This is a genomic window from Elioraea thermophila (ex Habib et al. 2022), assembly GCF_003336755.1.
In the GTDB taxonomy this organism is placed as follows: Bacteria; Pseudomonadota; Alphaproteobacteria; order Acetobacterales; family Acetobacteraceae; genus Elioraea; species Elioraea thermophila.
Genome location: NZ_QMDI01000002.1, coordinates 1 through 56,620, shown reverse-complemented (window position 1 = coordinate 56,620; position 56,620 = coordinate 1). Strand labels below are relative to the sequence as shown.

Here is a 56,620-nt window from a genome sequence, read left to right as displayed (position 1 = left end):
GTGCTCGATCAAGCCGCCCTCGCCGGCATCGACCCCGCCCCGCTCTCCGCCCTCGCCGCGGCGGTCGGCAAGCGTACCGAGATCCGGCTCGGTGGCCCCACCCCGCTGACCCTCACCCTGCATGCTGGGCATCTCAGGACCCTAGCGGCCGAACGCCCCTTCGCCCGTGTGCGGCTGAGCGCGCCCGCCTCGGCCCGGGCGGAGGTCGCGACACTCCTGCGTGCGCTCACCGAAACCGTCCCGCTTGCCGTGCCGCATGTCAGCCTTGGTGAGGAGGCGCGTGCCCTTGCCCTCGGCCTGCCCGCCCGGCCGTTGCGGCGCGGCGCGCCTGACCTGGCCGCGGCTGAGACGGTCGAGGAGGGCGCGATTCGCGCCATCGGCCACCTCGCCCTCGCGCTTGCCGGCGCTGGCCCCGTCGCGGCCGAGGGCAAGGACCCGGAGGGCGTGCACCAGTCGCGCGTCGCCATCCGGCGGCTTCGGTCGGTGATCACGGTGTTCAAGGCGGCCATCGCCTGCCCGGTGATGGACGAGCTCAAGGCGCGGGCGGGCGAGATCGCCCGCACCCTCGGCCCGGCCCGCGACTGGGACGTCTTCCTCACCGAAACCTTTCCCCCGGTGCGCGAGGCCTTCGCGGAGCGGCGGGAGATCCTGGGCCTCGGCAAGGCGGCGCTGGAGGCGCGCGCGCAGGCCTATCGCGCCGTGCGTGCCCTGCTCGAGGGGCCTGGCTTCCGTCTGTTCCTGCTCGACGTTGCGCTCGCGCTGGCGGAGCGGCCCTGGCGGAACCTCGCCGAGGAGGGCGAAGCGGCGGAGGCTCGGGCCGCCCTGCTCGACGGTCCGCTCGGCGCCTTCGCCGTCGCCGCCTTGGACAAGCGCTACAAGCGGATCCGGCGCGACGGCGAGGGTTTCGCCGCCCTCGACATCCCCGCCCTGCACGCGCTTCGCATCGACGCCAAGCGGCTGCGCTACGCGGGCGAGCTCTTCGCTCCGCTCTACCCGGAGAAGAAGGTGCGCCGGTTCCTCAAGAGCCTCGCCGCCTTGCAGGACGCGCTCGGCCACCTCAACGACGGGGCGGTGGCCGGCGCGCTGCTCGAGGCGGTGACGGCGAAGGAGACGGCGCGGGCGCGGGCGATCGGCATCGTCGAGGGCTGGGTCGCGCGCGGGGCGGCGACCGCGCGCGAAGATGCCGCCGAGGCCTGGGAGGAGTTCCTCGACCGCGAACCGTTCTGGCGGGATTGAACGAAGGGGGCGCCGGTGCGGGGCGCCGGCGTCACTTCTGCGCCAGTTCCCGCTGCTCGAGGGCGCTCAACTGCTGGCGCATCGCGTCCAGCAGGGCGCCGACCCGGCCGCCGCCGCGCTGGATCACCGCGCTGTATTCCGACCGTTGCGTGATGCGCAGCGAGGTTCCTTCGGCGACGAGATCGACGATCAGCGGGCGGCCGGAAGCGAAGGAGACCAGCCAGTCGAGCTGCACCGGCGCCTGGCCGGGCTGCTCGACCATGGTGGTCACCAGCACGCCCTCCTCGCCGCGCGGCTGCGATCGCGACACGGTGAACCTCAGGCCGCGCAATTCACCGAAGCGGGCGGAGAGATTGCGGATCAGGGTCGCCTCGAACAAGCGCAGGTATTCCGCCCGTTCGGCCTCGCTCGCCGTGCGCCAATGCCGCCCCAGCACGAACTGTGCCACCCCGCGCACGTCCACCGCCTCGCGCAGGATCTCGGCCATGCGCTCGCGCTTTTCGGCAAGGGGGGTGTCACTGTCGAGCACCTCTTTCAGCGCCGTGCCACGCGATTCGATGAAGGCGGCCGCCGCCTCGGGCGTATTCGCCCGGGCGGTGGGGGCGAGAAGAAGAACCCCGGCAAGGCCGGCCACCAAGCCGCGTCGATGCAGTCTCATGTCGTGCATTCCTCCTCAATGCGCCTGCGGGCGGCCCGCCTGCCGGGGACCGGACGGTCACCGCTCGTCGAAGAAGCGGCGGACCTGCGGCCTGCCCTCGTTGCGAATGTCGCGCTCCCGCCGCTGCTGGTAGACCGAGCGGAGCGCGGCGTAGAAATCGAGGCTTTGCGCGCGCAGCGCATCCCCCGCCTCGATGAACTGTTCGCGGGTGTCGATCGCCTGCGTCACGGTACGGCCGGTGCGCAGCGCCCGCACCTGATCGCCCTGGCCGATCCAGGTCCAGGGATCCATGGCGACATCGATGGGAAGGGCAAAGGTGTCGCGCAGGTTGGAGGGGCCGAGGATCGGCAGCACGAGATAGGGGCCGCCATTCGTGGTGCCGGCCCAGACCGCGAGCGTCTGGCCGAAATCCTCGAACCGAGGTTCGATTCCCATCTCGGAGGCGACGTCGAAGATGCCCAACACGCCGAGCGTGGAGTTGATGATGAACCGGGCCGCGGAGGCCGCTGCCTCGTCCGCCCGTCCCTGCAGCAGCTGATTGGCGGCGGTCTTCGGCACCAGAAGGTTGTCCAGCACATTGCCGATGCCGGTGCGGACGGGGCGGGGGACGAAAATCCGATAAGCCTCGGCGGCGGGGCGGAACAGCAGATGGTCGAACGCCTCGTTGACGGCAAAGACGGCGCGATTGAGCGGCTCGAGCGGGTCGTTGCGCTCGAAATACTCCGCCCTCGCCTCCGGGTCCGACTCGGGCGGGACGGTGGCGCAGCCGGCGACGACGAGCGCGAGGCCGAGAACGGGGGCAACGAGGCGCGACCGCGGCATTCGGTGGTGATCCTTCACTGCGGACTGGACGGTCGAATCGGTGGGGTGCGGTGGCCAGTGCGCTGCATCACACCGAACCTGCCACGATCGGCCGACGAGCCGGATCCGAGACTGCGCCCGAACCCGTAACCGAAGCGTATAGCGCCGCAATGCTCGCGCGACGAGTGAAAAACCGGCTCCACCCGCGTGCGGCAAGCATGTCTCAGCCCCGGGCGCGCAACAGCCGCGCCTTCTCGCGCTGCCAGTCGCGCTCCTTGATCGCCTCGCGCTTGTCCGCCTTCTTCTTGCCTTCCGCCAAGCCGAGCAGGACCTTCGCCAGGCCGCGCTCGTTGAAGTGGATCTGCAGCGGCACCAGCGTCGCCCCCTCCCGCGTCACCGCGCCGATCAGGCTCCGGAGTTGCTTCTTGTGCACGAGGAGCTTGCGCGGCGCGCGCGGTTCGAAGCGCGACAGCACGCCCCCCTGATATTCGGGGATGTAGGCGTTGAACAGCCAGAGCTCTCCGTCGCGTTCGCCCGCCCAGGCTTCGGACAGCGTGGCGCGGCCGTGGCGGAGGCTCTTCACTTCCGGGCCCTTGAGGACGATCCCGGCCTCGATCGTCTCCTTGATCGCGTAGTCGTGGCGCGCCTTGCGGTTCTGCGCCACCACGCCGTGCGCGATAAGCCCCGATTTACCGTCCTTGGCCAAGGACGCCTCAGTTCAACAACCCCACCTCGACGAGGGCGGCCCGCACCTTGGCGCGCGAGGCCTCCGCGAGGGGGGCGAGCGGCAGCCGTGCCGTCTCCTCGCACTTGCCGAGCAGGTGGGCGGCGTATTTCACCGGCCCTGGCGAGGTCTCGCAGAACATCGCATCGTGCAGGGGCGCAAGCCGCGCCTGGATCGCCATCGCGCGCTTCACGTCGCCTTCGGCCCAGGCGGTCTGCATCTCGGCGCAAAGCCGCGGGGCGACGTTGGCGGTGACGGAGATGCAGCCCACCCCGCCCGCGGCATTGAAGGCGATCGCGGTGTGATCCTCGCCGGAGAGCTGGATGAACTCGGGGCCGCAGGCGCGCGCCTGGGCCAGCGGGCGGGCGAGGTTGGCGGTGGCGTCCTTCACCCCGACGATGTTCGGGATCTTCGCCAGCCGCGCCATCGTCTCGACCGTCATGTCGACCGCGCTCCGCCCCGGAATGTTGTATATGAAAATCGGAATATCAACGGCTTCTGCGATCGCCTTGAAGTGCAGGTAAAGCCCCTCCTGGGTCGGGCGATTGTAGTAGGGGGTGACGACGAGTGCCGCATCCGCCCCGGCCTTCTTCGCGTGCCGCGTGAGGTCGATCGCCTCCTCCGTGCTGTTCGACCCCGTCCCCGCCATCACCGGCACCCGCCCTGCCGCCGCCTCGATGCAGAGCTCCACCACCCGTTTGTGCTCGGCATGGCTGAGAGTGGGCGATTCCCCCGTGGTGCCGACGGGCACCAACCCGTGCGTGCCTTCTGCGATCTGCCACGCGACGAAGTCCTGGAAGGCCTTCTCGTCGATCGACCCGTCGCGCCGCATCGGTGTGATGAGCGCGACGAAGGAGCCCCTGAAGCGCATGGTCTCGCCCGTTCGTTCCTGACCCTGTCGTTCACCCTGGACCGCGCGGCCGCCCCTGTCCACCCGGCGCGCGCGCAGGCCGCGCTTGTGCCGTGCCGGTCCCGAACCATACAACCGGAGGCATGAGGGTCCGCGCGAGTCTCGCGCTTCTCGGCTGGCTCGTCCCTGCCGTCGCTGCGGCTCAGGGGCTCGATCCCGGCTGTCGTGCCGCGCTGGCCGCCGCCTCCGCCGGGCGCGCCTTCGAGACGCGCGCCTGCACCGACACGGCGGCCGCGACCGCCATCACCTGGCTGAGGCTCCAGGGCGGGCCGGCCAGCGCTAGCGAGCTCGCCCGTTTCCTCGCCGAGCATCCGGACTGGCCGGCCGGCCCTGCTTTACTCCGCCGCGCCGAGGAGGCGCATGCCGCCCTGCCGGACGATGCCGCGGTCCGTCGTTGGTTCACCGACCACCCGCCGCAGACGGTCGCCGGGCGGCTTCGCTTCGCCGAGGCCCTGGAGTCCGCCGGCCGCGCTGCCGACGCAGCCCTCCAGCGCCGCGCCGCCTGGGTCGATCTCCCGGCCAACCCCGCCGAGGAGCGCGCCTTCCTCGACCGCTGGGGCACTTCGCTGCGTCCCGATGACCATGCGGCGCGGGCCGATCGCCTCGCCTGGGCGCGCGACGCCGAGGGGTTTCGCCGCATGGTTCCGCTCCTCGATGCGCGTCGCCAGGCCGTCGCCCGGGCGCGGCTCGAGGCACTCGCCGGTTCCGAAGGCGAGTTCGGCTTCGCCCCGGAACTGCGCAACGACCCGATCGTCTTCCTCGAGCGCGCGCGCAGCCTGCGCCGCCAGGATCGCGACCTCGAGGCCGCCCGCTTCTGGCTGGAGGCCGGTGCGGCCGCCCAGGCCGCCGCCGGCCCGCCCCGCCTGCAGGCCTTTTGGGACGAACGGCAGATCGTCATTCGCCGCCTGATCCGCCTGCGCGAGGACCGCTTGGCCGACCGTCTCGCCGCCGCGCACGGCCTTGCGCCCCGCGACGGCGTCGCCTTCCTCGAGGCCGAGTTCCTCGCCGGTTGGATCGCGCTGCGGCGCGCGGGCGAGCCCGAGCGCGCGCTCCGCCACTTCGCCGCCCTCGAGCGCGCCGCCACCGCCTCGATCAGCCGCGCGCGCGGCGCCTATTGGCGGGGCCGCGCCCTGCTCGCCGCCGGGCGCGAGGCGGAGGCGCGCGCCGCTTGGGAGGAGGCGGCCCGCTTCCCCTTCACCTTCTACGGTCAGCTCGGCGCGCTCGCCGCCGGCGAGAGCGAGGCGGAGCTTCGGGCCCGGATCCGCGCCGCGACCGACCCCCTGCCCGATCCGGACCACGCCGCCCTGTGGGAGCGGCGCGATCTCGCCCGCGCCGCCGTCTTCCTCGCCGAGATCGGTGATGCGCGACGAAGCCGCCAGCTCCTGCTCCGGCTCGCCGACCTCGCCCCCGACGATGGCGACCGTGCGCTCGCCGCCCGCCTCGCCTCCCGCCTCGGCCAGCCCGACACGGCGGTGTGGATCGCGCGCCGTGTGCAGGCCCGCCACGGCACGCTGCTGCCGGAGGCCGGCTGGCCCGCCCCGTACTCCCCGCCGCCCGGGGTGGAAACGCCGCTCGCACTGGCCCTGATGCGCCAGGAGAGCAACTTCGAGGTCGCCGCGGTCAGCCCCGCCGGCGCGCGGGGGCTGATGCAGCTGATGCCGGCGACCGCGCGGGCAATGGCGCGCGAACTCGGCGAGCCTTCGCTCGCCAACCGCCTGTTCGAGCCCCTGCCCAACATGATCCTCGGCACCGCCTATCTCGCCAAGCGGCTCGAGGAATTCGACCGCGCCGTGCCTCTCGCCCTCGCCGCCTACAACGCCGGGGCGCATCGGGTGCGGCAGTGGCTCGGCCAGTTCGGCGACCCGCGCGTGGGCGAGATCGACCCCCTTGATTGGATCGAGCTCATCCCGTTCTCCGAAACCCGCAACTACGTGATGCGGGTGATCGAGAGCGTGACCGTTTACGAGGCGCGGGCGGGGAGCTCGGGCTCTCCCCACCCCGTTTTGGCGATGCGGCGATGAGCGGGAGCTTGGCGGGCGCGAAGGCGATCGTGCTGTCCGGGCACGGCACGGTGTTCGACAGTGCCGGGGCGGTCCGCTTCGCCGCCGATGCGCTGGGCGAGGCGACGGGCCCTCTCGCCGCGCTGTGGGAAGCCAAGCGCTTCGAGTACGCCTGGATGTCCCAGCTCACCGGCCGGCGCACCGATCTGTGGGAACTGACCGGGGAGGCGCTCGATCACGCGATGAGCGCGCTCGGGCTCCCCGCCAACCCGCTGCTGCGCGCGCGGCTGATGCAGGGCATGCTGCAGGCCCCGCCTTTCCCCGATGTTCGCCCCGCCCTGGTCGCGCTGCGCGAGGCGCGCGGCCGCCCGCTCGCCCTCCTCTCCAACGCCTCCGTCTCCATGCTGGTGGCGGCGGCGAAGGCGGGCGGCCTCTACGCCCTGTTCGATGCCCTCCTCTCAGCCGAACCGACGGGCTCGTTCAAGCCGGCGCCGGCGGTCTACGCGCTCGCCCCGGCCCGCTTCGGGCTCGCACCGGCCGACATCCTCTACGTTTCCGCCCACCCGTGGGACGTGGCGGGGGCGGCCTCGGCGGGGCTCACCGCGGTCTGGCTCGATCGCGCCCGGCGCGGGCGCGGCGAATTCGCCTGGGCGCCGCCGGCAGCGGTGATCGCCTCGCTCGCCGACCTGCCCGCCTTGGTGTCGGATACCGCGCGGGCGGCGTGAGCCCCCGCCTCGTCCGCCTCTCCGCCGCCGACGGGCTCGGGCTCGCGGTGCGGCTCTGGGGCGAGCCGACCGGGCGCACGCCGCTCCTGTGCCTGCCGGGGCTCGTGCGCACGGGCGGGGATTTCGCCCGCCTCGCCGCCCGCCATGCGACGGACCGGCTGGTCGTGGCACTCGATTACGTCGGGCGGGGGCTCTCGGACCGTGCCAGCGACTGGCGGCGGTATCGGCCGGAGCGGATGCTCGCCGACGTGCTCGACCTCTGTGCCGCGCTGCATCTTCCTCGTGTCGTCGTCATCGGCACCTCGATGGGGGGGCTGCTCGCGATGGGGATGGCGGCGGCGCGCCCTCGCCTCGTCTCCGCCGTGCTGCTCAACGACATCGGCCCCGAGGTCGGGAGCGCGGGGCTGGCGGCGGTGAAGGCGCTGGTCGGCCGCGCGCACGTGTTCCCCTCGCTCGAGGAGGCCGCCGCCTGGCTGCGGCTCACTCTGCCCTGGTTGTCGCTCGCCACCGCCGAGGAGTGGCGGGAGTTCGCCGCCCTCACCGTCGCCCAAGCCCCCGATGGCACCTGGCGCAGCGTGTGGGACCCGCGGATCGTGCGCACGCTGGAGGAAGGGGTGGGGCGCGACCTCTGGCCGCTGTTCGGCGCGCTCGCCCATCTCCCGGTGCTGGTCGTGCGCGGCGGTGCATCGGACGTGCTGACGGAGGCGACGGCGCGGCGGATGAAGGAAGTGAAGCCCGATCTCGAGGAGATCGTGCTCGGCGGCGTGGGCCACGCACCCACCCTGTCCGAGCCCGCGATCGCGCCGGCGGTCGATGCCTGGATCGCCGCCCAGCCGTGACGCGACCCATCGCCTCCCTGTTCGGGGTCGGCTTCCTTCGCCCCGCCCCGGGCACCTGGGGCTCCCTTGTCGCCCTCGTCCCGGGCGCGGCGCTACTCGCCTTCGCCGGGCCGCTCGCCGTGCTGGCCGGGGCGGGGCTGATCGGGCTCATCGGCTGGTGGGCGGTGGCGACGGAACTCGCCCGCAGCGACGAGCCCGACCCAGATTGGATCGTGATCGACGAGGCAGCCGGGCAGTGGCTGGCGCTCGCCGGGCTTGCGGGGTTCGGGTGGGCGGGGGTCGCCGCCGCCTTCGCCCTGTTTCGCCTGTTCGACATCGCCAAGCCCGGCCCCGTCGGCTGGGCCGACCGTCAGCCCGGTGCACGGGGGGTGATGCTGGACGACCTGGTCGCCGGCGCGCTCGCCGCGCTCGTCCTGCTCCTGTTGGGATTGGTTTCACCCCCGAGCCTCTTTCCATGATCGACAACACCTTGCTCGCCGACGCCGAGGCCCTGCTCGCGGAGTTCCGCCGTGCGGGGCTGAGGCTCGCCACCGCGGAGTCCTGCACGGGCGGGCTGATCGCCGCCGTGCTCACCGCCATCCCGGGTTCTTCCGACGTGGTGGAGAGGGGCTTCGTCACCTACTCGAACGCGGCGAAGAGCGACCTGCTCGCGGTCGACCCGGCCATGATCGCGCGCGTCGGTGCGGTATCCGCCGAGGTGGCGGAGGCGATGGTGCGCGGCGCGCTTGCCCGTTCGCGGGCCGAGGTCGCGCTGGCGGTGACCGGGATCGCCGGACCCGGCGGCGGGACGGCGACCAAGCCCGTGGGCCTCGTCTTCCTCGCCGGGCTCACCAGGGCCGGGGGCGAAGCGCGGATCGAGCGGCACCTGTTCGCCGGTGACCGTACCGCCGTGCGCCTCGCGTCCGTCCGCGCCGCCTTCGCCCTCGCCCGGGGGCTTCTGCGCCCCTAGGGCCAGTTCGGCTGCCGCTTCTCCAGGAAGGCACCGATGCCCTCGATGGCGGCAGGGTCGAGGAGTTGCTCCACCATGACGCAGGCGGCATCGCGATAGGCCTCGGCCAGCGGGCGGCCCTCCTGGCGCAGGAACGCCGCCTTGCCGCCCTGCACGACGGAGGCCGGCCTCGCGGCGATGCGCTGCGCGAGCGCCTTCGCTTCGGCGAGCGCAAGCCCCTGGGCGACGACGCGGTTGACGAGGCCGATGCGGTGCGCGTGCGCGGCATCCACCATGTCGCCGGTGTAGAGCATCTCGAGCGCGTGCCGGCGCGAGACGGCGCGCGAGAGGGCGACCGCCGGCGTGGCGCAAAAGAGGCCGATCGCCACGCCGGGCGTGCAGAACTTCGCCCCCTCCCCCGCCACCGCGAGATCGCAGGTGGCGACGAGCTGGCAGCCGGCGGCGGTGGCGATTCCCTCGACGGCGGCGATGGTCGGCTGCGGCAGGGTGGCGAGCGCCTGCATCACCGCCGCGCACTTCGCCATCGTGGCCTGGAAGAAGGCCCTTCCTCCGTCCGCATCCGCCCGATGGGCGGTGAGCTCGCGCAGGTCGTGCCCCGCACAGAAGGCCGGGCCCTCGCCGGCCAGGACGACGGCCCGGACGGCCGCATCGCCCCTGAGCTGGGCGAACTCCGCCTCCAGGTCCTCGAGCAGGGCGAAGGAGAGGGCGTTGCGCGCCTCCGGCCGGTTCAGGGTGACGATCGCGACCGCCCCCTCGCGTTCGACCTTCAGCCGTCGTTCGGCGAGCCTCGTTCCCTCGGGCATGGCCCTTCCCTCCCTCGTCGTTCAGCCGCCAAGGATAGCGCGGATCTCGGCCGCCGCCTCCTCCACCATCGCTGCCGTGACGTCGAGATGGGTGGCGGCCCGGCAGCGTCCGCCGAGCACGCTGATGCGGATGCCGCGCTGAGCAAGCCGGGCGGCGAGCGCTTCGGGGCTGAGCCCCGCCCCGCTGGGGTCGAAGAACACGAGGTTGGTCTCGGGGGGCTGCACCGTCACGCCCTCGATCGCGGCGAGCCTGTCCGCGAACAGCCGGGCGTTGGCGTGATCCTCGGCGAGGCGCGCCACGTGATGGTCGAGCGCATGGAGGCAGGCGGCGGCGATCACGCCCGCCTGGCGCATCGCCCCGCCCATGCGCTGCTTCCACCGCCAAGCCTCGTCGATGAAGGCGCGCGAGCCACACAGCACGGCACCCACCGGCGCGCCGAGCCCCTTGGAGAAGTCGAGCCAGACGCTGTCGAAGCCGCGCGCGAGCGCGGCCGCCGGCACCCCGAGCGCGACGGCGGCGTTCATCAGCCGCGCCCCGTCCATATGGGTGGCGAGCCCTGCCGCGCGGGCGACCTCGACCACGGCGGCGAGCTCCTCCGCCCGCCACACCGTGCCGCCCGCGATGTTCGCCGTCTGCTCGACCGACACGAGGCTCTGCGGCGGGGCGTAGCGGCTCTTGGGGCGGATCGCGGCGCGCAAAGTCTCGGCGGAGAAGATCCCCCGCTCGCCGGGCAGGCCGCGCACGGCCGCGCCCGCGTTGGCCCAGGGCCCGCCGTGTTCGGAGGTGACGATGTGCGCCGTCTCGTGGGCCAGGATCTCGTCGCCCGGCCGACAATGCACGCGAATGGCGATCTGGTTCGCCATCGTCCCCGAAGGGAGGAAGACGGCCGCCTCGGTGCCGAGGAGCGCGCACATCCGGTCGCACAGCGCCCACACGGTGGGGTCGTCGCCGAACTGCTCGTCGCCGACCTCCGCCCGCGCCATCGCCTCCCGCATCGCGGGTGTGGGCTTCGTCTGGGTGTCGGAGAAGAGGTTGATCCGCGGCGGGGGAAGGCGCGGATCGGGACGGGGCGGGATGTAGGAGACGGTGTTCGTCATGCTCGCGCGTGCGTGGTGTGGGGAGGTCGCGCGTCTCTGCCCCGAAAGCCGGCCGTCGTCGACGGGGGCGGCGTCACGGCGGCGTCAAATCGCGGCCTGGGGCTTGCCGAGGGCGAAACCGTTCCGTCACACTCCCGCCTCGGCCCGGAACGGTCGGGCCGCGAGAGGAGGCGACGCATGAACGTCCAGCAACGGCTCGCGACCCTGAGCGGCCGCCACGCCGCCCTCGAGGAGAAGCTCGCATCCGAACTCGGCCGTCCGCGCGCGGACGAGGCCGAGGTGGCGCGGCTCAAGCGCGAGAAGCTCAAGCTGAAGGAGGAGATGGAGCGGCTGAAGCGCGAGACGGGCAACGCCTGAGAAACGGCCGGGCGGCGGCCCTCGCGGCTGCCGCGGCCCTCTCGCCCGTCAGGTCCCCGGCGTCGGCAGCGGCGGCGTGGCCACCGGCGCGGTGCCGCGCGGAAGGGGGGCGCCGTAGATCTTCGCCGCGCGGCGTTCGAAGGCCGCGACCATCAGCCGCACCGCCTCGTTGAACACCACCCCGATCGCCGCCTGCAGCACGCGCGAGCGGAACTCGAAATCGACGTAGAAGTCGATCATCGTGCCGCCGTCGCGCGGTTCGAACCGCCAGTGATTGTTCAGGTAGCGGAACGGGCCGTCCAGGTAGCGGACGTGGATGGCGTGCGGGCGATCGAGCGTGACGTGGCTGGTGAACCGCTCGCGGAACACCTTGAAGCCGATCATCAGCTCCGCGATCAGCAGACGCTCGTCCCGATGCCGGATGCGGGCGCCCACACACCAGGGCAGGAATTCCGGATAACGCCCCACATCGGCGACCAGGTCGAACAGCTGATCGGGCCGATAGGGCAGGAACTTGAGCTGGGCGTGGGTCGGCATACGGCCTCAATCTAGGCGCAACACGGCTGAAAGAAAGCGGAAACGTGATCGTCAGCCCGCGCGGGCCAGACTTGCGTCGCGCGCGGCCCGAAGCCGGGCGAAATCCTGATCCGCGTGATAGGACGACCGCGTCAGCGGCGAGGCGGCGACGAGCGCAAACCCCTTGCCGCGGGCCAAAGCCGCGAGTTCGTCGAACTCTTCCGGCGGCACGAAGCGGGCGATGGGCGCGTGCTTCGGGGTCGGCTGCAGGTATTGGCCGAGGGTGAGGAAATCGACCTCGGCCGCACGCAAGTCGTCCATCACCTGCACGAGCTCGACCCGCTCCTCGCCGAGCCCGACCATAAGCCCCGACTTGGTGAAGATGCCCGGGTCCAGCTCCTTCACCCGCGCGAGCAGGCGCAGCGAGACGAAGTAACGCGCGCCGGGGCGGATGGTGGGATAGAGACGCGGCACCGTCTCCAGGTTGTGGTTGAACACGTCCGGCTGGGCGGCGACCACCGTTTCGATCGCGCCCTCGCCCTTGCGCAGGAAGTCCGGGGTCAGGACCTCGACCGTGGTGGCCGGCGAGGCCGCGCGGATGGCGCGGATGGTGGCGGCGAAGTGGGCGGCACCGCCATCCTCCAAGTCGTCGCGATCGACCGAGGTGACGACGACGTGGGCGAGCCCCATCGCCGCCACCGCCTCCGCCACCCGGCGCGGCTCATCCGGGTCGAGGGGGGCCGGGATGCCGGTGGCGACGTTGCAGAAGGCGCAGGCCCGCGTGCAGACCTCGCCCATGATCATCACGGTGGCGTGGCGCCGGCTCCAGCATTCGCCGATGTTCGGGCAGGCCGCCTCCTCGCACACGGTCACCAGGTTCTTCGCCCGCATCAGGCGGCGGGTTTCCAGGTACACGGGGTGGGTGGGCGCCTTGACCCGGATCCAGGCCGGCTTGCGGGGGATCGCGCTCGCTTCGCGCTTCGCCTTCTCCGGGTGGCGCTCCGCCCCCGTGCGCGGGCGGCGGTGGTCGATCTCGATCCGGGTCGTCATGCGCGGGAGGTGGCGGCGGGGGAAGGTCTCGGCAAGTGGCGGCGCGGCGCGTTCAGTAATGGATCGCTCGCCCGTACGCCGCCAGCACCGCCTCGTGCATCATTTCGGAGAGGGTGGGGTGCGGGAAGACGGTGTGCGCGAGCTCGGCTTCCGTCAGTTCGCCCGCGCGCGCGATGGCGTAGCCTTGGATGAGCTCCGTCACCTCCGCCCCGATCATGTGCGCCCCCAGGAGCTCCCCGGTTCTCGCGTCGAACACGGTCTTCACCAGGCCCTCCGCCTCGCCGAGGGCGATCGCCTTGCCGTTGCCGATGAACGGGAAGCGCCCCACCCGAACCTCGTGCCCCTTCGCCTTCGCCGCAGCCTCCGTCAGCCCGACCGAGGCCACCTGCGGCCGGCAATAGGTGCAGCCCGGGATCTTCGTCACGTCCAGCGGGTGGACGTCGTTCAGCCCGGCGATCGCCTCCACGCAGACGATCCCCTCGTGCGAGGCCTTGTGCGCGAGCCAGGGCGGGCCCGCGAGGTCGCCGATCGCGTACACCCCGGGCTCGCCGGTACGACCGTAGCCGTCGGTGACGACGTGGCTCTTCTCCACCTGCACCCGCGTGCCTTCGAGGCCGATGCCCTCGACGTTGCCGACGATGCCGACGGCCGAAATCACGCGCTCCACCGCGATCTCGCGCACGACACCGCCCTCGTCCTCGACGACGACGCGGGCCCCCTCCCCGTTCCGCTGCACACCTTGCACCTTCGCCCCGGTCAGGATGGTCATCCCGCGCTTCTCGAAGGCCTTGCGGGCGAGCGCCGAGATCTCCTCGTCCTCCACGGGCAGGATGCGCGGCATCACCTCCACCACCGTCACCGCCGCCCCCATGTCGGCGTAGAAGGAGGCGAACTCGATGCCGATCGCGCCCGAGCCGATGACGAGCAACGAGCGCGGCATGCTGGGGGGAACCATCGCCTCCTTGTAGGTCCAGATCACCGCTCCGTCCGGCTCGATCCCCGGCAGGGTGCGGGCACGCGCGCCGGTGGCGAGCACGACGTGGGGCGCCTTCAGCTCCGTCGTCTTGCCATCGTTACGGACGGCGACCGTTCCGGGCCCGGCCAGGGCGCCGTGGCCCTCGAACACGGTGACCTTGTTCTTGCGCAACAGGTGCTTCACCCCGGCGGCGAGTTGCGCCGCCACCTTGCGCGAACGCTCGACCACCTTCTTCGCGTCGAAACGGGGGTTGTCGGCGGCAAGCCCGAAGGAGTCGAGGGAGTGCAGGAGGTGGTTCACCTCCGCCGTGCGCAAGAGCGCCTTGGTCGGGATGCAGCCCCAGTTGAGGCAGATCCCGCCCAAGTGCTCGCGCTCGACGAGGGCGACGCGCATGCCGAGCTGGGCGGCGCGGATGGCGGCGACGTATCCCCCCGGCCCCCCGCCGATCACGATCAGGTCGAAACGATCCGCCATCGTGGTCTCCCTGGATTCGGGGGGCCGATGGGCCCCCCGCTCCCCCCGTCAGGGCGCCCCTCCCGACGGTCGGGGCGCGCGTCGCGACCAACGGGGCCGGGGGGCCCATCGCCCCCCCGTGCTCTCACAACATCATCTGCAGCGGGTCCTCGACGATGCCCTTGAACACGCCGAGCCACTCGGCGGCGAGCGCGCCGTCGATCACCCGATGATCCACGCTCAGCGTCACCGTCATGACGGTGGCGATGGCGAGTGCCCCTCCCTTCACCACCGGCCGCTGCTCGCCGGCCGCCACCGCCAGGATCGCCGCCTGCGGCGGGTTGATGATGGCCGAGAATTCCTTCACGCCCATCATGCCCATGTTGCTGATGGAAAAAGATCCGCCCTGGAACTCCTCGGGCTTGAGCTTGCCCGCCCTCGCCCGCGCGGCGAGGTCCTTCATCTCGTTGGAGATCGCCGCCAACCCCTTGCGGTCGGCTTGGCGCACGATGGGCGTGATCAGCCCGTCGGGGAGGGCGACCGCGACCGCGATGTCGACGTCGTCATACAGAACCATCCCGTCCTCGCGCCACGACGCGTTGACCTTGGGCACGCGACGCAGCGCGATCGCGGCGGCCTTGATGATCATGTCGTTGACCGAGAGCTTGAACGCACCCGGCCCCTCGGCGGGCGCCTTGGCGTTGAGCTCGGCCCGCAGTTTCAACAAAGCATCGAGTTCGACATCGACCGAGGCATAGAAGTGCGGAATGCTCGCCTTGCTCTCGGAAAGCCGCCGCGCGATCACCTTGCGCATCGTCGAATGCGGCACCAGGCGGTGCGGGGCCGCCATCGGCGGTGGCGCGGCGGGCGCAGGCGCTGGAGACGGAGTAGGCGCCGGGGCCGGCGCAACGGGAGCCGGCGGTGGTGTGGGGGCAACAGCAGCGGCCGAAGCCGCAGGTGCGGCCGCCTTCGCCATCGCCGCCTCGATGTCGGCCTTGACGATCCTTCCCCCGGGCCCGGAGCCCTTCAGCGCGGTGAGATCGATGCCGGCGAGCTTCGCCATCCGACGCGCCAACGGCGAGGCGAAGAGCCGTTCGTCCGGGGAACGATCCGCCGCCGTTGCGTCGTGCCCGTTGCCGCGCGGCGCAGCGGCCGGCGCCGCGGCAGGAGCGAGGGCCGGAGCGGGCGCGCTTCCCGTCGCCGGCTTGGGCGGCGCAGCAGGAGGCGCGGAAGATCCCGTGGACGCCGCCTCGCCTTCCGCCACCAGCTCCGCGATCGGCGCATTCACCGCCACACCGGTCGTGCCCTCGGGCACGAGGATGCGGGCGAGGATCCCCTCGTCGACCGCCTCCACCTCCATCGTCGCCTTGTCGGTCTCGATCTCGGCGATCACCTCGCCGGGCCGGATGCGGTCGCCCTCCTTTTTCAGCCAGCGCGCGAGCGTGCCTTCCGTCATGGTCGGGCTGAGCGCGGGCATCAGGATCTGGGTCGGCATCGCTCCCCTCCCCGCCTCAGCGATAGAGAACGCGCTTCGCCGCCGCCGCCACCTTGGCGGCGTTGGGCAGCGCGAGCTTCTCGAGGTTCGCGGCATAAGGCATCGGCACGTCCTCGCCGGTGACGCGCACCGGGGGCGCATCCAGCCAATCGAAGCAAGCTTCCGTCACCCGGGCGGCGATCTCGGCGCCGATACCGGCATAGGGCCACCCTTCCTCTACCGAAACGATCCGGTTCGTCTTGCGCACCGAGGCGAAAATCGTTTCGACGTCGAGTGGGCGTAGGGTGCGGAGATTGATCACCTCCGCCTCGATGCCCTCCTTGGCGAGACTCTCGGCCGCTTCCATCGCGTAGCCCACACAGATGGAAAAGGCGACGATGGTGACGTCGCGCCCCGGCCGTTCGATCTTCGCCTTGCCGATCGGCAGCACGAACTCGGGGTCGGTCGGGCAGGGGAAGGTCTGCCCGTACATCACCTCGTTCTCGAGCACGATCACCGGGTTGGGGTCGCGGATGGCGGCGCGCAGCAGGCCCTTCGCGTCCTCCGAACTCCACGGTGCGACGACCTTCAGCCCGGGGCAGTGCGCGTACCAGGAGGCGAAGCACTGCGAGTGCTGGGCAGCGACGCGCGCGGCAGCACCATTCGGGCCGCGGAACACGATCGGGCAGCGGATCTGCCCACCCGACATGTAGAGCGTCTTCGCCGCCGAGTTGATGATCTGGTCGATCGCCTGCATCGAGAAGTTGAAGGTCATGAACTCGACGATCGGCTTCAGACCGGCGAAGGCCGCACCCACGGCGAGCCCGGTGAAGCCGTGTTCGGTGATCGGGGTGTCGAGCACGCGCTTGGGGCCGAACTCGTCGAGCAGGCCCTGGCTCACCTTGTACGCGCCCTGGTACTGGCCGACCTCCTCGCCCATCAGGAACACATCGGGGTCGCGCCGCATCTCGAGCGCCATCGCCTCGCGCAGCGCCTCGCGCACCGTCATCGGCGCCGTCGGGCCCGAGTAAGCGCTGAGTGTGGCCTCGGACGGGTTTACGGCGGCCGCCGGCTGCGCGGTCGAGGCCGATTTCGCCACCGCCGGCGCGGCAGGAACGGGCGCCGGTTCGGGGGCCGCGGCCGGCTTGGGCGCAGGTGTCGCCGGCGGTCCATCCAGCACCGCGATCACGCTGTTCACCGCCACCCCTTCCGTGCCTTCGGGGACGACGATCTTGGCGAGCACGCCCTCGTCCACCGCCTCCACCTCCATCGTCGCCTTGTCGGTCTCGATCTCGGCGATCACCTCGCCGGGGCGGATCGGGTCGCCTTCCTTCTTCAGCCATCGCGCGAGCTTGCCCTCCGTCATCGTGGGCGAGAGCGCGGGCATCAGGATTTCCGTCGCCATCGCGTCCCCTCCTTCAGGCGGCGGTCTCGACGAGGACGTCCGTGTAGAGTTCGCTCTCGGGCGGTTCCGGGCTCGCCTGCGCGAAGTCGGCCGCCTCCTGCACGATGCGGCGCACCTCGTCCTCGATCGCGCGCAGCTCGTTCTCGCCCACGCCGTAGTGCTCGAGCAGGATCTTGCGCGCCCCCTCGATCGGGTCGCGCTCCTCCCGCATCCGCTGCACCTCCTCGCGCGTGCGGTACTTGGCCGGGTCCGACATCGAGTGACCGCGGAAACGGTAGGTGAGCAGCTCCATCAGATAGGGCCCGTTCCCGCTGCGCACGTAGGCGATCGCCTCCTCCGCCGCCTCGCGCACCTTGAGCACGTCCATGCCGTCCACCTGACGGCCCGGGATGCCCCACACCGCGCCGCGCTGCGAAAGGTCCTTCGTCGGGGTCGCCCGCTCAACCGCCGTTCCCATCGCGTAACGGTTGTTCTCGATGACGTAGAGCACGGGCAGCTTCCACAGCGAGGCGAGGTTGAACGACTCGTAGACCTGCCCCTGGTTCGCCGCCCCCTCGCCGAAATAGGTCACGCAGACATGCCCGTTCTCGCGATACCAGTTGGCGAAGGCGATGCCGGTGCCGAGACTCACCTGGGCGCCGACGATCCCGTGCCCGCCGTAAAAGCCCTTCTCGGCGGAGAACATGTGCATCGATCCGCCCTTGCCCTTGGAGTAGCCGCCGATGCGGCCCGTCAGCTCCGCCATCACGCCCTTCGGGTCCATGCCGCAGGCGAGCATGTGGCCGTGGTCGCGGTAGGAGGTGATCACCTGATCGCCCTCGCGCAACACGCCCTGGATGCCGACCACGACCGCCTCCTGCCCGATGTAGAGGTGGCAGAAGCCGCCGATCAGCCCCATGCCGTAGAGCTGGCCCGCCTTCTCCTCGAAACGGCGGATCAGCAGCATCATCCGCCAGGCGGCGAGCAACTCCTCGCGCGTCATCGCGAGCGCGACCTTGCCCTTCCGCTTCCCTGTCGTTTCGGCCGTGGCCATGATCCCTCCCCGAACGCGGCGGCGCGCACCGGGGCGACCTAACCGCTTCGGCCCGCTTCCGGCAAGTCGCGAGGAACGCGTTTCCCTTCGGCCCGCCTTCGCGCAACACCCGATCGCGAAACCGGCGCGTTGCGTTGTGAAACGTGCGCGCGGTGCCGGGTCGGGAGAAAAATCAGTAGAGGCGCCGGCCGGGGCCGTAGGGGATGACGATCTCGTCGGGGGCGGCGAGGTTCAGCATCAGCCGCGCCCGCTCATCCAGCGCGTCGCGATCGAGGCTGCCGGGGCGAAGCGAGGAGACGCGGCGCTCGGCCCGCGCCTGCTCCGCTTCCAGCCGGGCAAGCTCGGTGCGGGCGCGCGCGATCTCCTCCTTGATCTGGGCGAGCGCGATCAGCCCCCGCGTGCCGTGCAGCGTGTGCCAGGCGAAGAAGGCGACGAGCGCGAGCCCGACCAGAGGCGGGATCACGCCGAACAGCAGTGACTTCACCTCGCGCGCGAGTGCCATGGCGGCGAGAAAAGCACCCCGCGCCGCGTCGGGGCAAGCCGCGTCAGCGACGGAGGATGGCGCGGCGGCCGCCGTAGCGCGCCGTCTCGCCGAGCGCCTCCTCGATGCGGATCAGCTGGTTGTACTTCGCCGTGCGGTCGGACCGCGCGAGGCTGCCGGTCTTGATCTGCCCGCAATTGGTGGCGACGGCGAGATCGGCGATGGTCGCGTCCTCCGTCTCGCCGGAGCGATGGCTCATCACGCAGCGCCAGCCCGCCCGATGCGCCGCCTCGACCGCGGCGAGCGTTTCGGTCAGTGTGCCGATCTGGTTCACCTTGATCAGCACGGCATTCGCCGCCCCGTGCTCGACCCCGCGCGCGATCCGCTCCGGGTTCGTCACGAACAGGTCATCGCCGACGATCTGCACGCGGGCACCCAGCGCGCGCGTCAGCTGCACCCAGCCCTCCCAGTCGTCCTCGGCGCAGGGATCCTCGATCGAGACGATCGGGAAACGCGCGCAAAGCCCGCCCAGCCAGTCCGCCATGCCGGCGGCGTCGAAGGACTTCCCCTCGCCGTCCAGCACGTAGCGGCCGTCCCTGAAGAACTCGCTCGCCGCGCAATCGAGCGCGAAGGCGACGTCCTCGCCCAGGCGGTAGCCGGCCTTCTCCACCGCCCGCGCCAGGAACCCCAAGGCCTCCTCCGTCGAGGCGAGGTTGGGGGCGAAGCCGCCCTCGTCGCCGACGTTCGTCGCGTGGCCCGCCGCGGCGAGCTCCTTCTTCAGCGTGTGGAACACCTCCGCGCCGATGCGCACGGCATCCGCGATCGTGCCCGCGCCCAGCGGCACGATCATGAACTCCTGGATGTCGATCGGGTTGTCGGCATGCGCCCCACCGTTGATCACGTTCATCATCGGCACCGGCAGGGTGCGCGCGGCCACGCCGCCGACATAGCGGTAGAGCGGCAGCCCGACCGCCGCGGCGGCCGCCTTGGCGACCGCGAGCGAGACGCCGAGGATCGCGTTCGCCCCGAGGCGCGACTTGTTGGGCGTGCCGTCGAGATCGATCAGCAGCTCGTCGATCTTCACCTGGTCGGTGGCGTCGAGGCCCGAGAGCGCGTCGAAGATCTCGCCCTCCACCGCCTCCACCGCGCGGCGTACGCCCTTGCCGAGGAAGCGCGCGGCATCGCCGTCCCTCAGCTCCACCGCCTCGTGCGTGCCGGTGGAGGCGCCCGACGGCACGGCAGCACGGCCCGTCGCCCCGCCATCGAGGATCACCTCGACCTCGACGGTCGGGTTGCCGCGCGAATCGAGGATTTCGCGCGCGACGATGTCGGCGATCGCGGTGTCGGTCATCGGGCGAAGGCTCCGTTCGGAAAGAACCGCGCCCCGGTAGCGCGCCGCCCCACCGCCGGCAACCCCTGCCCCCGCGCGCGGTGGCCGCAGGGGCCCGCCCTCGGCATACTTCGCCCGCCATGAGCGGTCCCGCCTTCCTGCTTCGCCTCTCCCTCATCACCCTCGCCGCCATCCTGGTCGCGTTCGCCTGGCAGTGGGCGCCGATGCTGCAGTCGATGATCCTCGCCCAGCGCGCCGAGCCTCGTGTGGTGACACCGCGCGGGGAACTGGCCGAGATCGAGCAGGCGACGGTCGCGCTGTTCGAGGCGGCGCGCGGGTCGGTGGTGCACATCACGACCACGGAACGGGTGATCGACCCCTGGACGCGCTCCGCCCTGCAGGTGCCGCGCGGCACGGGGTCAGGCTTCTTCTGGGACGAGTTCGGCCATGTGGTGACCAACCACCACGTGATCGCCAACGCCTCGGCGGCCTTCGTGCGGCTCGCCGACGGGCGGTCCTACCGCGCGGCGCTCGTCGGCGCGAGCCCCGCGCACGACCTCGCCGTGCTGCGCATCGGCGTCGCGCTCGCCCGCCCGCAGCCCTTGCCGATCGGCACTTCCGCCGACCTCCGCGTCGGCCAGAGCGTGTTCGCGATCGGCAACCCGTTCGGCCTGGATTGGACGTTGACCACCGGGATCGTTTCGGCCCTCAATCGCGACCTGCGCACCGACGGCCAGGTGCTGGAGGGGCTGATCCAGACCGATGCGGCGATCAATCCCGGCAATTCGGGCGGGCCCTTGCTCGATTCGGCGGGGCGCGTGATCGGGGTGAACACCGCCATCGTCAGCCCCTCCGGCGCGTTCTCGGGCATCGGCTTCGCGGTGCCGATCGACGTCGTCAATCGCGTGGTGCCGCGGCTGATCGCCACCGGGCGCTACGTGCGCGCGGGCCTCGGCGTGCGGGTGGACGAGGCGCTGAACGCAGCCCTGGCGCAGCGCACCGGCACGACGGGCGTGTTCGTGCTCGGCGTCGAGCCCGGTTCGGCGGCGGCGCGGGCCGGGATCAGACCCGCCCAGGTCGATCGCGACGGCACCATCCGCCCGGGCGACGTCCTGCTCGCCATCGATGGCCAGGCGGTCGGCCGACCGGCGGAGTTGATCGCGCTGCTCGAACGCCTCACCCCCGGCGCGCGGGTGACGGTGGCGATCCTGCGCGAGGGCCGGCGCATCGAGGTCGCGGTCGAGCTCGACGCGGTGCGCTGACGCCGCGCACGTGCTCGCTCACCCTTGCTTGGCGATGCGATCGAAGGCGATCAGCCGCTCGATCAGGGCCGGCATCGCGGCGAGCGGGACCATGTTCGGCCCGTCCGACGGCGCGCGATCGGGATCGGGATGCGTCTCGATGAACACCGCCGCCACCCCGACCGCCACGGCGGCGCGCGCGAGCACGGGCGCGAAACGGCGATCACCACCCGACGCCCCGCCCGCGCCCCCCGGCGACTGCACGGCGTGGGTGGCGTCCATCACCACCGGGAAACCGGTCTCGGCCATGATCGGCAGCGATCGCATGTCGGCGACCAGCGTGTTGTAGCCGAAACTGACCCCCCGTTCCGTCAGCAGGATCGACTCGTTGCCGGTGGAGGCGATCTTCGCCGCCACATGGCGCATGTCCCATGGTGCCAGGAACTGGCCCTTCTTCACGTTCACCACCCGCCCCGTGCGGCCGGCGGCGAGCAACAGGTCGGTCTGGCGGCAGAGGAAGGCCGGGATCTGGATCACGTCCACCACCTCGGCCGCGCGCAGGACTTGCTCCTCGGTGTGCACGTCGGTCAGCACCGGTACGTTCAGCTTGGCGCGGATGTCCGCGAGTGCGGCGAGCCCCCGCTCGAGCCCGACCCCGCGCGCGCCCGCGAGCGAGGTGCGGTTCGCCTTGTCGTAGGAGGCCTTGAAGATCAGCCCGATGCCGGCCCGCGCCGCGATCTCCACCAGCGCCTCAGCCACCTCGAAGGCGTGCGCGGCGGATTCGATCTGACAGGGCCCGGCGATCAGGGCGAGCGGCAGATGGTTGCCCAGCGCAACGTTGCCGACCCGCACCGTGCGCGGCGTGGCCGCCATGGGGGGCGTGAGGGGCGCGTTCACACGAGCCTCGCCTGCTTCACCGCCGCCTCGACGAAGGAGGCGAACAAGGGATGCGGCTTCCACGGCCGCGACTTGAGTTCGGGGTGGAACTGCACGCCGACGAACCACGGGTGACCGGGCAGTTCGACGATCTCGGGCAGTGTGCCGTCCGGGCTCATGCCGCAGAAGAGAAGCCCCGACTCCTCGAGGATCGGCTTGTAGCGGATGTTCACCTCGTAGCGGTGGCGATGGCGTTCCGAGATGCGCGGGGCGTCGTAGATCGCGCGCACGAGCGACCCCGGCTGCAGCACGCAAGGGTAGGCGCCGAGCCGCATCGTGCCGCCGAGATCGCCCCCCGCCTGGCGCCGCTCCACCTCGTTGCCGCGAGTCCATTCCGTGAGCAAACCGACGATCGGGTGCTCGCACGGCCCGAACTCGGTGGAGGAGGCGCCGGAGAGGCCGGCGAGGTTCCGGGCGGCCTCGATCACCGCCATCTGCATGCCGAAGCAGATGCCGAAGAAGGGAATGCGGCGTTCGCGCGCGAACCGCACCGCCGCGATCTTGCCTTCCGTCCCGCGCTCGCCGAAGCCGCCGGGCACGAGGATGCCGTGCACGCCCTCGAGGCGATGGATCGCGCCTGGGGTTTCGAAGATCTGGCTGTCCACCCAATCCAGCTTCACCCGCACGCGGTTGGCGATGCCGCCGTGGGTGAGCGCCTCGGCCAGCGACTTGTAGGCGTCGAGCAGCCCCGTGTACTTGCCGACGACGGCGATGGTCACCTCGCCCTCGGGGTTGCGGATGGTCTCGACGATCCGTTCCCAGGCCGAAAGGTCCGGCTCCTCCTCGCAGGCGAGGCCGAAGTGGCGCAGCACCTCGCAATCGAGCCCCTCGCGGTGATAGGCGATCGGCACGGCGTAGATCGTGTCGACATCGAGGGCAGGGATCACCGCCTCGCGGCGGACGTTGCAGAAGAGCGCGATCTTGCGCCGCTCGCCCTCCGGGATCGGCCGATCGGCCCGGCAGAGCAGGATCTGCGGCTGGATGCCGACGCTGAGCAGCTCCTTCACCGAATGCTGGGTGGGCTTGGTCTTCAGCTCGCCCGCCGAGGCGATCCAGGGCACGAGCGTGACGTGGATGAAGAGGGCGCGGGCGGGACCGAGTTCGTTGCCGAGCTGACGGATCGCTTCCAGGAACGGCAGCGACTCGATATCGCCCACCGTGCCGCCGATCTCGACAATGACGAAATCCGGTTCCCCCCCGTCCGGCATGGTGGCGGGCGCGGTGATCGTCTCCTTGATCGCGTCCGTCACGTGTGGGATCACCTGCACCGTTCCGCCGAGGTAATCGCCGCGGCGTTCGCGCGCGATGACGGTGGAATAGATACGCCCCGTCGTCGCATTATCGGCCCTGGTCGCATCGACACCGGTGAATCGCTCGTAGTGGCCGAGGTCGAGATCGGTCTCCGCCCCGTCCTCGGTGACGAACACCTCGCCGTGCTGGTAGGGGCTCATCGTGCCGGGATCGACGTTGAGGTAGGGGTCGAGCTTGCGCAGCCGAACCCGAAACCCCCGCGCCTGCAGGAGCGCGCCGAGGCTCGCCGCCGCGATCCCTTTGCCCAAGGAGGAGACCACGCCGCCCGTGATGAACACGTATCGCGTCATGGGCCCCCCTGATACGCGCAAGCGCTCGACCGCCACAACCGCGGCGCGCGCAGGTCTGGCGACCGTGGGTTTTCAGTTGATCGGGACGATCGGCGGGGGAGCGGGGGCCGGGGCCACCGGCGCGGTCGGTGGGGGCGAATCGAGCAAGGACGGCGCCTGGCGGCCGCTCTGATTGATGAGCGCGAGCGCGAGGCTGAGCGCGAAGAACAACGTCCCCAAAACGGCTGTGGTGCGGGTGAGCAGGTTGGCGGTGCCGCGCCCGCCCATGAAGGCGCCCAAGCCCCCCGAGCTACCGATGCCGAGCCCCCCGCCTTCGCTCCTCTGCAGGAGCACGACGACGATGAGCGCGATGGTGACGAGAAGGTGGAGGATGAGAAGGACGGTGAACATGGCGACCCCGGGCTGCCGCGGCCGCTTCTAGCGCCGCCTGCCCCGCCGCGCCACCCCGCCTCTGCTCACGCCACGGCGACGGGGGCGGCGGCGATGATGGCGAGGAACTCCGCCGCCTGCAGCGAGGCGCCACCGACCAGCGCGCCCCCCACCTCCGGCACGGCGAGGATCGGTTTCGCGTTCGCCGCCTTCACCGACCCCCCGTAGAGGATGCGCACACCCCGCCCCGCTGCGCCGAACCGGGCGACCAGGCGGGCGCGGATGGCGGCGTGCATGGCGGCGATGTCGGCCTCTGACGGCGTGCGCCCGGTGCCGATCGCCCACACCGGCTCGTACGCGACCACCCCTCCGGCCCGAGCGAAGCCCTCGGGCAGGCTGCCGGCAAGTTGCGCTTCGACCACCGCCTCGGCACGACCGGCGTCGCGTTCGGCGAGCGTCTCGCCCACGCAAACGATCGGGGTAAGCCCGGCAGCCACCGCCGCCTCCGCCTTGGCGCGCACGAGGGCATCGGTCTCGCCGTGGTCGGCCCGCCGCTCCGAGTGGCCGAGAATGACGAAGGACGCTCCGGCATCCTTCAGCATCGGCGCCGACACATCGCCCGTATGCGCCCCCGAGGCCTTCGGGTGGCAGTCCTGCCCGCCGACCGCGATCGCCGAGCCGGCGACCGCGCGTGCCACCCGCTCGATCAGGGTGAAGGGCGGGCAGAGCAGCACGTCCACCCCGTTTCCATCGCCCAGGCCCTCGCGCACGGCCCGGGCCAGCGCAACCCCCTCGGCTCCGAGCCCGTTCATCTTCCAATTGCCGGCGATCAATGGGCGCATCGCGGTTCCTCCTTCGGCCTGCGCCCTTTCCACGGCGGCGGGGGCTCCGCAACCCCCTGCGTTGCGCCCCTTTCCCCCCTTCTGTAGGGTCCGCCGCCCGAAGCCGCCCGGAGACCCCCACCCCGATGCTCGCCGCGATCCGCAACTCGCTGAACAGCTGGATCGTCAAGGCCCTGTTCCTGCTGCTCATCGCCTCCTTCGCGGTGTGGGGCATCGGTGACTTCGTCACGAGCGGCGGGCGTGAGCGGACGGTGGCGCGTGTCGGCGACGCCACGGTCTCGCTCGCCGAGGCGACCGAGGCCTATCAGCGCGAACTCGCCCAGCTGCGCCGTTCGCTCGGGGGGCAGTTCGAGCCGACCGGCCCCATCCGCCAAGCGATCGCGGAAGCGGCCCTCGGGCGGCTCACCGCACTGCGTGCGCTCGATCTCGAGGCCGAGCGGATCGGCGTGGTGGTGCCCGATGACGCCCTGCGCGAGGCGGTGTTCGCCGCCGAGGTGTTCCGCGGCGCGGACGGTCGGTTCTCGCGCGTGCAGTTCCAGGCCTTCCTGCGCAACCAGGGGCTGACCGAGCAGCGCTTCCTCGAACTCTTGCGCGGGGATCTCGCGCGCGGGCAAGTGGTGGGCTCGGTCCGCGTCGGCGCGCTTGCCCCGGATGCGCTGGCCGCCGCGCTCTTCGCCTATCGCAACGAACGGCGGGTGGCGGATCTGGTCGAGCTCCCCTTCGTCGCCGCCCCCGCCCCGCCCGAACCGACCGAGGAGCAACTGAGGCGCCACTACGAGAACAACCCGGACCTGTTCACCGCCCCCGAATACCGCGCGTTGACCTTCCTCCTGCTCACGCTCGAGGACGTCGCGCGCGAGATCGAGATCCCAGAGGCGGCTCTGCGCACCGCCTACGAGGAAAGGCGGGGCGAGTTCTCGTCGCCGGAGCGGCGCGTCATCGCCCAGGTGGTCGTGCGCGACGAGGAGCGGGCACGGGCGATCGCCGAAGCCTGGGCGGCCGGCGCGCCAATGGCGAACATCGTCGCCGAGGCCGAGGCCTCGGGGGGCACCGCCGGGGTGCTCGGGCGGCTCTCCCGCGACGAGGTGCCGCTGCCCGCGCTGGCCGCCGCCGCCTTCGCCCTGCCCGCGGGGCGGGTGAGCGAGCCGATCCGCAGCCCCTTCGGCTGGCACGTGGTGCGGGTGGAGGAGATCGAACCGGCGACCGAGCGCGCCTTCGACGAGGTGCGGGAGGAGCTGAAGGCGCAGCTCGCCCGCGAGCGGGCGGCGGACCTGATCTACGCCCGCGCCAACCGGGTGGAGGATTCGATCGCGGCCGGCATGACGCTCGAGCAGGTTGCGCGCGCGCATGGGCTTCGTCTGCTCTCGTTCGCCGCCATCGACGCCGCCGGGCGCGGGCCCGACGGCGAGCCGCTCGACCTCGACGGGCTGCCCGAGGAGGCGTTGCAGGGCGCCTTCGAGGCCGGTCCCGGCGCCATCCCCCGCCTGACGGAGGCCCGCGACGGCTCGTTCTATGCGCTCCGCCTCGACGGCATCACGCCGCCCGCTCTGCGCCCCTTCGATGCGGTCGCGACCGAGGTGCGCGCCTCCTGGGAGCGCGAGCAGCGCCGGCGCGCGATGGAGGAGGAGGCGGCGGCCCTGCTCGCCGCGGTGCGCGAGGGTGTGGCGCTGGACGAGGCCGCCCGCCGCCGCGGCTGGACGCCGCGCCGCACGCCCCCCTTCCGCCGCGACGGGGCCGAAGCCGGCGCACCGCCGCCGCAGATGACGCAGGCCCTGTTCGCGCTCGCCCGCGGCGAGGCGACGATGATCGAGATGCCCGCGGGCTTCCTGGTTGGTTCCGTGGTGGCCATCGAGGCCGCAGGTGACGACCGCGCCGGGCGCGAGCGCATCGCGCGCGAGATCGCGGGCGCGATCGCGGACGATCTCGAGGCGCAGTTCCTCGAGGCCCTGCGCACGCGGGCGGGGGTGCGGATCGACGCCAACGCCACGCGGCTCATCGCGGGCGACGCGCCGTGACACCCTCCCCGCCCGACCGCGACGCGTTCCGCACCACCTATGAGGCGGGCCGGCCGCAACTGCTCTGGACGACCACGGTCTCCGACCTCGAGACCCCCGTCTCCGCCTTCCTCAAGCTCGCCTCGGGCCGACCGAACGCGGTGCTGCTGGAGAGCGTGGAAGGCGGGGCGGCGCGCGGGCGCTACTCCATCATCATGCTCGACCCCGATCTCGTCTGGCGCGTGCGCGGCGACCGCGCCGAGATCAACCGCTTCGCGCTGACCGACCCGGAGGGCTGGCGGGCGGAGGAGGTGGGCGCGCTCGCCTCGCTCCGTCGCCTGATCGCCGAAAGCCGCGTTGAGATTCCGCCCGGCCTGCCGCCGATGAGTGCCGCTCTCGTCGGCTATCTCGGCTACGACTTCGTCCGCCGCATCGAACGGATCCCCGAGACCAATCCCGACCCCCTGGGCCTGCCGGACGGCATCCTGCTTCGCCCCACGGTGGTGGCCGTGTTCGACACGGTGCTCGACACCCTCACCTTCGCCACCCCCGTCCGCCCCGCCCCGGGGGTGACGGCCGACCAGGCGCGCGAGGCCGCCGAGGCCCGGCTCGCCGCCGCCGCCGCCGCCCTCGCCCGCCCGCTGCCGCCCCCACCCGCCGCCCGGCCAGCGAGCCCCGATCTCGGCCAGGTCGCCTCCAACATGACGCGCGAGGCGTTCGTTGCGGCGGTGGAGCGAGCCAAGGAGTACATCCGGGCCGGCGATGCCTTCCAGATCGTGCTCAGCCAGCGCTTCGCCGTCCCCTTTTCCCTTCCTCCCTTCGCGCTCTACCGCAGCTTGCGTCGCCTCAACCCGTCGCCCTTCCTGTTCTTCCTCGATTTCGGCGGTTTCGCGGTGGTGGGCTCCTCGCCCGAGATCATGGTCCGGCTGCGCGACGGCACCGTCACCATCCGCCCGCTCGCCGGCACGCGGCCGCGGGGGGCGACGCACGAGGAGGACCAGCGGCTCGAGCGCGAACTGCTCGCCGACCCGAAGGAGAGGGCCGAGCATCTGATGCTGCTCGACCTCGGGCGCAACGATGTCGGCCGGGTGGCGGAGGTCGGCACCGTGACGGTGAAGGAACAATTCGTCGTCGAGCGCTATTCCCACGTCATGCACATCTCCTCGCATGTCGAAGGCCGGCTGCGGGCGGGGTGCGACGCGGTCGATGCGCTGATGGCGGGGTTTCCCGCCGGCACGCTGTCGGGGGCGCCGAAGGTGCGGGCCATGGAGATCATCGAGGAGCTCGAACCGGAACGGCGCGGGCTCTACGCCGGCTGTGTGGGCTACTTCGCTGCGAACGGCGAGATGGACACCGCGATCGCGCTGCGCACGGCGGTGGTTAAGGATCGGGTGATGTATGTGCAGGCCGGGGCGGGCGTGGTGGCGGATTCCGACCCTGAGGGCGAATGGCGCGAGACGGTGGCCAAGGCGCGGGCGCTGATCCGCGCGGCGGAGGAAGCGGTGCGCTTCGCCGCCGGGGCAGGACGCTGACCGCTCAGGCTTCGAGCGCCAGCGCCTCCGCCACCGCTTCGGCCAGCGCGAGCAGGGCGCGGTCGCGCCCCGGCGCGGCGAGCAGGCTCAACCCCACCGGCGCCCCGTCAACCTTCGCCGCCGGGATCGTCACCTCGCACGCCCCGGCGAAGCCGGCGAAGGCGGTGACGCCGATCGTGCGCTCCCGCACCTCCATGATCTCCTGGGGCGTGGCGGTGAGCAGCGGTGCCGGGATGGGCGAGGTGGGAAAGACGAGCACCGCGCCGCCCCCGAGCAGACCCCGCAGCCGGAAAGAGGCCTGGGCGCGGAAGGCGCGCGCCCACGCGCTCTTCTGCGGCGTCTGGTGGCGGGCGAGTTCGAAGCGCTGCGCCACCGCCGGCGAAAGCTTCGGCTGCACGGAGGCGACCCAGGGCCCGAGTGCGGCCAGGTTCTCCTCGTTGTTGCAGGCCCGGAACGCATCGAACCAGGCGTGCAGCCCCTCGATCGCGACCTCGACCTGCACCGAACGGCCGAACCGCGCCTCCAGCCGCTCGAGCGCGAGCGACAGCGCCTGCGCCACCGCGGGTTCGGCGTTCATCCACGCCTCCTCGGGCTTGAGCAGGGGCCCGAGCGACCCCTCGCCGCCCGCCGGCAGCAGCACCTCGCCCACCCGGCGCAGCACGGAGGGCGAACGCGCGAACCAGCCCACCGTGTCGAAGCTGGGCGCCAGCGGCATAACCCCGCAGGCGTTCACCGCTCCCCAGCTCGGGCGGAAGCCGTAAAGGCCGCAGTAGGAGGCCGGGATGCGCACCGATCCGGCGGTGTCGGAGCCGAGCCCGATGTCGAACAGCCCCGCCGCGCAGCCGGCGGCGGAGCCGCAGGACGATCCACCCGGAAAACGATCGGGGCAGACCGGGTTCTTCGGCGTCCCGTACCAGAGGTTCTCGCCCGTGAGCCCGGCGGCCAGCTCCACCGTCTTCGTCCGGCCGACGAGGTCGGCGCCCGCCTCGCACAGCATCGTCACTGCCGGAGCGGTGACCAGAGCCGGCGGATGGGTGCGCGCCCAGTCCGGGTTGCCGTAGCCGGTGACGTGGCCCGCGATGTCGAACACGTCCTTGGCGCCGAAGGTGAGGCCGGCGAGCGGCCCCGAGGCCGCGCCGGGAAGCGTGATCCGCTCGCCCGGGACGAAGGCGCCGACGGGATCGTTCCGGTCCGCCACGCTTGCCGCCGTCTCGGTCTTCGCCATCGCGCGTCCTCCTCGATTCCGGCTTACTGTAAGCCGGACGTTCGACGACGGCACCCCCGCCCCCTCGCCGCGGCGGGCTCAGCCGAAAATCAGCTGCAGCAGCGCATCGGCGAGGAAGGCGCCCGGGTAGGCGAACAGGGCGCCGAGCAGGAGCAGGATGAGCAGCCGCCGGCCGCGCCGGCCAAGCCCCGTCAGCGCCCGCGCCACCCGCAACGGCGTGCGGCGCGCCCTGCCGCGGCGCGCCCGTGCCGGCCGCTCGGCCGACCGCCTGGCGGGTCGCTCGGCGACCCGGGCGCGGGCTGAGGCGGGCGGACGGCGACTCGGACGGCGGCTCACCCCATCCCGATAGCGCGGCCGCGGCGCGCGAGCAGTACCGCGTTGCCCACCACCGAGACGGAGGAGAGCGCCATCGCCGCCCCTGCCACGGCGGGCGAAAGGTAGCCGGCGGCGGCGAGCGGCAGGGCGGCGACGTTGTAGGCGAAGGCGAAGACGAGGTTGCCGCGCACCGTCGCCAGAGTCGCCCGCGCGAGCGCGATCGCCTCAGCCGCCAGCACCGGATCGGGCCGCAGCAGCGCGACGGGGGCGGCGGCAAGGGCCGAATCCGCCCCCCCACCCATGGCGATACCGAGATCGGCCTCGGCCAGGGCCGCGGTGTCGTTCACGCCGTCGCCGACCATGGCCACGCATCGGCCGGCGCGACGCAGGCCGGCGATGCGGTCCGCCTTCGCCTCCGGATCGACCTCCGCCTCGATCCGCGCGATCCCCACCGCATCCGCCACGGCGCGGGCCGGCGCCACTGCATCTCCGGTGAGCAGGATGGGCTCGCACCCGAGCGCGCGCATCTGCGCCACCGCCTCGGCCGCGCGCGGACGGATCGGGTCGGCGAGCGCGATCGCGCCAAGGGCGCGCCCCGGCTCGACCAGGAACACCACGGTCGCCCCTTGCCCCTCCGCCTCGCGCACGAACGAGCCGAACGGAGCCAAGTCGGCGGCGAAGGCAGCGGCGAGGCGGGCATTCCCCAGCCCGACCTCCCGCCCGTCGACGACCCCGCGCACACCTTGGCCGGGCACGGTGCGTGCCTCAGCGACGGGTGGCACGATCGCCCCGGCGCGCTCGGCGGCGCGCAGGATCGCCGACGCGAAGGGATGGGCGCTCGCCGTCTGCAGGGCGGCGGCGAGGGCGAGCACGCCATCCTCCCCCCTCACCGCCACCACCTCGGGTTTGCCTTCGGTCAGCGTGCCCGTCTTGTCGAACACCACCGTGTCCAGCCCTCGCGCCCGTTCCAGGGTGGCGGCGTCACGGATGAGGATGCCCCGTCGCGCCGCTGCCCCGACGCCCGCGACCAGGGCAGCCGGAGTGGCCAAGCCAAGGGCGCAGGGGCAGGCAACGACGAGCACGGAGACGGCGGTGACCACGGCGCGGTCGACCCCTGCCCCGGCGGCCAGCCAGCAGACCAGGGTGGCGAGGGCCAGCAAAAGCACCGCTGGGACGAAGACGGCGGCCACGCGATCGACCAGCGCCTGCACGGGGGCCTTGCTTGCCTGGGCCGCCCGCACGCGCGCGAGGATGCGGCCGAGCAGAGTCCCCTCGCCGACGGCGGAGACCCGCACCACCACCGATCCCGAGCCGTTCACCGCCCCCGCTACCACCGCGTCGCCGAGCCGTTTCGGCACCGGCAGGCTTTCCCCCGTCACCAGGCTCTCGTCAGCCTCCGTCTCGCCCTCCGCGATCACGCCGTCGGCGGGGAAGGCCTCGCCGGGGCGGACGCGGATCAGGTCGCCGGGGCGGAGCGCGGAGACAGGCACGCGGCGCTCGCGCCCCTCCGCTTCGAGCCGCACGGCTTCGGCCGGGCGAAGCCGTGCGAGCGCCTCGATCGCGGCGGCGGCGGATCGTTTCGCCCGCTCCTCGAGCGCCTTGCCGAAGAGGACGAAGGCGATGACGAGGACGGACGCCTCGAAGTAGAGGGGCCCGCCCGCAACGAGGTGCCAGGCCGAGAGGGCGAAGGCCGCCGTGGTGCCGAGTGCGACGAGCTGGTCCATCGTGCCGGCGCGGGCCCTCAGCGCGCGCCAGGTTCCGGCGTAGAACCGCGCTCCGGCCAGGAACTGCACGGGGGCGGCCAACGCGAGCTGGAGCCAGCCGGGCAGCAGATGGCCGCCCGCAAGATGCGCGACCATGTCGACCAGGAACGGCACCGCAGCGAGCAGGGAGAGGACGAGCAGCGCCCGCTGGCGGCGCTCGGCCGACGCGCGGCCGTCCTCCGGGGCTGCGAGCGGGGCGGCGCGGTAGCCCGCCCGTTCCACCGCCGCGATCAGGGCCCCCGGCTCCACCGCGCCCCGCGCCACCCGCACCTCGGCGAGCCCCGAGGCGGCGTTCACCGAGGCCCCGATCACCCCGGGCACGGCGGCAAGAGCCCGCTCCACCTTGCGCGCGCAACCGCCGCAGGTGAGCCCCGCGACCTTCAGCGCGATCACCTCCTCCGCCACCCCGAACCCCGCCCGCGCCAGCGCCTCGGCGAGCGAGCGCGTGTCCGTCCGGCCCGGGTCGTAGGCGAGGTCCGCCGTGCGGGTGGCGAAGGAGACGGACGCCGAGGCCACGCCGTCGATGGCGGCGAGCGTGCGTTCCGCCCGCGCCGCACACCCCCCGCAGGCGAGGCCTTCGAGGGCGAGCGAGAGGCGAGGCAGGGCAGCGTCCATGGCGGGATCCTCTCACCGCCGTAGCGGCGCACAAGCGGGGAGGATGGAGCCCCGCCCGTTGACCCGCCTTGCCCCCGCCCGCATCCTCCGCCACCCGATGATCCTGCTGATCGACAACTACGACAGTTTCACCTTCAACCTGTTCCACCTGGTGGGGGGGCTCGGCGAGAGCGTGGAGGTGATGCGCAACGATGCGCTCACCGTGGCCGAGGCGCTCGCGCGCCAGCCGGAGGCGATCATCATCTCGCCCGGCCCCTGCGACCCGGACCGGGCGGGCATCTCGCTCGAACTCATCCGCGCCGCTGCCGGGCGGGTGGCCGTGCTCGGCGTCTGCCTCGGCCATCAGGCGATCGGCCAAGCCTTCGGCGGGCGCGTGGTGCGCGCGCCCGAGCCCTGGCACGGCAAGGTCGATCGGGTGCATCACGCCGGGGAGGATTTGTTCGCCGGGCTCCCTTCCCCGTTCCGCGCCACGCGCTACCACTCACTGGTGGTGGAGCGGGCGAGCCTCCCTGACGCGCTCGTCGTCACCGCGTGGAACGAGGACGGCCTGATCATGGGGCTTCGCCACCGCGCCTTCCCCATCTTCGGCGTGCAGTTCCACCCCGAGAGCATCGCCTCCGAGCATGGGGCGACCATGATGAGCAACTTCCTCGCCCTCGCACGCGGGCGCAATCGCGTGGCGGAACCGGCATGAGCCCCGCTCCCTTGCCTTCGCTCAAGCCCGTCATCGCCCGTCTCGCCGACGGCGCCACCCTGACCGAGGAGGAGGCCGAGGCCGCCTTCGACACGCTGATGGCCGGCGAAGCCACCCCCGCACAGATGGCCGCCCTGCTGATGGCGCTCCGGCTGCGCGGCGAGACCGTGGCGGAGATCGTGGGCGCGGCGCGGGCGATGCGCGCGCGCATGCTCGCGATCGAGGCCCCTCCCGGCGCGATCGATGTCTGCGGCACCGGAGGCGACGCGCAGGGCACGTTGAACATCTCCACCGCCGTCGCCTTCGTCGTTGCCGGCTGCGGCGTGCCGGTGGCCAAGCACGGCAACCGCGCCATCTCCTCGCGTTCGGGCGGGGCCGACGTGCTCGCCGCGCTCGGGGTGGCGATCGACGCCCCGTTCCCCGTGCTCGAGCAGGCCTTGCGCGAGATCGGGGTCGCCTTCCTGATGGCGCCGCGGCATCACGTGGCGATGCGCCATGTCGCCGGCCCGCGCGTCGAACTCGGCATCCGCACGGTGTTCAACCTGCTCGGCCCGATCGCCAACCCCGCGCGGGTGCGGCGTCAGCTGACCGGCGTCTTTTCCCGCGTCTGGGTCAGGCCTCTGGCCGAGACGCTGGGCCGGCTCGGTGCCGAGCGCGCCTGGGTGGTGCACGGGTCGGACGGGCTCGACGAACTGACGGTGACCGGGGAGAGCCACGTCGCCGAGTGGCACGAGGGGCGGGTGCGCGAATTCGTCGTCCGCCCGCAGGACGCCGGGCTGCCGATCTCCCTTCCCGCCGCGCTGAAGGGCGGCGAGGCGGCGGAGAACGCCGAGGCCTTGCGGGCGGTGCTCGCGGGCATTGCGGGGCCGTATCGTGACGCGGTCGTGCTGAACGCCGCCGCCGCGCTGATCGTCGCCGGGCGGGCGCAGGATTTGCGCGAGGGTGCGGCGATGGCGGCGGAGGCGATCGATTCCGGCCGCGCCAAGGCGGCGCTCGATCGCCTCGTCGCCCTCACCCGCGCCGGCACGGAGACCGCGGCATGACCGAGATCCCGGACGCGCTCGCCCGCATCTGCGCCCGCACGCGAGCCGATCTCGCGGCGCGGAAGGAGACCATCGCGCTCGCCGAGCTCGAACGCCGCGCCGCCGCGGCCGACCCGCCGCGCGGCTTCGCCCGCGCCCTCGACGCCGCAGCGGCCGCGCGGGGCATCGGGCTGATCGCCGAGATCAAGAAGGCCTCGCCTTCGGCAGGGCTGATCCGTCCCGAGTTCGATCCGCCCGCCCTCGCCCGAGCCTATGCCGACGGTGGAGCCGCCTGCCTCTCCGTGCTGACGGATGGGCCCTTCTTCCAGGGCGCGCCCGAGCATCTCGTCGCCGCCCGCGCCGCCGTGGGGCTTCCCGTGTTGCGCAAGGACTTCCTGCTCGACCCCTGGCAAGTGGTGGAGGCGCGCGCCATGGGGGCGGACTGCGTGCTCTTGATCATGGCCGCGCTCTCGGACGCCGAGGCTGCTTCGCTCGAGGCCGAGGCGCGGCGTTGGGGGATGGACGTGCTGATCGAGGTGCACGACGAGGCGGAGCTCGACCGCGCCCTCGCTTTGGGCGGAACGTTGCTCGGCATCAACAACCGCGATCTCCGCACGCTGCGCACGGACCTCGCCACCTTCGAGCGCCTTGCGCCGCGCGTGCCGGGCGATCGTCTCCTCGTCGCCGAGAGCGGAATCGCCACCTCGGCCGATGTGGCGCGGATGACGGCCGCCGGGGCGCGTGCGATCCTGGTGGGGGAGAGCCTGATGCGGCAGAAGGACGTGACGGCGGCAACCCGGGCCCTGCTCGCATGAGCGACGATCGCCTCACCCATTTCGATGAGGCCGGCAACGCGGTGATGGTGGACGTCTCCGCCAAGGCGGCGACGGAACGCGTGGCGGTGGCGCGCGGGCGGGTGGTGATGCAGCCCGCCACACTCGAGACCATCGCCGCCCGCGCGTTGAAGAAAGGCGATGCGCTCGCGGTGGCGCAGCTCGCCGGCATCATGGCGGCGAAGCGCACGGCCGATCTTGTCCCCCTTTGCCACCCGCTGCCACTGGCTTCGGTCTCGGTCACGCTCACCCCCGATCCCGCGTCGAACGCGGTGGAGATCGAGGCGACCGTGAAGACCACGGGCCCGACGGGGGTGGAGATGGAGGCGCTGACCGCCGTCTCGGTCGCCGCCCTCACCCTCTACGACATGGCGAAGGCGATCGATCGCGGCATGCGCATCGAGGCCGTTCGGCTCGTGCACAAGTCGGGCGGCAAGTCCGGCACCTTCGAGGCGGCGTGATGCTCTCCGTCGAGGAGGCGCGGGCGCGGATCCTCGCCGCGCTGTCCCCGGTCGGCACGGAGTGGGTGAGCCTTGCCGAGGCGTGGGGCCGGGTGCTGGCGGAGGACGTCACGGCCCGACATGACAAGCCCCCGGCCGACGTGTCGTCGATGGATGGCTACGCGGTGCGGGCGGCGGATTGCACGCTCCCACCCTGCCGGCTGCGCGTGGTGGGTTCGGCGCCGGCGGGGCATCCGTTCGCGGGCCGGATCGGTCCCGGCGAGGCGGTGCGCGTCTTCACCGGCAGCGTCATCCCCGACGGCGCGGATTCGGTGGTGATCCAGGAGGACACCGACCTCGGCGAGACGGCGGTGGAGGTGCGCGTGACGGCGGCGTCGGGCCGGCACATCCGTCGCCGCGGTGGCGACTTCGCCGCCGGAACGGTTCTGCTGCGCGCCCCGCGGCGGCTCACCGTGCGCGACGTCGGGCTCGCCGCCGCGGCGGATCGGCCCTGGCTGCGCGTGCATCGCCGCCCCCGTGTGGCCATCCTCTCCACCGGGGACGAGGTGGCGCGCCCCGGCGACCCGATCCCCGAGGGCGGAATCGTGTCGTCGAACGCGCTCGCGCTGGCGGCACTGGTGCGTGCCTGTGGTGCGGAGCCGATCGATCTCGGCATCGCTCCCGATGACATGGACGCGATCGCGCGCCTGGTTCGCGCGCCGCACGGCGCCGACCTCATCGTCACCTCCGGCGGCGCCTCGGTCGGCGCGCACGACCTGATCCAGGCCTCGCTTCAGCCCGAGGGGCTGGAACTTGCCTTTTGGAAGATCGCGATGCGTCCGGGAAAGCCGTTCCTGTTCGGCCATGTGCGCGGCACGCCCCTGCTCGGGCTGCCCGGCAACCCGGTCTCCGCCCTGGTGTGCGGCCTCCTGTTCCTCGCCCCTGCCCTCGACCGCCTGTCGGGCCTTCCCGGCGAACCCCCTGCCCCGGAGTTTGCGCGGGCTGGTGCGGACCTGCCGGCGAACGATCTGCGGGCGGACCATTTGCGGGCGCGGCTTGAACGCGATGGCGACGGGGCGTGGATCGCCACCCCCTTCCCCGCCCAGGACAGTTCGCAGATGCGAATCTTCGCCGAGGCCGAGGCGCTGATCCTGCGCCCGCCGCACGCCCCCCCGGTGCGTGCGGGCGAGCCGGTGCCCATCCTGCGGCTCGGCCTGCGAGGGTACTGAAAATCGCCCGCGTCGCGCGAAGCCTCTTGCTCCGACGCGGCGGACGAACCTAGAACAGCGTTGCCGGTTTGTTCACGCGGCGACCGCGAGGGGTTCGGGGGCCATGCTCACGCGCAAGCAGCACGAGTTGCTGATGTTCATCGAGCGCCATCTGCGCGAGACGGGGTTTTCGCCGTCCTTCGAGGAGATGAAGGCGCACCTCGGTCTGCGCTCGAAGTCCGGCGTGCATCGCCTGATCACCGCGCTCGAGGAACGGGGCTTCCTCGCCCGCCGGGCGCACCGGGCGCGCGCGCTCGAGGTGCTGCGTCTGCCGGAAAGCGCCTCGGCGCGCGGACGCGAGGCAGCGGCGGCCTTTGCGCCGAACGTCATCCGCGGCAATTTCGGTGCCAAGCTCGCCGGGGCGCGGTCGGCGGCCGAGGCGGGCGCGGTCGAACTGCCGATGCTCGGCCGCATCGCGGCCGGCGTGCCGATCGAGGCGTTGCGGGATGTCGGCAACGTGATCGAGGTCCCCGTCGCCCTGCTCGGTTCGGACGGCGAACATTACGCCCTCGAGGTGGCGGGCGACTCGATGGTGGAGGCCGGCATCCTGGACGGCGACACCGCCATCATCCGCCGCTGCGACACCGCCGAGACGGGCGCCATCGTGGTCGCGCTGATCGACGACACGGAGGTCACGCTGAAGCGCCTTCGCCGCCGCGGCAACTCGATCGCGCTCGAACCCGCCAATCCGCGCTACGAGACGCGCATCTTCGGGCCCGATCGGGTGAAGATCCAGGGCCGGCTGGTGGCGCTGTACCGCCGCTATTGACCGCACGCCCCTCGCGGCGTGGCGTCAGGGCGCTTCGGCGATGCGCCCGTCGAGCAAAGGGCTGAGCGGGCTGCGGCGGGCGAAGAACGCCTCCATCACGTCCTCGAGATTGGGCCCCGAGTCGTAGGGGTCGATCGCCCGGTCTCGCAGCACCGTGTAGGCATCCCCGCCCTGACGGAGGAAGTTGTTGGTGACGACACCGTAGACGCGATCGTCGTCGAGCGGGGCATAGGAGCCATCCGGCTGGCGGACGGAGACGGAAACGAGCCGCGAACCGACAGGAGCGTTCGGGCGCCAAGTGAAGCGCAGCCCGGCGACCTGCGGAAAACGCCCCGCTCCCTGCTCGAAGGCTGAGAGGCCATTCTCAAGTGCGGCGCGGATGTCGGCTCCGCGCAGCTTCAGCGTCGCCAAGGTGTTGGAGAAGGGCAGCACGGTGAGCAGGTCGCCCCAGGTGACCGACCCGGCCGGGAAGCCGGCGCGGATGCCGCCGCCGTTCTGCAGCGCGATCTCCGCCCCGGCCGGGCGCCCTGCCTCGAGCATCGCCTCCGCGATCAGGTTGCCGATCGCGCACTCCGTGCGCCGGCAGAGCGCGTTGGACAGTGCCTCCGTGGTCGACCCGATCACGCGCGCGCGCAAGGCGACAAGTGGCTCGGCGAGGCGAGCGACGATCGCCTCCACCGCGGGGTCGCGCGGGTCGGCGAAGCCAAGCTCCCGCGCATCGCCGCGCGCTTCGAGCACCCGGCCCGCGGCGTCGAGATCGAGGTCGAGCCGACCGTAGTAGCGGTTGTTCGCTCCCGCCTGGACGATGGGGATGGCGAAGCCGGAAGCCCCCTGTTCCGGCAGCGGGTAGCGGGCGAAGGCGCCCTGCGCGGTGTTGGAGAGCAGCGTGTGGCTGTGCCCGCCGACGATGGCGGACAGGCCTGGCACGGCACGCGCGAGCTCGACGTCGCGGCGCAGCCCGACATGGGTGAGCGCGATGATGACGGAGACGCCCTGGTCGCGGGCGGAACGGGAGGCGGCGGCGAGGGCTTCGGCATCCGGGAGGAACCGCACGCGCGGGCCGGGAGAGGAGATCCGCGGCGTGTTCTCCGTGGTGAGGCCGACGATGCCGATCTTCGCGCCACCGCGTTCAAGCACGACAAAAGGGGCGATCCGGTCGGCGAGCTCGGGTTCGGCGGAAGCGTCGATGTTGGCGGAAAGCACGGCGAAGCGGGCGCCGCGCACGAAGCGGCCGAGCACAGGAGGGCCATTGTCGAACTCGTGGTTGCCGACCGCCATCGCGTCGTAGCCGATGGCGTTCATCACCTCGAGTTCGGCCAGCCCGCGCCAGTGCGTGTAGAACAGACTGCCCATGAATTGGTCGCCCGCGTCGAGCACCAGGACCGTGCGCCCCTCGCGTTCGGCGGCGGATCGTTCCGCCGCGAGCGCAGCGGCAAGGCGGGCGGAGCCGCCGAAGCAGCTGCCAGGTGCCTGCTCCTCCGCCCGACAGGCGGCGCCGAAGCGATTGGTCGGCTCGTGGCGTGCGTGGACGTCGTTGGTGTGCAGGATGGTGAGCCGAAGCGGTGCCTGCGCGCGCAGAACGGCGGGTGCGGCGAAGGTTGCCGCGGCGGAGGCCAGAAGGCGACGTCGGCTGAGACGCATCATTCGCTCCCGAAGAATGCCCAAGCGCTAGCGCGACGGCGCGCCCTTGTCAGCCGCAAGACGATGACGGTGCGAAGGCTCAGAACGGCACGGACAGGCTGATCGAGCCGAACTGCACCATGCGGTTGTTCTGCCCGTCGAATTCCTGGCTGCGGAACGTGTGGGTGTAGGTCAGCCGCGCCTGCGGCATGATCAACACCGCACCGAGGATGCCATCGCCGACGACGTACTTTTTGTTCACGCTCCGGCTGTCGCGCCAAGTGTTGCCGTCGAGGAAGATGTCGTGCGCGATGGCGCGCGCTTCGACGCCGGCGAGCACGTACCAGCCCCACGCGCCGTCGTGGCGGAAGAAGGCGGAGCCGACCGCGGCGGGGCGAAGGCGTTGCGGGCCGAAATCGGCATCGACCTTGGAGCCGAATTTGACGATGACGCCGGTCGCTGCCCATGTCTGCACGTTGCCGAGGCTGACCGCCACACTCGGCATGATGCTCCAGCCGAGGCTGTTCACGATCGTCGCCTTCAGCGGGGAGGAGAACCGCCACTGGCGGTTCAGGATCAGGTTCACCCCCGGTTCGTCCTTGAGTTGCGTCGCCCAGCCGGCGGAGCGGTCGATCCGCAGCAGGCGATGGACGTTGTTCTGCACCTGCTCGCCGAGGGCGGAAGGCCCCACCACGCCGAGCTGAAGTTCGACAAGGGCGAGGCTCGTTTCGGTCACGGCCGAAATGGCGGCGGAACCGTAGAGCCAGCCGGCGTAAGGGCGATCGGTGAGTGGCGGAAAGCGGGACCTCGTGTCCTCGGGCGTGTAGATGTTCTGGCCGAGGCCGAACCCCCAACGGACCAGCCCGCCGGCTGGCAACCACAGACCGACGAAGGGTGAGGCCTGAGCGAGAAGGTCGGTCAGCACCGGCGAGGTGGCGCGCCAGGCCACCTGCCAGCCGGTGGTGTAGTAACGATCGCGGCCGCCGAACTGGTCATTTTCGTAGGTGATGGTGAGATTGCTGATCGGGTCGCGCTCGTTGCCGAAGCATGGGGTGGCCAGCAGGCCGGAGGCGAGCACGCCGGCCACGGTCGCTGCCCTGAAACTGGTGCCAGGCCGAAAGCGGCAGAGGGGCGTGCTGATCACGACGTTGTGCTAGCGGGTCGCGGCGCGTTTCGTCCAGCGCGGCGGGCAGCGGGGGGTTGATTGGTCGGCGCCGATCCGTTCCCTTCAGGCGCATGGTCGCGGAGGGGTGGCAGAGCGGTCGAATGCGCCGGTCTTGAAAACCGGAGGGCCTCCCGGCCCCGTGGGTTCGAATCCCACCCCCTCCGCCACCCCTCGGCCGAGGCCCTCCTCGTGCGCCCGCATCACCGAAGCGTCGCGGAGAACACGCGCGATTCAGCCGGCGCCTGCGATGCTTGTGCCGATAGCCGCGCCTACCCGCAGCCCCGCCGCGTCCATAACGACCCTGCCCCAGCGCTGAGGCCAGCTCCTCCTTGACCGGTTCCTCGAGCAAACCGCAAATCCGTTCCCGCACGCTCTCCTCGAGCGGATGGAACCAGCCTTGCCCGGCAAACAGCGCCCCCTCGGCAAGCGGCGTCCTCGTGCTCTCCTCACCACTGCCATGGTCTCTTCTGCCGGCGCCCTGACGCCGGTCGCAGGTTTCTGAAACAGCCAGGAAGCTACGCCACCGCCAATTTCTGCCGCGTCCAAGACGGCACACAGTACGACGACTACGAAGCCTACGAAGCACTCGCGAAGGCGGCAAGGGACAGCACCGGCAAGACAGACCCCGCCCCGATCCTCGCCTCCTGCTGGAGCCACGCGCGACGTAAGTTCTACGGCTTCGCCGAAAGCGGCACCGCCCCGCTCGCCCAAAACAAACCTTGCAGCGGATCGCCGCCCTCTACGCCATCGAGAACGAGATCCGCGGCCTATCCCCGGATCGGCGACGCGCCGTCCGACAACGACGAAGCAAACCCCTCGTCGACGACCTGTTCGCCTGGCTCACCCAGACCGTCCCGCGGCTGTCCCGGAACAGCATGCTCGCCGACGCCTTGCGCTCCATGCTCACCCACGAAGACGGCCTGCGCCGCTTCCTCGACGACGGCCGCATCGAGATGAAGACCCGAGCGAAGCGAGTGGTCCTCCAGGGGAGAGGTCCGACCGGAGGGAGGGTCCTCCCGGGGAGACACCAACACCGTCGAACGCGCCATCCGACCCATCGCCCTCGGCCGCAAGAACGCCTTCCTCGCCGGATGCGAAGAAAGCGCGCAAGCCTGAGCCGCCATCGCCTCTCCGATAGAGACCTGCAAGCTCAACCACGTCGACCCACAACGCTAACCTCACGAACGTCCTATCACGCCTCGCACAAGGCTGGCCAAACCGCAAAATCCACGAACTCATGCGCTGGAACCAAAACACCAACCACGAACCCGGCAGGGCCAAGAAAAAACGCTTACGGATTCGAGATGCCGCAAGGATCCCGGCTCAAACACCTCGCGAGGCTTGGCCCGGTGCCTTCGCCGGCACGTCGAACACGTTCTTTCTGTGCCACGCCAACTGCTCGCGATGCTGTGCAGTCAAGCGCAAGGGGGCACTCCAGCGGAGGGCAGCCCGCGCCTCGGCGCTCAAGCCCGGAGCGAAAAGGGGCATGCCGTCGTCCTCGAAGGTCACGAGGCCCGCGTCGAAGGCGGCGTCCCACAGCGCCGAGAGAAGTAACCCATTGTGCACGTCCAGTCGTTCCGCGTCGCTCTCGCAGCGTGCCCACGGTTTGATGTGGGAGGCGCGAAGCAGCCCAGGCTCGGTGATGCCGGTCAAGGGGCAGCGCCCGCCCCAGTAGGCCATCAGCCCTTCGCGGAAGACGTCCTGCCCGACGCGCTGAACGACGAGCCGTTCGGCCTCGGTCGTGCGGGGAAGCTCGCGCGTCTTTTCCAGGAAGGTCTGCAACGGGCCATCCGGCAGGCTGACGGCCAGTGCGTAGACGCGCGGCAGAACCCGGTACAGCTCCCCCAGCGTGGCGAAGGCGAAGCGGGCGCGGCCGGGACCGGGCATGTCGGCCGGCGGCAGGCCGAGTTCTGCGATGACGCCGGGATGCTCCAAGGCGAGATACCACGGTCCGCCCGCCCCTGCGGCGGCGAGGTGGATGTCGCCCCGCGCCGTGGTCGAACCGTAGCGCGCCCAGCCATCCTGCTGCCCGAGCGCGCGGCGGTAGCCGTTCTGCCAGGCCGCCTTGCGGCACTCCTCGGCAACCACGAAGCCTTGTGGCGCCTCGATCATGGCATGGCCGGGAAGGAACCCGAGGGCTGGTCAGGCCTGCGCTGCGGCAGGCGGAAGCCCGAGCTCGCGAAGAATCCCCAAGGCTTCCGCAAGCCGGTCCTCCCTGGCCTTGGATCCCTTTCGACGAATGATCTCGGCCTTCCAATCCGGCACTCTCTCGCTCGCCACCAGCCAATGCGCCGTTGCGGCGAGTTCGAGGACGGTCGCATTCACCCCGGCGAGACGCTTGACGACATCCCTTAGCCGTTCGTCGCTGAGATAGGAGAATGCCGTCGGCTCCGTATCAGCCCTGCGCGCAAATACGCTGTATCGCGCCCCGTCGAGCCGGCGATGCTCGTATGTCTCTTCCACCAGGCCGAAGGCCTCGGCGTCGAAGATCGCCGCGTCGAGGTCGCGCGAATATGGCCCGTAGTGATGATACACATACCGGAAGCCGCTCCTCGCGCCGAGCTGATCCAGCAGATAGGCGATTTTCTGCAGGCGAATGCGGCTGACCAGCCGGCCGCCGGCGGCGGCGAGGATCTCGTCCACCACGCGCTCGGGTTCAACGCTCATCGGGGCCTCCCTCACTTGCGTGCCGCGTCGCGGTCATCCTTGTCGGCGAAATAGAAGCGGAGGAACGCCTTCTTCGGCTCCAAGGCCTTGATCAGCGCGGAAAGCTGGCTGATCTCCTTAGGCGTGCCGCCGTCGAGGATGTGGAGCCGCTTGTGCATGCGCTCCTCATCGCCGCCGATCTCGGCATAGATGCCGATTGCGGCCTTGTCGTCGCGGATGACCCGGCCGTTCCCGATCTCGTCGGCGAACTCTCTTTCGATCTTGCGTCGCCGGCTGGCCTGTCGGCCCTTGTCGGCGCCGAACTCCGCAAGATCGAGCGTCTTGTAGAGGTTCCGGTCGCGCAGGCGAGCGGCCATCTCCGCAATCACCGGATCGGTGGCCTTCGCCATGGCGTCCAGCGAACCGAGGATCAGCGCGTCATCCAGGGCGAGGTAGTTCTCCACCGTCTCCCCGCCCTCGCCGAAGAAGCGAAGCAGCGGGTGGCCGGCAGGCAGGCCGGTCCGTGCCGGCGCGCTCCCTGCATCGGAGGCGGCGGTGGCGACCGTCTGGAGCAGCCGGCCGATCATCGCCTCCGCGCAGCGTGTCGTCTTGTGGAAATAGACCTGCTCGTGCAGCGTGTAGCGGGCGAGCAGGAACTGCTCCGCTGCCGGCAGGGCCTTGCGGTCCAGGCAGAAGGTCGGCACGCGGCGCGGCGCAGCCTCGTCCCCGTCCGGCGCGTCGAGCGCGATGGGCGAGACGCGGATGTTCTCCACCAGTCAGTCGACATCGATCCCGCCGGCGCCGGTGCCGGTCATCAGCTTGTCCCGCGGCAGATGGTCCAGCCTGTCGGCATCGAAGGAGCTGGAGACAACGGCGTGGTAGATGTCCTCGGGGTCTTCCTTCTCCAGAAGCGCCGCGACGTCGTCGGCGAAGCCCGGGCGAAACGCCTCGAGCAAGGGGCGGATGCGCCCGGCCGGGTTGCGGATGATCTCGGCCGTCCACTGCTCATGGCGCTTCCGCGCACCGCGGCGTCCTGGACATGCTCGAAGCTGTGGCTGAAGGGGCCGTGGCCGAGGTCGTGCAGCAGGGCGGCGATCAGCGCGACCTCGGCCTTGCGATCGTCCTGTGTTTCGCCGTTGCGCGCCATTTCCCGGGCGATGACGCGCACCAGGGTGCGCGCCATGTGGAAGACGCCGATCGAATGCGCGAAGCGCGTGTGAACCGCGCCGGGGAAGGTGAATTCCGAGACGCCGAGCTGGCGGATGCGCCGCAGGCGCTGGAGCTCGGGCGTGTCCAGCAGGCGCCAGGCGAGGCGGTCGACCGGGTCGTTCTCCACAGCGAAGACGATCAGCCCGTGCACCGGGTCGCGCAGGCGCTTGCTCACCGACTCGCCCCTCCCGGGCGGCAGGCTACAGGGACGGGAACGGGGCGTGAATCCTCACGCGAGGTCCAGCGCGCGGAAAGTGCCGTCGGCCTCCATGCGGTCCCAGGCGGCGAGGGTGAGGCGGGCGGTGCGGTACGCGCCGTAGAGGCGGATCTCCTTCTCCTTCAGCACGCGGAAAGTTTCGGAGGGGTAGGCAGGGCCTTTCACCTCGGCGGGGTCGAGGATGTAGCGCAGTTCGTCGCGCGTGAGCCCGTAGGCGCGGGCGTAGAAGGCGTCGAGCTCGGCGCGCAGCTGGGCGCGGCGCGCCTCGTCCCAGGCGAAGGGCGGGCCGGCATGGCCGAGGTCGCGCGCGAAGGGGGCGAGAGCGTGCGAGGTGTAGGTGAGTTCCAGCACGCGCGGGAGGACGAAGGCGAGGCGGGGGCCGGTGTAGAAGGCCGGGGGGAGAATGGGGAGTTGCTGGTAGATGAAGAAGTTCAGATGCGTGCCGCCCACCTTGTGTCGGGCGGCGTAGTCGAGCGCGAGGGCTGACAGATTGGCGGAAAGCGCCGCGAGCAGGTATGGGCTCTGCTCCTCCGTGAACAGCATCAGCGGAAGGTTGTTCCCCACCCCAACCCGCGGAAACACCGTCGCGATCACCGTCCGCTCGTTCGTCGCGTTGGTGATGTCCCGCCAGCCCAGCAGCCAGCCGCGGGTCCAGCCCTTGGCGCGCAGCCGCTGCTCCACCTCCTCCGCCGGCACCCAGTAGCGCGGGGCGGGTTCGAAGCCCGGGTCGCGCTTGCGCTCGGGCGGGGTGTCCAGCGTCGTCTCGCCATCCTCGGCATAGCCCGCCCAGCGATGATCGAACTGGTGGATCATCTTCGCCTCATAGAGCGGCAGGTAGCGCCGGGGCGGGCGCGGCCCCGCCCCCGGCAAGGCGAGCAGGCCATCGCCGCCGCCCTCCGCCGCCAGCACCCCCTGGCGGGGGCGCGCGCCCTCGGCCACCCAATCCGTGCCCTGCCGCACGAAGCCTTCGGCGGCGAGCTGCGCGGCGGTGCGGAACAGGGCGCTGTCGGAGGTCATGTTGAACAGACCCTGGGAGAACTCGACGCCCCAGGGATTGCCCGCCGCGCCCTCGGCTTCCTCCACCAGCACCGGCACGCGGGCGTAGATCTTCGCCGTGAGTTCGGCATCGGCGCGGGAGCGGAACACCGGCGCGGTGCGGGTGTTGGGGTTCAGCCGCGCGATCTGCTCCGGCGAGAGGGTGAAGCGGCGTTCCGCCTCGGCCAGTTGCGCGACATCGGTGAGGAAGAAGGCGAATTCGGCCGCCGGTGCCTCGCGGCCGAGGGTGAGCAGGCTGAACTTGAAGCTGCGGTGCACACCAGGAAAGAGCGGTGCCGAGTTCTCGAAATCCACCAACCGCACCAGCCGGCGTTCCGCCACGAGATGGGCGAAGAAGGGCGCGGTGGTCGCGTCCGTCGCGATGCCCGTCGGCACGATCATTCCCGCCCGCCCCTGGGGCGCGGCGAGGTGGGCGAAGAGCTCGGCGAACAGGGCGTAGGTGTTGATCTTCCCGCGCGCGGTGAGGTCGAAGCGCCCCGATTCCCGCGCGAACTCGTTGAAGGCGTCGAAAGACCGTTTCGCTACCGAATAGGCGCGGAACACCTCCGGTTTTTCCAGCTCCAAGGCCTCGATCGCCTTCTTGCGCGCTGCTCCGCTGAGCTGCGCAATCTCGGGAGCGCGCGCGGCGAAAAACTCCCTCTCGGACAGCTGGCTCACTTCCCACGGCGGGTTGCCCAGCACCACATCGAAGCCGCCGCGCGCCATCACATCCGGGAACTCCAGCGGCCAGTGGAAGGCGCGCGCGGCTTCCGCCGCCTCCACCACCTGCCCGACCAGCGGGCCATACAAGGTGCGGCCCGCCATCGCCTCCCACACATGCGCGGTGGTGGGGATCGTCACCGTGTTCGGGTTCGCCGGCACGCCGCCCGTCTTGGGCAGCAGGAAGGCCGCCACATAGGCATCGCAGGCGACCTTGAAGGCAAACCACGACGGCCCGCTGCGGAGTGCGGCGAACAGCCGCGCGCGTTCCGCCACCTGTTCCGGCGTGTCCTCGGGCAGGGCGCGCAGCCGCCCGCCCAGGGCCGCCAACTGCCGCGCCGCCGGCAGCACGCCGCCGCCGCGTTCGAAGTCGAACCTGCCCTGCCCCGCGCGTTCGCTGCGGTTGCGGGCGGCGAAATGGCGCGCCGTCGCCCGATCATCCCCGGCCAGCGGCTTGTAGGCGCCGTCGGGAATGCCCTTTTCCAGCGCCGCCAGATCGAACACGCCGAGCAAGGAGTCGCCGCAGCGGATCTGCGCATCGAAGAAGCCGAGCGGCAGGCCGGGATCCACCGTCTCGATCCACAGCGCCACCTTGGTGAGTTCCACCGCCATCGGGTTGCGGTCCACGCCGTAGAGGCACCGCCGTGCGACGTCGCGCAACGCATGGCGGAACTCCGCCGCCGACGGCGTACCACCGGCGCGGTGGCGCGCGACGCGGGTGGCGATGCGCCGCGCCGCGGCCAGCAAGAAATGGCCGGAGCCGCAGGCGGGATCGACCACCGTGAGGTTCAACAGCGCCTCGGCCGGGTTTTCGGCCGCGGCCTCCGTGCGGTCGAGCACCGGGTCAAGCGCGGTATCGAGCAGCGCCTGCACCAGGCTGTCCGGGGTGTAGTAGCTGCCGGTGGTCTTGCGCTGGTTGCCGCGCCTCTCCGCCGCGTCGGAAGCGAAGATCAGCCGGCGGCCATCCTCCGCCAACTGGGGCTGCAGTTCGAGCAGGCTCTCGTAGACCGAGCCCAATTCTTCGGTCTCCATCGCCTGCCAGTTCACCGGTGCGAGCCCCGCCCCGTCCGAGATCCAGCCGAGGCGGTAGAGGGCGGAGAAGAACGCGCGGTTCGGCAGGCGCGCCGCGTCCAGGGTGGGCAACAGCACCGGCGCGAAGAGCCCGCCGAGCGCGGGCAGGCCGAGCCGCGGTTCTCCGCCCGCCAGCGCGCGAAAGACGACCTTCAGCCCCTCGTAGCGGTCGTGGTGCCGGTCCCAGGCGCTGCGGCGCACGGCTTGGGCGCGCAGCATCGTCACGCTGTAGCCCTCGGCGTAAAGGCGGCGTGCCTCCGCCCCCGCCTCGGGCGGGTGCAGCAGGTTGCGATCCTCCGCCACCATCAGGAAGATCAGCCGGTAGACGAGGCGCAGGAGCTCGTTGAACCACTCCGTCAGACCGATCTCCCGCGCCGCGAGCTTCTCGCGCAGCTCCCGGTTCGCCTCGAGGAAGCCGGAGCCGAGCTCCGCGAGGGCCTGTTTCACCTGCCCGGCCAGCCGATCGCGGGCCGCTTCGCCGGCCTTCAGCCCGGCCTCGCGCCAGCGTTCCAGCGCGCAGTCGGCCGGCGGCGTGCCCGCCTGGCCGAAGCGCGTGCGGTGCATCAGGAGCCAAACCAAGGCGAAGGAGGCGAGGTCCTCGGTCTCGAAGATCTGGGCGAGATCGGCCTCGATGTAGGCGGGGCGGGTGAGGGAGGCGTTGTCCCGCATCAGGCGTAGCACTTTGCCGTTGGTGGCCAGGCCCCAGAGCGCGCCATCTGTCGCGTTGAGATGGTCTTGCAGCACCAAGGCGGCGGAGCGCGGGCGGTCCGGCGAGAGCGCGGCGCTGCGACGATCCAGCGCGTCAGCGGGCGGTACCACCACGATCGGCACCCTGCCCTCGCCGGCGGAAAGGGCGATCGGCCCCGCCTCCTCGCGCAGGTCGGTGAAGCCGAGCGTCTCGCGCAGGAATTCGCGGACGAAACGGGCGGTCGCCCCGAGCGATGCCGTGCCGGCTGCCAGGAAGTCAGCGCAATGCGCCTGGCCGACCCGGAAGGCGAGCGCGATCTCGTCGCGGATCGAGAGGCCTTTGCGGAGGCCGTAGTCGGCTTCGTCCTGCTCTGCCGCTTCGCGCCGATCGATGCTGGCGATCATCGCCGGCGCGATGAGGTTGCCCTCCAGCGTGAGCGCGGGCCAAGCGGCAATATCGGTGACCGGCTTGCGCGGCATCGCGCCTCAGGCCGCGGCAGGGAGAAGGACGAAGAGACCGATCACGTCGGGCGGCAACACCGCCTCGACCGTGACGCGGGGTGCCGTGCCGGAAGCGGCGCGTAGCCTGGCATGGTCGGCCAGCAGCTCCTCGGCCCGCTGCAGGGCATGGAGGCGGACGGGGCCGTCGAGCAGCCCCGGCAGCTCCGCCTGCGCGGTGCGCAGGAAGCGCGCGCGGGCGACCTCGGCGAGGTCATGCGTGGCGGGGCTGGCCAGAAGCGTTCGCGCCTCCGCCCCGCTCGCGACGACCTTGCCCTCGCTGATGGCGAGCAGCGCCGCCTCCTCGGCGAGGAGCAGCCGCTCGAAACGCGCATGGACCGTGAGCTTCATGCGAAGGCGCAAGAGGAGCAGAGTGGTCTTGCGCGAAACCGCCGGCGTCGGCCAGGCGCCGATCCGCCCCAGGCCGAGGCCCTGCAAGGAAGCGGGGTCGAGCGCGCCCTCGACCAACGCCTCAGCCAGGGTGGCGGTCAGCGGGTGGGTGCGTGTGAGAAGGCACGTACCGGCCGGCGCCGGATCCGATGTGGCAAGTCGCAGGGCGCCGGTGAGCCCCCGCTCCGCGAGCCGCTCGCGCAGCGGCTGAGGCAGCGCGTGCACATGGGCGACAAGGCCCCCCTTGCTCGGCTCGAGCGGGGAGTCGAAACGCTTCATGGCGGCTTCGACGAAGGCCAGCGCGTCGTCCGGTCCGCCCATGAGGTCGCGCGCCCGCGCCCATTCGGGCGCCACCTCCTGCGGCTTCATGGCGTGCTGGGCGAAGCGGGTGCGCGAGCGGCGCTCGTTTTCCTGCACATCGCGCCAACGCTGCTCCATGAGCGCTGCACCGTCGGCGAGCCGCAGGTCGAGCTCGAGCTGCTTCTTGGTGGTTCCGCGGCGAAGCATCATGGCCGCCATCAGCGCATCGGTGACGGGCCCGCGCTCCTCCGGCAGAGGGACGGTGACGCCCGTCGCCTTCCGGATCGCTTCCGCCTTGCGCAGGATCACGTCGAGCACGGCGCCGTCGATGGCGCTGTCGGGGGAGAACATCAGCACCGAGCGCACTTCCGGCGCTGGCTGGCCGAAGCGGTCCACCCGCCCCTCGCGCTGCTGGTGCCGGGTCGGGTTCCAGGACAGGTCGTAGTGCACGACCGTGTCGAAGAGTTTCTGAAGATTGATGCCCTCCGAGAGGCAGTCGGTGGCGACCAGGATGCGCTGGTCGGCCTCGGCCATGTCCGCCACACGGTCGCGTCGCTCGTCCGGCGTCAGCATCCCGGTGACGGCCTCGACTCGGAGCTTCGGAAAGGCCCGGCGCAGGGCGTCGCGGACGTGTTCCGCCGTGCTGATGAAGCGGCAGAAGACGACCGGGTTACGGCCTTCCTCGATGATCGGCTTCAGCAGACCGACCAGCGCCTCGACCTTCGGGTCGGGTGCGCTCAGGAGCTTGCTTGCCGTCTCGATGAGGGCGGCGAGCGGCGCATCGACAGCCATCGCGGCCGCGGGCTCGACATCGACCGCGTCCTGGTCCTCGCCGTCATCGTCGTAGATGTGCGGTTCCAATCGTTCCGCCTCGCCGGTCATGCGGTTGCGCAGCGCGCTCAGCGCTGCGGCCGGGGAGGAACCCACGCAGCGCATCAGCGCGAGTGTCCCCCAAAAGGCGAGCCGTCTCTCCCTCTGCCCGCTACCGGCCCGAGATACGACCTCGAAGCAGTAGTCGAGCACTTTCTCCTGGAAGGCGAGATGGTCGGCTGAGAGGCGGTAGGGGAACTCGGTCGTCACATGCTTCGGGAAGGCCCGCTCCTCGGCCCAATCCGCCGAGGTGAGATCGATGCGCCGCCGCTGCACGAAGTGGCGTGCGAGGCGCTCGCGGTAGCGCGGGTCGTCGAACTGGAGAGACGCGAAGCTCGGGTCGATGAGCGAGAGGAGGCGCGCGAAGGCCTCCTCGTCGCCGCTGTGCGGCGTGGCCGTGAGCATCAGCAGTGCGCGTTCCGGGTCGCGAGCGAGTTCGGAGAGGAGGCGGAAGCGTTGCTGGCGTCCTTGGTGGGTGCCGACGCATGCGTGTGCCTCGTCGACCACGACCATCTTCGGGCACGCCCGGGCGAAGCGGTCGCGCCGCTGATCGGCCTTGATGTAGTCGAGGCTGACGACGGTGAACGGGTGGACGTCGAACAGGGTCTGGGCGACGGGCAAGCCGCGCTCCAGGCGCGGTGCCGTGCTCGCGGTGACCGCGACGGTCTCGAACCCGAAGCGGCTGCTCAGCTCGCCTGTCCACTGTTCGACGAGATGGGGCGGGCAGAGGACGGAGAAGCTGTCGAGCTCGCCGCGATCGAAGAGCTCGCGGAGGATGAGCCCTGCCTCGATCGTCTTGCCGATGCCGACGTCGTCTGCGATCAGCAGCCGTGGCACCGGGAGCCGCAGGGCCATGAGCAGCGGAACGAGCTGGTAGATCCTCGGCTCGAAGGCGATCTGAGCGGCGGAACGGAACGGACCGGCACCTCGGCGCAAAGTGAGCCGCAAGGCATCCGCGAGCAGCAAGGCGTTGGCTTGGGTGGTGACGGCGGCGTCCGCCGGCAGGTCGAAGCGCGCAGGCTCGACCGGCTGCAATTCGAGGTCAGGGTTCAGCAACACCCGATCCGCCTCGCTGCCGGACAGCGGACGCAGGGCGAGCCAGCCCTGCGACGGCGCGGGAAGGTTGACCCATTCCCGGCCGCGGGCGCGCACGATGTCGCCGGGGGCGAAGGCCTTGGGCATCGGCTCAACCCTTCAGGAGAGCGGCCAAACCTTCAGGGATGTCGCCGGTCGGGCTGGCCGGCAGTTCGACGAGGGTCCATCCGGCGGCCTCTGCTTCGGTCCGGGCATGCGCTGGGATCGCTCCGGGGTCGGCCGCGACGAAGTGCGCCCTCCAGGCGAAGGGGATCGTGTGCCCGCCGAAGGTCACACCGGTCGGATCAGGTGTGGGGAGATCAGCCGCCTCGAATGCCGCGGCCCAGCTCCCCTCCTCGTGATGAGCGTCGTTTTTTCGCGGTGTGACCTCGCCGCGGGCGAGGGTCAAAAGAAGGCGTTTCGCGCCCTCGTCGGTGCGGTCGATCAGTTCGTGGTCGGGCTGGTTGTAGTAGGACAGAAGGCAGCGGTAGCAGCCGCGGACGCAGATGCCTTCCGCCGTGTCGTGCAGGGCCGCGGGGTCACCGCTGAGCACGGCATCCTCGACCCTGTCGTAGTGCATCAGGGACAGTGCTTCGCGGGCGATGCGGCCGAGCGCCTTCGGATCAGCAATAACTCGGTTGAGGACGCCCGCGCCGCCCTCTGCGGCCTCGTGGGCGAGGATGGCGCGGCGGTTGTCGCGGCTTGGAAGCGGCTCCCCGAGCACCTCTCCCTCGTCGAGCTGATAGGCGACCTCGATTCCCCGGATGAGAGCGTGTTGGACGGTGGCGATGGTGGTCGGGGAAAAGCGCGCCGGTTCGGCGAACCGGATCAGGAGCGCGTTCTTGCGGTCTCGGACGATGGGCACAATGCGGACCGCCCCTGGCTGGTCGTGGGCGGCATCGTCCTCGTGCTCGTCCTCGGCTTTGCTCCAATATCCGCTGCGCGGGTCGATGTTGAAGCCGAGGACCGTCTTGTCCTTCCGCCGCTTCAGGCCCTTGTTGAGGCGGCTGATTTCCGCGCTGTTCGCATATTGGAGGGTGAGCACGACCTCGTCGTCCGCCTTCAGGACACCTTCCGTCACGACGAGCCGGCCGTTGCGGCGCGGCCAAGCGAACACCGTCTGGATCTCGAAGCCTTGTCGCACCCTCTCCTCGTCGTTGGCGGTGATGCGTTCGGCGGGCGCCGTTTCCACATTGTCGATGCGGAGGGTTCTTCGGATGGACAAAGCCCGAGCCATTGGCGCCCGGCAGGCGTGGCACCGCTCGACCTCCGTGTCGTGGGCGCCTCCGCACTCGCCACAGATGAAGATCTCCTTCGTCGCCAGGCCGTCGCCGTCCGCGCTGCGGGCCTGCGGGGAGAGCTTCGCCTTGACGACGCGGTAGGCGCGCCCCTCGTGGTAGATGAGGCTGCGCGGGCCGAACTCTGAGATGGCCAGGAAGCGGGCCCGCTGCAGAAAGGCGCCCTGCCGGGTGTGGCCTGCCGAGGCGGGCACGTAGGCATAGAGCGGAAGGCGCGGGAAATTGTAGCCGGGCAGGAAGCCTTCCGTCGCGAGGTAGCGGTAGGAGTAGAAGTCGGAGCCGCTGCTCGCTCTTCCCTGCTCCAGGATGGCCAACTGCTCGTTCGCTTGTGCCTGCGCCTCCCTGATACGCTGACGCTCCGCACGGGACAGAGCTGGCGTCTCGGAGCGGGCATTGGCATCGACAAGTTGCCGTCTGGCCGAGCGATAGAGCTCCCGCCAACGGTCGAAGGAACGGTCGAACTCCACGGGTGCCTCGGCTGCGACGCGGGCGACGAAGTCATCCGCGTCCCCGAGCCAGGCGGGCGGGATGTCGCCGAGCGACACGAGCACTTGGTCCAGGACTCTACGCATGGCGATCTGAGCCCGGCCCGGCAGCGCGGGATCGGAGATGACGGCCTGAATCTTCGGCTTCAGTGGAAAGCCGTCCGCCTCGAGATCGAGGATGTCGGGGATGTCGGGTGGCAGCGCCAGGCGCGCTTCCGCGAGCCAAACAGCATGCAGATGAGATGTGACGAGCGCCTCATTGCTGAGATCGATCGCGGGGGGGCGGACTACGCCTGCCACCATTTGCTCACGCCGCGCGAAAAAATACTGGTCGTGCGGGCTCTGCGCCGAGCAGTAGGTGACGACCAGGGCTGCTTGGCCCGAGCGGCCCGCGCGGCCGGCGCGCTGCGCGTAGTTCGCAGGCGTCGGCGGAACATTCCGCAGGTACACGGCGTTCAGGGCCGAGATGTCGACGCCAAGCTCCATGGTCGGCGAGCAGAAGAGCACCGGGAGAAACTGGGTCGGCTCGAAAGCGGCCCGCATCTCCGCCTCATGCTGGGCAATGTTTTTGCGGTCCTCCTCCTCGAAGCGGAACCGCCACTCGCGCCACTCGCGCTGCTCCTGCCGGACCTGCGCCGTATGCTCGCGCCCCTCGAAACCGAAAAAGGGCGTGCTCCCGAGGCCGAGGCTGCCCGCGATGCCGAGGTAGAGGTTGTGAAAGTAGGCATTGCCGAGAGGCCGGCTCTGCTTGGCCGCATCGCCTGGAACCAAGCGCACGGCGGACGGCACCAGCCGCCAGCCCGGGCGGTTCTGCAACGTCCCGACCTGCCGGATCAGTCCCTCCTCCGCAAGCAAAGAGAGGACTTGCTCCATAAAATCGCGGTATTCGGCGGTCCCAAGCTTCGTGCCGTGCCCTAATAGCCGGTTGATCTGCCGCGCGAGGCGAGATCGAGCGCCGCCACGCACGAAGGTCTGCTCGTCGCGTAGAGGCGTCTCACGCCGGGGAGGGGCATCCAGCAGGAAGGTGGTTTTGCCCCGGAGGGTCTCGTTGCGGTCGATGGCCCACGGGTCGCGAAGCAGGGACCGCGAACTCTGCGATAGGGAGTCGAGAGTGGTCTGATCGAGCGACTCGGTGTCGACCGACAACCCTTCCAGCATGGCATCGAGGATCTGACGCAGCACCTCCTCACGCTTCTTCGGCTCCAACCGGTCGAGGATCGGGCTCGCGGCAGTCACACGTTTTCGGTCTGATGCAAGCTCGGCGAGGCCGATGTACTCGACTTGGATCAACTTCAGCACGCCGAGGTTGGGGTTGGTGAAACGCCAGCCGCGCCGGAGGTCCGTCCAGACGCGGTGGGCAAGAACTTTCGTGAGTATCCGCTCAGCGTCCTTCGGCTGAACGCCACCCGCCTTGGGATCCGCCATCCAGTAGCTGCGTGAGGCGGTGTTCTCAGCGGTGAAGCCGAGAGCTTGGCCGACGCATCGGCCGAACTCGTCTTCACGCAGTCCATCTTGTTCCGCATCGAGAACGGCCCTCAGGAGTGCACCGCGCAGCAGGCTGACGAATAGGAAATCATTGAAGTGTCCCGCTTGAAGCGCAGCGTCCTGCCTGTTGTCGGTGAAGACCAGCAGCTTGCGCTTGTCCTCCGGAACGGCGCTGTTCGGTCGATTCATCCACTCCAGCGCGCTGGTGACGATGATCGTCGTGGCGGAGCTGCGACCCTCCGCAGACAGGCCGGCCAATTTCGTGCGCTCGCTGGACTTCGCCTCCGGGATCTGGTGGCAGCACGGGCAGAAGCCGAGCTTTCCCGGAAGGAACCAAAATGGTCGACCGTCCGGCCGAACGGTTCCGTCGACTGCGACGCACATCCGGATCGGTTTTTGCTTGGCGCGGTTCGGTCGAAGAGCCACCTTGCCGGCACGCTCCTCAAGCCACTCGTCGGGGTAAGTTTCGATGTCTCCCGTGAATTTGTATTCGCTGTCGCCGTCGCCAACCGGCGTTAGATAGCCAGCCCGGTCGTCGCCATCGTCACTGGTGAGCGGCGTGTCGTCGATGTCTCGGGCCAGGAAAACCTGCTTGCCGTCCGCCTCCACCAAGGTGACCACATGAAACTCGTGGCCACAGGAGCGACAGAAGCGCGTGGGGTAAAGTCGCGCTTCCGGGTCAGAGGGGTCTTTGATCTGCCCCTCCAGCGAAACGTTGCGAGGTGCCGATCGAAGCGTGGTGTAGACCTCGCCGGATCCTGCGATGAACCGATGCAGCTTGAAAGCGATAAAGGCACGGTCGCCCGACCCGCCACGGGCATACTCCGGAAGGCTGACTTTAGTCAGGAAAGCTTCGAGCGCAACGGCGCACCGCTCCTTCGGCAATCCCGTTTCATCCGCCAGCATTTGGGCCGCTTTGCCGAAGGGGATCGGCTTCTTCCGGCTTAGCTCCCGACCATCCTCCAGGCCGAGTGACAATTCGACCCAGACCGACAGCGGATGCCGGCGGAGGTCCGCGTCGGTGAGGGCGTCGGGCAGCGGCGTCTCGACGGCGCTGCGCAGCAGCGGTCGAACGTCGGCCAGGGAGAGACTGTCGTCCGTCGCGCGCCGAAGGCTCTCGTTGATGACACAATCCGGCCCGATCCTGAGGCCGAAGAGGTGCGACGCGACCTCCGCAACGATCTCTGCCGGAGACGGATCGGTGCCTTCGCTTGCCATGGTCGCCGAGGTCCCGATGCAGATCGGCGATGTCTCCCCTGCGCAGCGGTCACGGAGCCGACGGACGAGAATGGCGACGTCGGCACCCAGGCGCCCGCGATAAGTGTGCAGCTCATCGAGAACAATGAACTCGATACCGTTGGCATTGGCGATGACCTTCCGGTCGAGCGCATCTTGCCGGGTCAACAGAAGCTCGAGCATCATGTAATTTGTGAGGAGAATGTCAGGCGGATTGTCAGCGATCTCCTGGCGCTCCGCCTCCGCCTCCTGGCCCGTGTAACGCCGGACGGTAGGTCGGAGATGCTGAGGAATGTCAGCCTGCGCAACGAATTTTTCGACTTCCTTGATTTGACTGTTGGCGAGCGCATTCATCGGGTAGACGACGATGGCGCGCGTGCGTCGCCGGTCTGCCAGCTTCCGTGCCTTGATGGCAGCGTCAATGATCGGAACGAAGAAGCAGAGCGACTTGCCCGATCCGGTGCCGGTCGTCACCACGAAGCTCCGGCCTGCGCGGGCCTTCGCGATCGCCTGTGCTTGGTGAGCGTGAAACCGGATCGGCTTCCCTTCGACGCGAAATACCAGCGCCGTGAGCGGGTCGAGATCGCCCGAAGCCACGAGATCGTCGACGGTCGGTCCGGCCTCGTAGTGCGGATTGAGTGCCAGCAATGCGTCGGGCCAGAAGACGCCGCTGTCGTACTGCCTGTCGATAGCCGCCTTGAGGTCAGGCGCGCGAACCTTCGAAAAAGATCGGGAGAAGGTCGCATAGCTGTCGACTAGACTACGATCGAGCTCGAACGCCTTCACTTCACGCTCCTTTCTGACGTCGACAGGTAAGTATAACCTGTCTTCCCAGCGGTTGGTGACGGGCCCGACCGAAGGGAGCGTCCTCCAGGGGAGACAGTGGTTTCGACCCTATGCGGCGTGCGCTTTAGGCTCAGGCCTCATTGTGTAAGCCAAAAGATGACGATCGCGCCGAAGGTGATGGCGGCGAGGAAGAGGTGGGGGCATCGGTCGTATCGGGGGGCGATGCGGCGCCAGTTCTTGCGGCGGGCGCACGTGATCTCGACGCGGCGATGCTTTCGGTAGGACGCGGCGTCGGTGGGAAGCGTGTCTTGCGTGAGCGCATCGAGGGAAGGCAGGCGGCGATGCCGCGATCGGCGATCAGCGCGGTCGCGGGGGCAGGTGCGGCAGGATCGGCGCGGCACCGCCGTGGTCGCTCCTCTGCCCTTCGCTCAACAGGAAGATCGGCGGTCGCCCTCGTTCGTCGCAAACGCCATGCAGTTTCGTGTGGTGCGGCCGAGGCAGCGCGAGGTTCCCCCTTTTGCGCAGGCTCGCCGCCGAGCGATGCGCTTTGA

46 protein-coding genes, 1 tRNA gene and 3 pseudogenes (1 of these 50 cut by a window edge) are annotated in these 56,620 nt (G+C 70.9%); 20 read left to right on the top strand and 30 right to left on the bottom strand.

Features of this window, described 5'->3' with window-relative positions; all coding sequences use genetic code 11:
• On the top strand, positions 1–1,236 hold the 3' portion of the coding sequence (locus DWB05_RS02105) for a CYTH and CHAD domain-containing protein (protein ID WP_157967039.1). 393 nt of this gene lie to the left of the window's left edge; the window shows 1,236 of its 1,629 coding nt (coding positions 394–1,629); the start codon falls outside the window, past its left edge; the stop codon is at positions 1,234–1,236.
• A gap of 31 nt (positions 1,237–1,267) precedes the next feature.
• Here DWB05_RS02105 and DWB05_RS02100 read toward each other — a convergent pair whose 3' ends face one another.
• The 4 genes from DWB05_RS02100 to dapA form a co-directional block, all read right to left on the bottom strand.
• Positions 1,268–1,894, bottom strand: coding sequence for an MlaC/ttg2D family ABC transporter substrate-binding protein (locus DWB05_RS02100; protein ID WP_232818356.1), 627 nt, complete (start codon positions 1,892–1,894; stop codon positions 1,268–1,270).
• A 57-nt stretch (positions 1,895–1,951) separates the two neighbouring features.
• Positions 1,952–2,716 (bottom strand): MlaA family lipoprotein, encoded by a 765-nt coding sequence (locus DWB05_RS02095; protein WP_114374570.1) that lies wholly within the window; start codon positions 2,714–2,716, stop codon positions 1,952–1,954.
• 202 nt (positions 2,717–2,918) lie between these two features.
• Positions 2,919–3,401 (bottom strand): SsrA-binding protein SmpB, encoded by a 483-nt coding sequence (gene smpB, locus DWB05_RS02090; RefSeq protein WP_114374563.1) that lies wholly within the window; start codon positions 3,399–3,401, stop codon positions 2,919–2,921.
• A gap of 7 nt (positions 3,402–3,408) precedes the next feature.
• Positions 3,409–4,290, bottom strand: coding sequence for a 4-hydroxy-tetrahydrodipicolinate synthase (gene dapA, locus DWB05_RS02085; RefSeq protein WP_114374561.1), 882 nt, complete (start codon positions 4,288–4,290; stop codon positions 3,409–3,411).
• A gap of 122 nt (positions 4,291–4,412) precedes the next feature.
• Here dapA and DWB05_RS02080 point away from each other — a divergent pair, with 122 nt between their 5' ends.
• Genes DWB05_RS02080 through DWB05_RS02060 form a run of 5 tightly spaced genes read left to right on the top strand, consistent with a single transcriptional unit; the run spans position 4,413 to position 8,842 of the window.
• Positions 4,413–6,350, top strand: coding sequence for a lytic transglycosylase domain-containing protein (locus tag DWB05_RS02080; RefSeq protein WP_114374559.1), 1,938 nt, complete (start codon positions 4,413–4,415; stop codon positions 6,348–6,350).
• Positions 6,347–7,054: a haloacid dehalogenase type II gene (locus DWB05_RS02075; RefSeq protein ID WP_114374557.1), complete on the top strand. Its 708-nt coding sequence runs from the start codon at positions 6,347–6,349 to the stop codon at positions 7,052–7,054. The genes DWB05_RS02080 and DWB05_RS02075 overlap by 4 nt, the downstream gene beginning before the upstream one ends.
• Positions 7,051–7,893 (top strand): alpha/beta fold hydrolase, encoded by an 843-nt coding sequence (locus DWB05_RS02070; RefSeq protein ID WP_198669030.1) that lies wholly within the window; start codon positions 7,051–7,053, stop codon positions 7,891–7,893. Before DWB05_RS02075 ends, DWB05_RS02070 begins: the two co-directional genes overlap by 4 nt.
• A complete protein-coding gene (locus tag DWB05_RS02065; protein ID WP_114374553.1) occupies positions 7,890–8,351 on the top strand; it encodes a phosphatidylglycerophosphatase A family protein in 462 nt (153 codons plus the stop codon). Before DWB05_RS02070 ends, DWB05_RS02065 begins: the two co-directional genes overlap by 4 nt.
• Entirely contained in the window at positions 8,348–8,842 is a 495-nt protein-coding gene (locus tag DWB05_RS02060) for a CinA family protein (protein ID WP_114374551.1), read from the top strand. Before DWB05_RS02065 ends, DWB05_RS02060 begins: the two co-directional genes overlap by 4 nt.
• Here DWB05_RS02060 and DWB05_RS02055 read toward each other — a convergent pair.
• Together DWB05_RS02055 and DWB05_RS02050 are read right to left on the bottom strand one after the other, a co-directional pair.
• Positions 8,839–9,645 carry an enoyl-CoA hydratase gene (locus DWB05_RS02055; protein WP_114374549.1) on the bottom strand — a complete coding sequence of 269 codons (807 nt, stop codon included), beginning with the start codon at positions 9,643–9,645 and terminating at the stop codon, positions 8,839–8,841. The two genes, DWB05_RS02060 and DWB05_RS02055, sit on opposite strands and share 4 nt — an antisense overlap.
• A gap of 21 nt (positions 9,646–9,666) precedes the next feature.
• A complete protein-coding gene (locus tag DWB05_RS02050; protein ID WP_114374547.1) occupies positions 9,667–10,743 on the bottom strand; it encodes a threonine aldolase family protein in 1,077 nt (358 codons plus the stop codon).
• 177 nt (positions 10,744–10,920) lie between these two features.
• On the opposite strand from DWB05_RS02050, the gene DWB05_RS02045 reads away from it, so the two are divergent.
• Positions 10,921–11,100 carry a YdcH family protein gene (locus DWB05_RS02045; RefSeq protein ID WP_114374545.1) on the top strand — a complete coding sequence of 60 codons (180 nt, stop codon included), beginning with the start codon at positions 10,921–10,923 and terminating at the stop codon, positions 11,098–11,100.
• A 48-nt stretch (positions 11,101–11,148) separates the two neighbouring features.
• Here DWB05_RS02045 and DWB05_RS02040 read toward each other — a convergent pair whose 3' ends face one another.
• The 8 genes from DWB05_RS02040 to eno all read right to left on the bottom strand — a co-directional run bounded on the left by DWB05_RS02040 (position 11,149) and on the right by eno (position 19,839).
• Positions 11,149–11,637: a type II toxin-antitoxin system RatA family toxin gene (locus DWB05_RS02040; RefSeq protein WP_114374543.1), complete on the bottom strand. Its 489-nt coding sequence runs from the start codon at positions 11,635–11,637 to the stop codon at positions 11,149–11,151.
• A 51-nt stretch (positions 11,638–11,688) separates the two neighbouring features.
• Complete coding sequence (gene lipA, locus DWB05_RS02035) at positions 11,689–12,666, bottom strand: lipoyl synthase (RefSeq protein WP_114374541.1); 978 nt, start codon at positions 12,664–12,666, stop codon at positions 11,689–11,691.
• Positions 12,667–12,718: 52 nt separating this feature from the next.
• Entirely contained in the window at positions 12,719–14,116 is a 1,398-nt protein-coding gene (gene lpdA / locus DWB05_RS02030) for a dihydrolipoyl dehydrogenase (RefSeq protein WP_114374539.1), read from the bottom strand.
• A 124-nt stretch (positions 14,117–14,240) separates the two neighbouring features.
• Positions 14,241–15,590 carry a pyruvate dehydrogenase complex dihydrolipoamide acetyltransferase gene (locus DWB05_RS02025; protein ID WP_114374537.1) on the bottom strand — a complete coding sequence of 450 codons (1,350 nt, stop codon included), beginning with the start codon at positions 15,588–15,590 and terminating at the stop codon, positions 14,241–14,243.
• Positions 15,591–15,606: 16 nt separating this feature from the next.
• The gene (locus DWB05_RS02020; RefSeq protein WP_114374535.1) at positions 15,607–16,974 is read right to left on the bottom strand and encodes a pyruvate dehydrogenase complex E1 component subunit beta; all 1,368 of its coding nucleotides are present in this window, start codon (positions 16,972–16,974) and stop codon (positions 15,607–15,609) included.
• Positions 16,975–16,987: 13 nt separating this feature from the next.
• Positions 16,988–18,007 carry a pyruvate dehydrogenase (acetyl-transferring) E1 component subunit alpha gene (gene pdhA, locus DWB05_RS02015; RefSeq protein WP_114374533.1) on the bottom strand — a complete coding sequence of 340 codons (1,020 nt, stop codon included), beginning with the start codon at positions 18,005–18,007 and terminating at the stop codon, positions 16,988–16,990.
• Between the two features lie 172 nt (positions 18,008–18,179).
• Entirely contained in the window at positions 18,180–18,509 is a 330-nt protein-coding gene (locus DWB05_RS02010; RefSeq protein WP_114374531.1) for an FtsB family cell division protein, read from the bottom strand.
• Between the two features lie 43 nt (positions 18,510–18,552).
• Positions 18,553–19,839, bottom strand: a complete 1,287-nt coding sequence (gene eno, locus DWB05_RS02005) for a phosphopyruvate hydratase (protein WP_114374529.1) — start codon at positions 19,837–19,839, stop codon at positions 18,553–18,555.
• A 119-nt stretch (positions 19,840–19,958) separates the two neighbouring features.
• Here eno and DWB05_RS02000 point away from each other — a divergent pair, with 119 nt between their 5' ends.
• A complete protein-coding gene (locus DWB05_RS02000) occupies positions 19,959–21,080 on the top strand; it encodes a S1C family serine protease (RefSeq protein WP_114374527.1) in 1,122 nt (373 codons plus the stop codon).
• 18 nt (positions 21,081–21,098) lie between these two features.
• On the opposite strand, the gene kdsA is transcribed toward DWB05_RS02000, so the two are convergent.
• From kdsA to tpiA, 4 genes are all read right to left on the bottom strand, one after another.
• On the bottom strand, positions 21,099–21,932 hold the full coding sequence (gene kdsA, locus DWB05_RS01995; protein WP_114374526.1) for a 3-deoxy-8-phosphooctulonate synthase: 834 nt from the start codon (positions 21,930–21,932) through the stop codon (positions 21,099–21,101).
• A gap of 20 nt (positions 21,933–21,952) precedes the next feature.
• Positions 21,953–23,596 carry a CTP synthase gene (locus tag DWB05_RS01990; protein ID WP_114374523.1) on the bottom strand — a complete coding sequence of 548 codons (1,644 nt, stop codon included), beginning with the start codon at positions 23,594–23,596 and terminating at the stop codon, positions 21,953–21,955.
• 72 nt (positions 23,597–23,668) lie between these two features.
• Positions 23,669–23,986: a preprotein translocase subunit SecG gene (gene secG, locus DWB05_RS01985; RefSeq protein WP_114374521.1), complete on the bottom strand. Its 318-nt coding sequence runs from the start codon at positions 23,984–23,986 to the stop codon at positions 23,669–23,671.
• 65 nt (positions 23,987–24,051) lie between these two features.
• Complete coding sequence (gene tpiA / locus DWB05_RS01980; protein ID WP_114376496.1) at positions 24,052–24,807, bottom strand: triose-phosphate isomerase; 756 nt, start codon at positions 24,805–24,807, stop codon at positions 24,052–24,054.
• A gap of 125 nt (positions 24,808–24,932) precedes the next feature.
• Between tpiA and DWB05_RS01975 the strand changes: the two genes are divergently transcribed.
• The gene (locus tag DWB05_RS01975; protein ID WP_198669029.1) at positions 24,933–26,822 is read left to right on the top strand and encodes a peptidylprolyl isomerase; all 1,890 of its coding nucleotides are present in this window, start codon (positions 24,933–24,935) and stop codon (positions 26,820–26,822) included.
• Positions 26,819–28,333: an anthranilate synthase component I gene (gene trpE / locus DWB05_RS01970; RefSeq protein WP_114374517.1), complete on the top strand. Its 1,515-nt coding sequence runs from the start codon at positions 26,819–26,821 to the stop codon at positions 28,331–28,333. The genes DWB05_RS01975 and trpE overlap by 4 nt, the downstream gene beginning before the upstream one ends.
• Before the next feature lie 4 nt (positions 28,334–28,337).
• Here trpE and DWB05_RS01965 read toward each other — a convergent pair whose 3' ends face one another.
• The 3 genes from DWB05_RS01965 to DWB05_RS01960 all read right to left on the bottom strand — a co-directional run bounded on the left by DWB05_RS01965 (position 28,338) and on the right by DWB05_RS01960 (position 32,251).
• Positions 28,338–29,558 (bottom strand): amidase, encoded by a 1,221-nt coding sequence (locus DWB05_RS01965; protein WP_114374515.1) that lies wholly within the window; start codon positions 29,556–29,558, stop codon positions 28,338–28,340.
• A 78-nt stretch (positions 29,559–29,636) separates the two neighbouring features.
• Entirely contained in the window at positions 29,637–29,894 is a 258-nt protein-coding gene (locus tag DWB05_RS14560; protein WP_157967038.1) for a hypothetical protein, read from the bottom strand.
• Positions 29,891–32,251 (bottom strand): heavy metal translocating P-type ATPase, encoded by a 2,361-nt coding sequence (locus tag DWB05_RS01960; RefSeq protein WP_114374513.1) that lies wholly within the window; start codon positions 32,249–32,251, stop codon positions 29,891–29,893. The genes DWB05_RS14560 and DWB05_RS01960 overlap by 4 nt, the downstream gene beginning before the upstream one ends.
• 97 nt (positions 32,252–32,348) lie before the next feature.
• Between DWB05_RS01960 and DWB05_RS01955 the strand changes: the two genes are divergently transcribed.
• From DWB05_RS01955 to lexA, 6 genes are all read left to right on the top strand, one after another.
• Positions 32,349–32,945: an anthranilate synthase component II gene (locus tag DWB05_RS01955; RefSeq protein WP_114376495.1), complete on the top strand. Its 597-nt coding sequence runs from the start codon at positions 32,349–32,351 to the stop codon at positions 32,943–32,945.
• Entirely contained in the window at positions 32,942–33,988 is a 1,047-nt protein-coding gene (gene trpD, locus DWB05_RS01950; protein ID WP_114374511.1) for an anthranilate phosphoribosyltransferase, read from the top strand. Before DWB05_RS01955 ends, trpD begins: the two co-directional genes overlap by 4 nt.
• On the top strand, positions 33,985–34,782 hold the full coding sequence (trpC, locus tag DWB05_RS01945) for an indole-3-glycerol phosphate synthase TrpC (protein WP_114374509.1): 798 nt from the start codon (positions 33,985–33,987) through the stop codon (positions 34,780–34,782). The genes trpD and trpC overlap by 4 nt, the downstream gene beginning before the upstream one ends.
• A complete protein-coding gene (moaC, locus tag DWB05_RS01940; protein WP_114374507.1) occupies positions 34,779–35,261 on the top strand; it encodes a cyclic pyranopterin monophosphate synthase MoaC in 483 nt (160 codons plus the stop codon). Before trpC ends, moaC begins: the two co-directional genes overlap by 4 nt.
• A complete protein-coding gene (locus tag DWB05_RS01935; RefSeq protein ID WP_114374505.1) occupies positions 35,261–36,469 on the top strand; it encodes a molybdopterin molybdotransferase MoeA in 1,209 nt (402 codons plus the stop codon). The genes moaC and DWB05_RS01935 overlap by 1 nt, the downstream gene beginning before the upstream one ends.
• 103 nt (positions 36,470–36,572) lie before the next feature.
• Positions 36,573–37,277, top strand: a complete 705-nt coding sequence (lexA, locus tag DWB05_RS01930) for a transcriptional repressor LexA (protein ID WP_114374503.1) — start codon at positions 36,573–36,575, stop codon at positions 37,275–37,277.
• A 24-nt stretch (positions 37,278–37,301) separates the two neighbouring features.
• Here the strand turns inward: lexA and DWB05_RS01925 are convergent, their stop codons facing one another.
• Together DWB05_RS01925 and DWB05_RS01920 are read right to left on the bottom strand one after the other, a co-directional pair.
• Positions 37,302–38,918: a bifunctional metallophosphatase/5'-nucleotidase gene (locus DWB05_RS01925; protein WP_114376494.1), complete on the bottom strand. Its 1,617-nt coding sequence runs from the start codon at positions 38,916–38,918 to the stop codon at positions 37,302–37,304.
• A 79-nt stretch (positions 38,919–38,997) separates the two neighbouring features.
• A complete protein-coding gene (locus DWB05_RS01920; RefSeq protein WP_232818355.1) occupies positions 38,998–40,041 on the bottom strand; it encodes a lipid A deacylase LpxR family protein in 1,044 nt (347 codons plus the stop codon).
• Between the two features lie 100 nt (positions 40,042–40,141).
• Here DWB05_RS01920 and DWB05_RS01915 point away from each other — a divergent pair.
• From DWB05_RS01915 to DWB05_RS15330, 4 genes and pseudogenes are all read left to right on the top strand, one after another.
• Positions 40,142–40,229 (top strand) — tRNA-Ser (locus DWB05_RS01915).
• Positions 40,230–40,560: 331 nt separating this feature from the next.
• Positions 40,561–40,761, top strand: a pseudogene (locus tag DWB05_RS15340) (IS66 family transposase); the annotation flags it as partial.
• A gap of 20 nt (positions 40,762–40,781) precedes the next feature.
• Positions 40,782–41,009, top strand: a pseudogene (locus DWB05_RS15335) (IS66 family transposase); the annotation flags it as partial.
• Between the two features lie 91 nt (positions 41,010–41,100).
• A pseudogene (locus DWB05_RS15330) lies at positions 41,101–41,178 on the top strand (hypothetical protein); the annotation flags it as partial.
• Positions 41,179–41,385: 207 nt separating this feature from the next.
• Here the strand turns inward: DWB05_RS15330 and DWB05_RS01895 are convergent.
• From DWB05_RS01895 to DWB05_RS01865, 7 genes are all read right to left on the bottom strand, one after another.
• Positions 41,386–42,174: an HNH endonuclease gene (locus DWB05_RS01895; RefSeq protein ID WP_114374498.1), complete on the bottom strand. Its 789-nt coding sequence runs from the start codon at positions 42,172–42,174 to the stop codon at positions 41,386–41,388.
• A 30-nt stretch (positions 42,175–42,204) separates the two neighbouring features.
• Positions 42,205–42,729, bottom strand: a complete 525-nt coding sequence (locus DWB05_RS01890) for a hypothetical protein (RefSeq protein ID WP_114374496.1) — start codon at positions 42,727–42,729, stop codon at positions 42,205–42,207.
• 11 nt (positions 42,730–42,740) lie between these two features.
• Positions 42,741–43,412, bottom strand: coding sequence for an HD domain-containing protein (locus DWB05_RS01885; protein WP_157967037.1), 672 nt, complete (start codon positions 43,410–43,412; stop codon positions 42,741–42,743).
• 110 nt (positions 43,413–43,522) lie between these two features.
• Positions 43,523–44,092 (bottom strand): HD domain-containing protein, encoded by a 570-nt coding sequence (locus DWB05_RS01880; RefSeq protein ID WP_114374492.1) that lies wholly within the window; start codon positions 44,090–44,092, stop codon positions 43,523–43,525.
• A 54-nt stretch (positions 44,093–44,146) separates the two neighbouring features.
• Positions 44,147–48,127 (bottom strand): Eco57I restriction-modification methylase domain-containing protein, encoded by a 3,981-nt coding sequence (locus DWB05_RS01875; RefSeq protein ID WP_114374490.1) that lies wholly within the window; start codon positions 48,125–48,127, stop codon positions 44,147–44,149.
• 6 nt (positions 48,128–48,133) lie between these two features.
• Complete coding sequence (locus tag DWB05_RS01870) at positions 48,134–50,887, bottom strand: DUF8741 domain-containing protein (RefSeq protein WP_114374488.1); 2,754 nt, start codon at positions 50,885–50,887, stop codon at positions 48,134–48,136.
• Positions 50,888–50,891: 4 nt separating this feature from the next.
• On the bottom strand, positions 50,892–56,069 hold the full coding sequence (locus DWB05_RS01865) for a DEAD/DEAH box helicase (protein ID WP_114374486.1): 5,178 nt from the start codon (positions 56,067–56,069) through the stop codon (positions 50,892–50,894).
• Positions 56,070–56,620 lie beyond the last annotated feature (551 nt).

Excerpts from the sequence above, each read along its gene's own strand:
- DWB05_RS02095 (WP_114374570.1), bottom strand. The coding sequence starts at position 2,716 with ATGCCGCGGTCGCGCCTCGTTGCCCCCGTTCTCGGCCTCGCGCTCGTC.
- lpdA (WP_114374539.1), bottom strand. The coding sequence starts at position 14,116 with ATGGCGGATCGTTTCGACCTGATCGTGATCGGCGGGGGGCCGGGGGGA.
- DWB05_RS01965 (WP_114374515.1), bottom strand. The coding sequence starts at position 29,558 with ATGGCGAAGACCGAGACGGCGGCAAGCGTGGCGGACCGGAACGATCCC.
- kdsA (WP_114374526.1), bottom strand. The coding sequence starts at position 21,932 with ATGGCGGCCACGCCGCGCACGGTGCGGGTCGGCAACGTTGCGCTGGGC.
- dapA (WP_114374561.1), bottom strand. The coding sequence starts at position 4,290 with ATGCGCTTCAGGGGCTCCTTCGTCGCGCTCATCACACCGATGCGGCGC.
- DWB05_RS02055 (WP_114374549.1), bottom strand. The coding sequence starts at position 9,645 with ATGCCCGAGGGAACGAGGCTCGCCGAACGACGGCTGAAGGTCGAACGC.
- DWB05_RS01960 (WP_114374513.1), bottom strand. The coding sequence starts at position 32,251 with ATGGACGCTGCCCTGCCTCGCCTCTCGCTCGCCCTCGAAGGCCTCGCC.
- tpiA (WP_114376496.1), bottom strand. The coding sequence starts at position 24,807 with ATGCGCCCATTGATCGCCGGCAATTGGAAGATGAACGGGCTCGGAGCC.
- DWB05_RS02080 (WP_114374559.1), top strand. The coding sequence starts at position 4,413 with ATGAGGGTCCGCGCGAGTCTCGCGCTTCTCGGCTGGCTCGTCCCTGCC.
- DWB05_RS02075 (WP_114374557.1), top strand. The coding sequence starts at position 6,347 with ATGAGCGGGAGCTTGGCGGGCGCGAAGGCGATCGTGCTGTCCGGGCAC.
- DWB05_RS02045 (WP_114374545.1), top strand. The coding sequence starts at position 10,921 with ATGAACGTCCAGCAACGGCTCGCGACCCTGAGCGGCCGCCACGCCGCC.
- DWB05_RS02040 (WP_114374543.1), bottom strand. The coding sequence starts at position 11,637 with ATGCCGACCCACGCCCAGCTCAAGTTCCTGCCCTATCGGCCCGATCAG.
- DWB05_RS01895 (WP_114374498.1), bottom strand. The coding sequence starts at position 42,174 with ATGATCGAGGCGCCACAAGGCTTCGTGGTTGCCGAGGAGTGCCGCAAG.
- pdhA (WP_114374533.1), bottom strand. The coding sequence starts at position 18,007 with ATGGCCACGGCCGAAACGACAGGGAAGCGGAAGGGCAAGGTCGCGCTC.
- DWB05_RS02100 (WP_232818356.1), bottom strand. The coding sequence starts at position 1,894 with ATGAGACTGCATCGACGCGGCTTGGTGGCCGGCCTTGCCGGGGTTCTT.
- DWB05_RS02000 (WP_114374527.1), top strand. The coding sequence starts at position 19,959 with ATGAGCGGTCCCGCCTTCCTGCTTCGCCTCTCCCTCATCACCCTCGCC.
- DWB05_RS02010 (WP_114374531.1), bottom strand. The coding sequence starts at position 18,509 with ATGGCACTCGCGCGCGAGGTGAAGTCACTGCTGTTCGGCGTGATCCCG.
- eno (WP_114374529.1), bottom strand. The coding sequence starts at position 19,839 with ATGACCGACACCGCGATCGCCGACATCGTCGCGCGCGAAATCCTCGAT.
- secG (WP_114374521.1), bottom strand. The coding sequence starts at position 23,986 with ATGTTCACCGTCCTTCTCATCCTCCACCTTCTCGTCACCATCGCGCTC.
- DWB05_RS02025 (WP_114374537.1), bottom strand. The coding sequence starts at position 15,590 with ATGCCGACCCAGATCCTGATGCCCGCGCTCAGCCCGACCATGACGGAA.
- DWB05_RS01925 (WP_114376494.1), bottom strand. The coding sequence starts at position 38,918 with ATGCGTCTCAGCCGACGTCGCCTTCTGGCCTCCGCCGCGGCAACCTTC.
- DWB05_RS01875 (WP_114374490.1), bottom strand. The coding sequence starts at position 48,127 with ATGCCGCGCAAGCCGGTCACCGATATTGCCGCTTGGCCCGCGCTCACG.
- DWB05_RS02050 (WP_114374547.1), bottom strand. The coding sequence starts at position 10,743 with ATGACGAACACCGTCTCCTACATCCCGCCCCGTCCCGATCCGCGCCTT.
- DWB05_RS01935 (WP_114374505.1), top strand. The coding sequence starts at position 35,261 with ATGCTCTCCGTCGAGGAGGCGCGGGCGCGGATCCTCGCCGCGCTGTCC.
- DWB05_RS02020 (WP_114374535.1), bottom strand. The coding sequence starts at position 16,974 with ATGGCGACGGAAATCCTGATGCCCGCGCTCTCGCCCACGATGACGGAG.
- DWB05_RS01890 (WP_114374496.1), bottom strand. The coding sequence starts at position 42,729 with ATGAGCGTTGAACCCGAGCGCGTGGTGGACGAGATCCTCGCCGCCGCC.
- moaC (WP_114374507.1), top strand. The coding sequence starts at position 34,779 with ATGAGCGACGATCGCCTCACCCATTTCGATGAGGCCGGCAACGCGGTG.
- DWB05_RS02060 (WP_114374551.1), top strand. The coding sequence starts at position 8,348 with ATGATCGACAACACCTTGCTCGCCGACGCCGAGGCCCTGCTCGCGGAG.
- trpC (WP_114374509.1), top strand. The coding sequence starts at position 33,985 with ATGACCGAGATCCCGGACGCGCTCGCCCGCATCTGCGCCCGCACGCGA.
- lexA (WP_114374503.1), top strand. The coding sequence starts at position 36,573 with ATGCTCACGCGCAAGCAGCACGAGTTGCTGATGTTCATCGAGCGCCAT.
- DWB05_RS01975 (WP_198669029.1), top strand. The coding sequence starts at position 24,933 with ATGCTCGCCGCGATCCGCAACTCGCTGAACAGCTGGATCGTCAAGGCC.
- lipA (WP_114374541.1), bottom strand. The coding sequence starts at position 12,666 with ATGACGACCCGGATCGAGATCGACCACCGCCGCCCGCGCACGGGGGCG.
- trpD (WP_114374511.1), top strand. The coding sequence starts at position 32,942 with ATGAGCCCCGCTCCCTTGCCTTCGCTCAAGCCCGTCATCGCCCGTCTC.
- DWB05_RS01870 (WP_114374488.1), bottom strand. The coding sequence starts at position 50,887 with ATGCCCAAGGCCTTCGCCCCCGGCGACATCGTGCGCGCCCGCGGCCGG.
- DWB05_RS01955 (WP_114376495.1), top strand. The coding sequence starts at position 32,349 with ATGATCCTGCTGATCGACAACTACGACAGTTTCACCTTCAACCTGTTC.
- DWB05_RS01990 (WP_114374523.1), bottom strand. The coding sequence starts at position 23,596 with ATGACGCGATACGTGTTCATCACGGGCGGCGTGGTCTCCTCCTTGGGC.